48 protein-coding genes, 1 tRNA gene and 1 pseudogene (2 of these 50 cut by a window edge) are annotated in these 57671 nt (G+C 67.0%); 15 read left to right on the forward strand and 35 right to left on the reverse strand.

The genetic code is table 11. The features are described from left to right. The 13 genes and pseudogenes from murC to dinB form a co-directional block, all read right to left on the reverse strand. Positions 1 to 1135, reverse strand: partial view of a UDP-N-acetylmuramate--L-alanine ligase gene (gene murC, locus AC1DC5_RS12510; RefSeq protein ID WP_476865354.1) — the 5' portion only. 317 nt of this gene lie to the left of the window's left edge; 1135 of the gene's 1452 nt are visible here — the first part of the coding sequence; the start codon lies at positions 1133 to 1135; the stop codon falls past the left edge of the window. Between the two features lie 4 nt (positions 1136 to 1139). Then, a complete protein-coding gene (locus tag AC1DC5_RS12515) occupies positions 1140 to 2306 on the reverse strand; it encodes a UDP-N-acetylglucosamine--N-acetylmuramyl-(pentapeptide) pyrophosphoryl-undecaprenol N-acetylglucosamine transferase (RefSeq protein WP_476865355.1) in 1167 nt (388 codons plus the stop codon). A gap of 297 nt (positions 2307 to 2603) precedes the next feature. Continuing rightward, a pseudogene (ftsW, locus tag AC1DC5_RS12520) lies at positions 2604 to 3944 on the reverse strand (putative lipid II flippase FtsW); the annotation flags it as partial. A 2-nt stretch (positions 3945 to 3946) separates the two neighbouring features. Continuing rightward, on the reverse strand, positions 3947 to 5548 hold the full coding sequence (gene murD, locus AC1DC5_RS12525) for a UDP-N-acetylmuramoyl-L-alanine--D-glutamate ligase (protein ID WP_476865356.1): 1602 nt from the start codon (positions 5546 to 5548) through the stop codon (positions 3947 to 3949). Continuing rightward, the gene (mraY, locus tag AC1DC5_RS12530; protein ID WP_441405350.1) at positions 5530 to 6639 is read right to left on the reverse strand and encodes a phospho-N-acetylmuramoyl-pentapeptide-transferase; all 1110 of its coding nucleotides are present in this window, start codon (positions 6637 to 6639) and stop codon (positions 5530 to 5532) included. The genes murD and mraY overlap by 19 nt, the downstream gene beginning before the upstream one ends. Further along, positions 6636 to 8114, reverse strand: coding sequence for a UDP-N-acetylmuramoyl-tripeptide--D-alanyl-D-alanine ligase (locus AC1DC5_RS12535; RefSeq protein WP_476865357.1), 1479 nt, complete (start codon positions 8112 to 8114; stop codon positions 6636 to 6638). Before AC1DC5_RS12535 ends, mraY begins: the two co-directional genes overlap by 4 nt. Before the next feature lie 6 nt (positions 8115 to 8120). Further along, complete coding sequence (locus AC1DC5_RS12540) at positions 8121 to 9779, reverse strand: UDP-N-acetylmuramoyl-L-alanyl-D-glutamate--2,6-diaminopimelate ligase (RefSeq protein WP_476865358.1); 1659 nt, start codon at positions 9777 to 9779, stop codon at positions 8121 to 8123. Between the two features lie 123 nt (positions 9780 to 9902). Continuing rightward, a complete protein-coding gene (locus AC1DC5_RS12545; RefSeq protein ID WP_441405347.1) occupies positions 9903 to 11699 on the reverse strand; it encodes a peptidoglycan D,D-transpeptidase FtsI family protein in 1797 nt (598 codons plus the stop codon). 41 nt (positions 11700 to 11740) lie between these two features. Further along, on the reverse strand, positions 11741 to 12433 hold the full coding sequence (gene ftsL / locus AC1DC5_RS12550) for a cell division protein FtsL (RefSeq protein WP_441405346.1): 693 nt from the start codon (positions 12431 to 12433) through the stop codon (positions 11741 to 11743). Then, a complete protein-coding gene (rsmH, locus tag AC1DC5_RS12555; protein WP_441405345.1) occupies positions 12430 to 13428 on the reverse strand; it encodes a 16S rRNA (cytosine(1402)-N(4))-methyltransferase RsmH in 999 nt (332 codons plus the stop codon). The genes ftsL and rsmH overlap by 4 nt, the downstream gene beginning before the upstream one ends. 197 nt (positions 13429 to 13625) lie before the next feature. Further along, positions 13626 to 14054 carry a division/cell wall cluster transcriptional repressor MraZ gene (gene mraZ, locus AC1DC5_RS12560; protein WP_056431195.1) on the reverse strand — a complete coding sequence of 143 codons (429 nt, stop codon included), beginning with the start codon at positions 14052 to 14054 and terminating at the stop codon, positions 13626 to 13628. A gap of 432 nt (positions 14055 to 14486) precedes the next feature. Continuing rightward, on the reverse strand, positions 14487 to 14861 hold the full coding sequence (locus tag AC1DC5_RS12565) for a DUF3040 domain-containing protein (protein ID WP_441405344.1): 375 nt from the start codon (positions 14859 to 14861) through the stop codon (positions 14487 to 14489). A 276-nt stretch (positions 14862 to 15137) separates the two neighbouring features. Further along, a complete protein-coding gene (dinB, locus tag AC1DC5_RS12570; protein ID WP_476865420.1) occupies positions 15138 to 16298 on the reverse strand; it encodes a DNA polymerase IV in 1161 nt (386 codons plus the stop codon). 176 nt (positions 16299 to 16474) lie between these two features. Here dinB and AC1DC5_RS12575 point away from each other — a divergent pair, with 176 nt between their 5' ends. Together AC1DC5_RS12575 and AC1DC5_RS12580 are read left to right on the forward strand one after the other, a co-directional pair. Further along, positions 16475 to 17008, forward strand: coding sequence for a hypothetical protein (locus AC1DC5_RS12575; protein WP_476865359.1), 534 nt, complete (start codon positions 16475 to 16477; stop codon positions 17006 to 17008). Then, positions 17005 to 18099 carry a polyprenyl synthetase family protein gene (locus tag AC1DC5_RS12580; RefSeq protein ID WP_476865360.1) on the forward strand — a complete coding sequence of 365 codons (1095 nt, stop codon included), beginning with the start codon at positions 17005 to 17007 and terminating at the stop codon, positions 18097 to 18099. Before AC1DC5_RS12575 ends, AC1DC5_RS12580 begins: the two co-directional genes overlap by 4 nt. A 127-nt stretch (positions 18100 to 18226) precedes the next feature. On the opposite strand, the gene AC1DC5_RS12585 is transcribed toward AC1DC5_RS12580, so the two are convergent. After that, positions 18227 to 18580 carry an Rv2175c family DNA-binding protein gene (locus tag AC1DC5_RS12585; protein WP_024367566.1) on the reverse strand — a complete coding sequence of 118 codons (354 nt, stop codon included), beginning with the start codon at positions 18578 to 18580 and terminating at the stop codon, positions 18227 to 18229. A 299-nt stretch (positions 18581 to 18879) separates the two neighbouring features. Here AC1DC5_RS12585 and AC1DC5_RS12590 point away from each other — a divergent pair, with 299 nt between their 5' ends. Next, positions 18880 to 20274 carry a lytic transglycosylase gene (locus tag AC1DC5_RS12590; protein ID WP_476865361.1) on the forward strand — a complete coding sequence of 465 codons (1395 nt, stop codon included), beginning with the start codon at positions 18880 to 18882 and terminating at the stop codon, positions 20272 to 20274. Between the two features lie 118 nt (positions 20275 to 20392). Beyond that, on the forward strand, positions 20393 to 22519 hold the full coding sequence (locus AC1DC5_RS12595) for a Stk1 family PASTA domain-containing Ser/Thr kinase (protein WP_476865421.1): 2127 nt from the start codon (positions 20393 to 20395) through the stop codon (positions 22517 to 22519). 83 nt (positions 22520 to 22602) lie between these two features. Here AC1DC5_RS12595 and AC1DC5_RS12600 read toward each other — a convergent pair whose 3' ends face one another. Beyond that, positions 22603 to 24006, reverse strand: a complete 1404-nt coding sequence (locus AC1DC5_RS12600) for a class II 3-deoxy-7-phosphoheptulonate synthase (RefSeq protein ID WP_441405391.1) — start codon at positions 24004 to 24006, stop codon at positions 22603 to 22605. Between the two features lie 124 nt (positions 24007 to 24130). Next, positions 24131 to 24874: a lysophospholipid acyltransferase family protein gene (locus AC1DC5_RS12605; protein ID WP_476865362.1), complete on the reverse strand. Its 744-nt coding sequence runs from the start codon at positions 24872 to 24874 to the stop codon at positions 24131 to 24133. Positions 24875 to 24985: 111 nt separating this feature from the next. Between AC1DC5_RS12605 and AC1DC5_RS12610 the strand changes: the two genes are divergently transcribed. From AC1DC5_RS12610 to AC1DC5_RS12620, 3 genes are read left to right on the forward strand one after another with little or no spacing between them, the layout of a single operon-like run. Then, complete coding sequence (locus AC1DC5_RS12610; RefSeq protein WP_476865363.1) at positions 24986 to 25795, forward strand: alpha/beta hydrolase; 810 nt, start codon at positions 24986 to 24988, stop codon at positions 25793 to 25795. Beyond that, positions 25792 to 26595 (forward strand): alpha/beta hydrolase, encoded by an 804-nt coding sequence (locus tag AC1DC5_RS12615; protein WP_476865364.1) that lies wholly within the window; start codon positions 25792 to 25794, stop codon positions 26593 to 26595. Before AC1DC5_RS12610 ends, AC1DC5_RS12615 begins: the two co-directional genes overlap by 4 nt. Continuing rightward, a complete protein-coding gene (locus AC1DC5_RS12620) occupies positions 26588 to 27256 on the forward strand; it encodes a hypothetical protein (RefSeq protein WP_476865365.1) in 669 nt (222 codons plus the stop codon). Before AC1DC5_RS12615 ends, AC1DC5_RS12620 begins: the two co-directional genes overlap by 8 nt. Before the next feature lie 5 nt (positions 27257 to 27261). Here the strand turns inward: AC1DC5_RS12620 and AC1DC5_RS12625 are convergent, their stop codons facing one another. Further along, complete coding sequence (locus AC1DC5_RS12625) at positions 27262 to 28365, reverse strand: ROK family glucokinase (RefSeq protein ID WP_476865366.1); 1104 nt, start codon at positions 28363 to 28365, stop codon at positions 27262 to 27264. A 231-nt stretch (positions 28366 to 28596) separates the two neighbouring features. Between AC1DC5_RS12625 and AC1DC5_RS12630 the strand changes: the two genes are divergently transcribed. Further along, positions 28597 to 30417, forward strand: a complete 1821-nt coding sequence (locus AC1DC5_RS12630; RefSeq protein WP_441405334.1) for an AMP-dependent synthetase/ligase — start codon at positions 28597 to 28599, stop codon at positions 30415 to 30417. A 162-nt stretch (positions 30418 to 30579) separates the two neighbouring features. Here AC1DC5_RS12630 and AC1DC5_RS12635 read toward each other — a convergent pair whose 3' ends face one another. Then, the gene (locus AC1DC5_RS12635; protein WP_476865367.1) at positions 30580 to 33975 is read right to left on the reverse strand and encodes a pyruvate carboxylase; all 3396 of its coding nucleotides are present in this window, start codon (positions 33973 to 33975) and stop codon (positions 30580 to 30582) included. Between the two features lie 335 nt (positions 33976 to 34310). Here AC1DC5_RS12635 and AC1DC5_RS12640 point away from each other — a divergent pair, with 335 nt between their 5' ends. Next, positions 34311 to 35162 carry a ParA family protein gene (locus AC1DC5_RS12640; protein WP_476865368.1) on the forward strand — a complete coding sequence of 284 codons (852 nt, stop codon included), beginning with the start codon at positions 34311 to 34313 and terminating at the stop codon, positions 35160 to 35162. 116 nt (positions 35163 to 35278) lie between these two features. Here AC1DC5_RS12640 and AC1DC5_RS12645 read toward each other — a convergent pair whose 3' ends face one another. From AC1DC5_RS12645 to gcvH, 5 genes are all read right to left on the reverse strand, one after another. Next, the gene (locus AC1DC5_RS12645) at positions 35279 to 35875 is read right to left on the reverse strand and encodes a MerR family transcriptional regulator (RefSeq protein WP_476865369.1); all 597 of its coding nucleotides are present in this window, start codon (positions 35873 to 35875) and stop codon (positions 35279 to 35281) included. Positions 35876 to 36137: 262 nt separating this feature from the next. Further along, entirely contained in the window at positions 36138 to 36641 is a 504-nt protein-coding gene (locus AC1DC5_RS12650) for a bifunctional nuclease family protein (protein ID WP_426976985.1), read from the reverse strand. After that, positions 36641 to 37357: a transcriptional regulator FtsR gene (gene ftsR / locus AC1DC5_RS12655; RefSeq protein WP_441405330.1), complete on the reverse strand. Its 717-nt coding sequence runs from the start codon at positions 37355 to 37357 to the stop codon at positions 36641 to 36643. Before ftsR ends, AC1DC5_RS12650 begins: the two co-directional genes overlap by 1 nt. A 23-nt stretch (positions 37358 to 37380) precedes the next feature. Beyond that, on the reverse strand, positions 37381 to 37857 hold the full coding sequence (locus tag AC1DC5_RS12660; protein WP_441405329.1) for an FHA domain-containing protein: 477 nt from the start codon (positions 37855 to 37857) through the stop codon (positions 37381 to 37383). Positions 37858 to 38010: 153 nt separating this feature from the next. After that, positions 38011 to 38397 (reverse strand): glycine cleavage system protein GcvH, encoded by a 387-nt coding sequence (gene gcvH, locus AC1DC5_RS12665; RefSeq protein WP_441405328.1) that lies wholly within the window; start codon positions 38395 to 38397, stop codon positions 38011 to 38013. A gap of 145 nt (positions 38398 to 38542) precedes the next feature. Here gcvH and AC1DC5_RS12670 point away from each other — a divergent pair, with 145 nt between their 5' ends. Then, positions 38543 to 39412, forward strand: a complete 870-nt coding sequence (locus AC1DC5_RS12670) for an Fpg/Nei family DNA glycosylase (RefSeq protein ID WP_476865370.1) — start codon at positions 38543 to 38545, stop codon at positions 39410 to 39412. A 154-nt stretch (positions 39413 to 39566) separates the two neighbouring features. After that, positions 39567 to 40163 carry an adenylate kinase gene (locus tag AC1DC5_RS12675; RefSeq protein WP_476865422.1) on the forward strand — a complete coding sequence of 199 codons (597 nt, stop codon included), beginning with the start codon at positions 39567 to 39569 and terminating at the stop codon, positions 40161 to 40163. Between the two features lie 56 nt (positions 40164 to 40219). Here the strand turns inward: AC1DC5_RS12675 and AC1DC5_RS12680 are convergent. The 10 genes from AC1DC5_RS12680 to AC1DC5_RS12725 all read right to left on the reverse strand — a co-directional run bounded on the left by AC1DC5_RS12680 (position 40220) and on the right by AC1DC5_RS12725 (position 50207). Further along, positions 40220 to 40296: transfer RNA gene (locus tag AC1DC5_RS12680), tRNA-Pro, on the reverse strand. A 149-nt stretch (positions 40297 to 40445) separates the two neighbouring features. Beyond that, positions 40446 to 41996, reverse strand: coding sequence for a ribosome biogenesis GTPase Der (gene der, locus AC1DC5_RS12685; RefSeq protein ID WP_441405326.1), 1551 nt, complete (start codon positions 41994 to 41996; stop codon positions 40446 to 40448). Next, positions 41993 to 42700 carry a lysophospholipid acyltransferase family protein gene (locus AC1DC5_RS12690; protein ID WP_476865423.1) on the reverse strand — a complete coding sequence of 236 codons (708 nt, stop codon included), beginning with the start codon at positions 42698 to 42700 and terminating at the stop codon, positions 41993 to 41995. Before AC1DC5_RS12690 ends, der begins: the two co-directional genes overlap by 4 nt. 70 nt (positions 42701 to 42770) lie before the next feature. Continuing rightward, the gene (gene cmk / locus AC1DC5_RS12695) at positions 42771 to 43499 is read right to left on the reverse strand and encodes a (d)CMP kinase (RefSeq protein WP_476865371.1); all 729 of its coding nucleotides are present in this window, start codon (positions 43497 to 43499) and stop codon (positions 42771 to 42773) included. Continuing rightward, positions 43499 to 44608: a prephenate dehydrogenase gene (locus tag AC1DC5_RS12700; protein WP_441405324.1), complete on the reverse strand. Its 1110-nt coding sequence runs from the start codon at positions 44606 to 44608 to the stop codon at positions 43499 to 43501. Before AC1DC5_RS12700 ends, cmk begins: the two co-directional genes overlap by 1 nt. Before the next feature lie 3 nt (positions 44609 to 44611). Then, complete coding sequence (locus AC1DC5_RS12705) at positions 44612 to 45889, reverse strand: pseudouridine synthase (protein WP_476865372.1); 1278 nt, start codon at positions 45887 to 45889, stop codon at positions 44612 to 44614. Positions 45890 to 45999: 110 nt separating this feature from the next. Next, a complete protein-coding gene (scpB, locus tag AC1DC5_RS12710; RefSeq protein WP_476865424.1) occupies positions 46000 to 46581 on the reverse strand; it encodes an SMC-Scp complex subunit ScpB in 582 nt (193 codons plus the stop codon). A 110-nt stretch (positions 46582 to 46691) separates the two neighbouring features. After that, positions 46692 to 47612 carry a segregation and condensation protein A gene (locus AC1DC5_RS12715; RefSeq protein WP_476865373.1) on the reverse strand — a complete coding sequence of 307 codons (921 nt, stop codon included), beginning with the start codon at positions 47610 to 47612 and terminating at the stop codon, positions 46692 to 46694. An 8-nt stretch (positions 47613 to 47620) separates the two neighbouring features. Beyond that, a complete protein-coding gene (locus AC1DC5_RS12720) occupies positions 47621 to 48520 on the reverse strand; it encodes a ParA family protein (protein ID WP_056431118.1) in 900 nt (299 codons plus the stop codon). Positions 48521 to 48839: 319 nt separating this feature from the next. Continuing rightward, entirely contained in the window at positions 48840 to 50207 is a 1368-nt protein-coding gene (locus tag AC1DC5_RS12725) for a cation:dicarboxylate symporter family transporter (protein ID WP_476865374.1), read from the reverse strand. A 140-nt stretch (positions 50208 to 50347) separates the two neighbouring features. On the opposite strand from AC1DC5_RS12725, the gene AC1DC5_RS12730 reads away from it, so the two are divergent. Together AC1DC5_RS12730 and AC1DC5_RS12735 are read left to right on the forward strand one after the other, a co-directional pair. Then, positions 50348 to 52060 carry a sensor histidine kinase gene (locus AC1DC5_RS12730; RefSeq protein WP_476865375.1) on the forward strand — a complete coding sequence of 571 codons (1713 nt, stop codon included), beginning with the start codon at positions 50348 to 50350 and terminating at the stop codon, positions 52058 to 52060. Further along, positions 52057 to 52770, forward strand: coding sequence for a response regulator (locus AC1DC5_RS12735; RefSeq protein WP_476865376.1), 714 nt, complete (start codon positions 52057 to 52059; stop codon positions 52768 to 52770). Before AC1DC5_RS12730 ends, AC1DC5_RS12735 begins: the two co-directional genes overlap by 4 nt. A gap of 173 nt (positions 52771 to 52943) precedes the next feature. Here the strand turns inward: AC1DC5_RS12735 and AC1DC5_RS12740 are convergent, their stop codons facing one another. Further along, complete coding sequence (locus AC1DC5_RS12740) at positions 52944 to 53543, reverse strand: recombinase family protein (RefSeq protein ID WP_476865377.1); 600 nt, start codon at positions 53541 to 53543, stop codon at positions 52944 to 52946. 333 nt (positions 53544 to 53876) lie between these two features. Between AC1DC5_RS12740 and AC1DC5_RS12745 the strand changes: the two genes are divergently transcribed. Then, positions 53877 to 54722, forward strand: a complete 846-nt coding sequence (locus AC1DC5_RS12745; protein WP_476865378.1) for a cation:proton antiporter domain-containing protein — start codon at positions 53877 to 53879, stop codon at positions 54720 to 54722. Positions 54723 to 55585: 863 nt separating this feature from the next. On the opposite strand, the gene AC1DC5_RS12750 is transcribed toward AC1DC5_RS12745, so the two are convergent. Then, positions 55586 to 56539: a hypothetical protein gene (locus AC1DC5_RS12750; RefSeq protein WP_476865379.1), complete on the reverse strand. Its 954-nt coding sequence runs from the start codon at positions 56537 to 56539 to the stop codon at positions 55586 to 55588. A gap of 625 nt (positions 56540 to 57164) precedes the next feature. Between AC1DC5_RS12750 and AC1DC5_RS12755 the strand changes: the two genes are divergently transcribed. Beyond that, positions 57165 to 57671, forward strand: the 5' portion of a protein-coding gene (locus AC1DC5_RS12755) for an IS30 family transposase (RefSeq protein WP_476865380.1). 729 nt of this gene lie beyond the right edge of the window; 507 of the gene's 1236 nt are visible here — the first part of the coding sequence; the start codon lies at positions 57165 to 57167; its stop codon lies beyond the right edge, outside the window.

The following is a 57671-nucleotide window of genomic DNA, read 5'->3' on the forward strand; positions in this document are numbered from 1 at the left end:
ATTCGCGGGTCCGAGAGAACAGGTGCGGCTGGAAGAGGACGTGCAGCTTGTGGCCTCCGGCCACCGACCGTGCTGCAGACAGGGCTGCCCGCACTTCCGTGGGGTGGTGGGCGTAGTCGTCGTAGACCCGGACGCCGCGGCCCTCGCCCTTGAACTCGAAGCGCCGGGACGCGCCCGTGAAGTGCGCCAGAGCGCCGGCGGCAGTCGCGGGGTCGACGCCGAGTTCCAGGGCGACGGCGAACGCCGCCGCCGCGTTGAGCGCGTTGTGCCGCCCGGGCACGTGGAGGTCGAGGGGGAACCGGCCGGCGGGGGTGGTGATCGAGACGTCCCCGGGGCCACCGTCGTGCAGAACGAGCTGGGCGTCATCGCTGGTGCCGTAGAGCACGACGCGCGTGTTGCCGCGTTCCAGGGTCCGCAGGGCCAGGGCCCTGGCGCCGGGATCGTCAGCGCAGGCGACAAGCACGCCGTCTGCCGGAAGCAGCGCGGTGAAGCGGTCGAAGGAGGCGTACACGGCTTCGGCCGTGCCGTAGAAGTCGAGGTGGTCCGGTTCGACGTTCGTCACGACGGCAATCTGCGGGCGGTAGTTCAGGAAGGAGCCATCGGATTCGTCGGCCTCCGCGACAAAGACCGGCGAGCTGCCGCTGGCGGCGTTCACGCCCAGCGCCGGAACGTTCGCGCCGATGGCGAACGACGGGTCCAGCCCCGCGCCCTGCAGAAGCACTGCAATCATCGATGTGGTGGTGGATTTGCCGTGCGTGCCGGCCACCGTCACGGCGGTGTCCTGCGCCATTGCGGCCGCGAGTGCCTCCGAGCGGTGCAGCACGGGCAGTCCGGCCGCCCGCGCCGCAGCCAGCTCGGGATTGTCCGGGCGGATGGCGGAGCCGGCAACGACGCTCTGCGCGTCGCCCAGGTTGGCGGCGTCGTAGCCGACGCAGATCCGTGCGCCGGCCGCTGCCAAGTCCGTCATGACCGGCAGGTCCTTGGCGTCGGAACCGCTGACCGGCAGGCCGCGGGCCACCATGATGCGGGCCACGGCGGACATCCCTACGCCGCCGATACCGATGAAATGCATCCGGCCGAGGGATTCCGCGGAGCGGACGGCCGAGGTGGTGTGCTGGTGCTCGGGCTGAGTCATTGCTCTACTGCTTCCTGCCGGGTTTGACGTGTTTCACGGGTTTCGCTGACTTCGCCTGGACAGAGGCCGCCGCCTCGAGGACCAGATCCGCCATGCTCCGGTCGGCGTCGCGAATGCCGAGCTTCTCGGCGCTGTCAGCCATCCGTGCAAGCCTGGCAGGGTCCTGCAGCAGGGGGATGATGTGCTCGCTGACCCAACCGGGAGAAAACGTGCTGTCCTCGACGAGCAGGGCCCCTCCCGCCTCGACGAGTCCGGCTGCGTTGAGCGCCTGTTCGCCGTTGCCGATCGGCAGCGGTACGAAGACGGCGGGCAGGCCGACGGCGGCCACCTCGCTGACGGTCGCGGCGCCGGAGCGGGCCAGCAGCAGGTCCGCCGCGGCGTACACCGTTTCCATTCCGTCGACGTATTCGAGCTGCTGGTAGCCCGGGGCGGCGAGTGGCTTGCCGTCGGCGTCGTGGACTGCCTTGCCGCGGCCGGTGATGTGCAGGGTCTGGATGCCGGCCTCCGCGAGGAGGCCTGCCGACGCGGCCATGGTGCGGTTGATGCTTTGGGCGCCCGAGGAGCCGCCGGTGACAATCAGGGCCGGGCGGTCCGGGTCCAGGCCGAGTGCTGCGCGGGCCGCGGTCCTGGCGGCGGCCCGGTCGAGGCCGGAGATTTCCTTGCGCATCGGCATGCCGACGTGGCGGGAGGCACCCAGCCTGGTGGCGCCGAAGGCCACGGCCACGTGTCCGCCCAGCAGTGCCCCCACGCGGTTCGCGAGCCCGGGCCGAGTGTTGGCCTCGTGGATGACGATGGGGATCTTGCGGCGCCGGGCGGCCAGGTACATCGGCGTGCAGACGTATCCCCCGACGCCGACCAGGACGTCGGCTTTGGCCTCCTCGAGGATGACCCCGGCCTGCTTGACAGCGCCTGCCAGTCGCCCGGGCAGCCGCAGCAGGTCCAGGGAGGGCCGTCGCGGGAAGGGAACGCGGCTGATCGTGACGAGGCCGACCCCGGCGGCCGGAACCAGCCGGGCTTCCATGCCGCCCGGTGTACCCACGGCCAGCAGCCGCGCATCGGGGCGGGCTTCCCGGACGGCGTTGGCGATGGCCAGGAGCGGGCTGATGTGCCCGGCTGTTCCGCCGCCGGCGAGGACGACGGATAACTGGGATACAGGGGACTCGGTGTTCATGGAGGCCTATTTACGCTTTCGTGCAGGATTGCGGGGGGCGGGAGTTCTGGTGGCCGGCTTTCGGTTGGCCGGCGTCCCTGGGGAGTCCGTGGTGACCGCGGATCTTGGCGCGGCGGATCTTGGGGCCACGGATTTCGGGGCGGCCGCGGCGGGGGCAGTCGCCTTGGCCGTTGTGGCCGTTTTGCTGGCTGTGTTGCCGGACTTCTTCTTGGCTGTGTTCTTGGCTGTGCTCTTGGTTGCGTTCCTGGCTGCGTCGCGCTCGGCGTTCCGCTTCCGCAGGGACGCCGCCAGCCCGGCCGGGCCGTACCTGAACAACCCCTTGGGCTGGAGCCCGGGCGCCATCTGAGCCCGGGCCAGTGACAAGACTACGCCGATCGCGCACAGGGACATGAGCAGCGCCGAGCCGCCGTAGGAAATGAACGGGAGCGGGATGCCCACCACGGGGGCCAGTCCGGTGACCACGGCCATGTTGACCGTCGCCTGGCCCAGCAGCCAGACCATGATGGTGCCGGCCAGGACGCGGTGGAACATGTCCTTCTGGGCTACTACAACCCGGTAGATGGCGGTGCCGAGGATGGCGAAGAGCACCAGCACCACGAGTGTTCCGACCAGTCCGAGCTCCTCGCCGATGATGGCGAAGATGAAGTCGTTGTGGGCTTCCGGGATCCAGCTGTATTTCTGCCGGCTTTGCCCCAGCCCCACCCCGAACCAGCCCCCGGAGGCCAGGCCGTACAGGCCGTTGGTCGACTGGTAGTTGAGGTCGGAGCCATCCGCGCAGGTCTGGCCGGACCAGGACAGGATCCGGCACATCCGGTTGGGGCTGGTGATCGCCATGACGGCCGTGCCCACGGCGATGACGGCGCCGGCGATGCCGAACAGGTACAGCCGCACCCCGGCGAAGAACAGGGCGGCGGCCGTGATCATCATGACGATCATGGCGGTGCCGAGGTCGTTGCCCACCAGGATGAGGCCGATCACTCCTGCGGCTCCCGGGAGAACCACGGGGACCAGGGCGTGCCGTGCCTGGGAGAGCAGCTTGGCCTTGCGGTCCAGGACCGTGGCCATCCACAAGGCAAGCGCCAGTTTGGCCGCCTCGGACGGCTGGAACGTGAACGGCCCGACGTCGATCCAGTTCTTGTTGCCGAGGGCGCTGCGGCCGACCAGCAGCACCAGCACCAGCAGGACGAAGGCGACGATGATGGCGATCCAGGCGCCGCGTTTGAGCCAGACGACGTTGACCCGCGAGAGCAGGAACATGCCAAACAGCCCGATCCCGGCGAACAGCCCCTGCTTCAGGGCCGCCGTGTAGGGCGACTCCCCCGCTGCGATGGCCTCGACGCTGGAGGCCGAGAGCACCATCATGATGCCGATCGCCGTCAGCGCCAGCGTGGAACCCAGGATCAGGTAGTACGTGGAGCCGTTGCGGGACTTGCCCGTTCCTTCGAGGGCGGACCAGAACCCCCGATACCAGCCCCGGACCTTACGGCCGGCTGCTTGCACGCCGGCTGCTTGCACGCCGGCTGGGGCCGGCACGTCGGAAGGCCGGGTTGCCGACGACGAGGTTGCTGACGACGGTGTTCCGGACGGCTTGGTTGCAGCCGAAGAGGCCGCGGGGGAACGTGTGGGCGTGCTGACCATAGTTACTCCTTGCTGGTCTGAGCCTGCCCTTCCACGAGCTCGCGGACAGCTTCAATGAAGGCGTCGCCACGGTGAGCGTAGGAAGAGAACTGGTCCATGGATGCAGCCGCCGGGGCCAGGAGCACTGTGTCCCCGGAGGCGGCTAGCTGCGCCGCCGAGGCAACAGCCCGAGCCATCACAGTCTCGCCGAAGATCGGTGAGGGTCCAGCTTCGGCGTCGGCCGTCCCGGCAGTCTGCACCTGTTCAGTTTCGCCCTTCCCCTCACCGATCACGGGGACATCCGGTGCGTGTCGCTGCAGCGCGGAGCGCAGATCGCCGGAGTCGGCCCCGATCAGGACCACGGCCTTGAGCCGGCGCGCGTGCTCCTGGACGAGCGCGTCGTAATTCACGCCTTTGGAGAGCCCGCCCGCGATCCACACGACGTCCTCGAACGCGGAGAGCGATGCCGCGGCCGCATGCGGGTTGGTGGCTTTGGAGTCATTGACCCAGAGGACGCCGTCGTGCCGGGCAACAACCTGGATGCGGTGGTCCCCCGGCAGGAAGTTCAGCAGACCCTTGCGCACGGCGGCCGGTTCGACGCCGTAGGCCCGGACCAACGCCGCCGCGGCCAGGGCATTGGCCACCATGTGACGCGGGGCCACGGCGCCAAGGTCGGACACGGACGCCAGTTCCGCGGCGCTGTCCTTGCGCTCGGCGATGAAGGCGCGGTCCACCAGGAGACCCTCGACGACGCCGAGCATGCTGACGGCCGGCGTGACGGTGGTGAAGGCCACCGCGCGGCAGCCTTCGACGACGTCGGCTTCTTCGACCATGCGTTCGGTTTCGATCTGCTCGGCGTTGTAGACGCAAGCCTTCTGGGTGTTTTCGTAGACCTTGGCCTTGTCCGCCAGGTAGGACGCGTAGGAGCCGTGCCAGTCCACGTGGTCCTCGGCCACGTTCAGGCAGACGCTCGCCACCGGGGAGACGGAATCGCTCCAGTGCAGCTGGAAGCTGGAGAGCTCGACGGCGAAGACGTCGTAGTCCACCGGATCGCGCAGGGCGTCCAGGATCGGGGTGCCGACGTTGCCGACGGCGATCGCCTTGAGTCCGGCGGCCTGCAGCATCGATTCGGTCAGCCCGACGGTGGTCGTCTTGCCGTTGGTGCCGGTGATGGTGAGCCAGTCCGCGGTCTTGCGTCCCTTGCGTTCCCGGACCCGCCACGCGAGTTCGACGTCGCCCCAGACGGGGATGTGGGCCCTCGCGGCTGCGGCGAGCAGGGCCTGGTCCGGCCGCCAGCCCGGGGAGGTGACGATCAGGTCCGGCTTTGCACCGTCGATTTTCGGGACGGTCTCCACGGCGTCCTCGCCCAGCAGGACGTCCACGGCCCCGACGATGCGCAGGGTGTCGGCCTGGGCCTGCGCCGTGGTGCCGGTGGCGGCGTCCACGACGACCACGCGGGCACCAAGTTCGATCAGGGTGTCCGCGGCGGCGAAGCCGGAGACCCCGATGCCGGTGACGACGACCCGCAGTCCGGCCCAGTCGGAGTCCCAGGTGACCAGGTCCTGGAGCCTGGGTGAGGTGGTGAGGGGCACCGGAATAGGACCAGTCACAGCAGTACCACCCATTCGGCGTAGAAGATGCCCAGTCCGGCGGCGACAAAGAGGCCACACAGGATCCAGAACCGGACGACGACGGTGACTTCCGCCCAGCCTTTGAGTTCAAAGTGGTGCTGGAGCGGGGCCATCTTGAAGAATCTCTTGCCCTTGGTGAGCTTGAAGTAGCCGACCTGGATGATCACCGAGAGGGTGATGAGCACGAAGAGGCCGCCGATGAAGGCGAGCAGCAGCTCGGTCCGGGACAGGATCGCGAAGCCGGCGACGGCGCCGCCGATGGCCAGAGACCCGGTGTCCCCCATAAAGATCTTGGCCGGTGAGGTGTTCCACCACAGGAAGCCCACCAGGGCCGCGCTGAGGATGGCGGCGAGCAGGGCAAGGTCCAGCGGGTCACGGACCGTGTAGCAGCCGGAGCCTGCCTGCCGCGGCGAACCGCAGGACTGGTTGCTCTGCCAGATGCCCATGAGGGTGTAGGCGCCGAACACCATGATGGAGGCGCCGGCGGCGAGTCCGTCCAGACCGTCCGTGAGGTTCACGCCGTTGGTGGCGGCGGTGATGATCAGGTTGGACCACAGCACGAAGAGGATGGTGCCCAGGAGCGTGCCGGCGAAGGCCAGGTTCAGCCACGGGATGTCGCGGACCAGGGAGATCTGGTACGATGCGGGCGTCACCCCGGTCTCGTCCGGGAAATAGAGGGCCAGGATCGCGAAGATGATGCCTACGGCGGCCTGCAGGATCAGCTTGGCCTTGGCGTTCAGGCCCAGGCTCCGCTGCTTGGAGATCTTGATGAAGTCATCCAGGAATCCGACCAGCCCCATGCCGACCATCAGGAACAGCAGCAGCAGGGCCGAGGCGGACGGGCCCGGCGACGCCGGGTTGATCAGCCACATGATCAGATGCGTGATGCCGTAGCTCGCGAGCACCGCCAGGACGACGACGGTGCCTCCCATCGTGGGGGTGCCGCGCTTGGTGTGGTGGGAGGTGGGGCCGTCATCCCGGATGAATTGCCCGTAGCTCTTCCGGACCAGGAAGCGGATAAAGAGCGGGGTGCCCAGGAAGGCAAACAGCAGGGCCAGTCCAGCGCCCATCAGCAGTGCAATCACAGCAGCGCACTCCCTTCAGTGGCGGTTCCGGCAGTGTCTGGGGGTAATGCTATCCGATCGCCCAAATGACGCAGCCCGATGCTGTTGGAAGACTTGAAGAGCACCAGGTCACCGGGTTCCAGTTCCGCCTGCAGCAGTTCGTAGGCCTCGTCCGGGGTCTCGGCGAAGACGCATTCGTTGCCCCAGGATCCCTCGTTGACGGCGGAGACGTAGAGCGAGCGTGCCTCGCGTCCCACGACGACGAGCCGGGAAATATTGAGCCGCACCACCTGGGTGCCGACCGCCATGTGTTCGCGGATGGAATCGGGGCCCAGTTCGAGCATCGCGCCCAGCACGGCCCAGGTCCGCCGGCCGCGTCCGAGGTCGGCGAGCGTGCGCAGGGCTGCGCGCATGGATTCCGGGTTGGCGTTGTAGGCATCGTTGATGATGGTGACGCCGTCGGCCCGCTCGGTCCGCTCCATCCGCCAGCGGCTGGCGGCCGTTTGGGCGCTGAGGGACGCGGCGATCCGCGCCGCCGGGACGCCGGCCGAGTGCGCGGCAGCCGCGGCCGCCAGCAGGTTGGCGATGTGGTGCGCGCCGATCAGCCGGGCCGTGACGTGGTGGCCGGTGCTCTCACCGGGCAGGAAAAGTTCGAATTCCGGGCAGCCGCCGGCATTCAGCTCGACGCCTTCCGCGCGGACCCGCCCGGCTCCTGCTGCGTCGCCGGCAGCCTGGGCGGTGTAGCCAAGGACGGTGGCCCGGGTGCGCTCCGCCATGGCGGCGACCCGCGCGTCGTCCAGGTTGAGGACGGCGGTGCCTTCGGACGGCAGCGCCTCAACGAGTTCGCCCTTGGCGCGGGCGATGTTCTCCACTCCGCCGAACTCGCCGGCGTGGGCAGTGCCGACGCCGAGGACCACTCCGATATCGGGGCGGACCATCTCCGCAAGGTAGCTGATGTGTCCTACACCCGTGGCACCCATCTCGATCACGAGGTAACGGGTGTCGACGCCGGCCTTGAAAACGGTGAGCGGAACGCCGACTTCGCCGTTGTAGGAACCCTGCGGGGCAATGGTTGGACCCTCCGCGGCGAGAATTCCGGCGAGCAGGTCCTTCGTGGTGGTTTTCCCGGCGGAACCGGTAATGCCGATCACGGTCAGCGGCTCGCCGTCGGCCGCGCGGCTGGCACGGATCCGTCGGACGGCTTCCGCGGCGAGGGCACCCATCGCGAGGACCGAGTCCTGGACCACAACGGCGGGGTAGTTGACCCCGGCCCCGTCGGCGACGTCGTGCTCGACGAGCGCCAGTACGGCGCCGCGGTCGAACGCGGCGGCGACGAAGTCGTGGCCGTCGGCCGTCTCCCCCGCCTTGGCCACGTAGAGGGATCCCGGTGCGGCTTCCCGGGAGTCGGTCACCACGGACCCGGGGGTAATCCCCGGTTCCGCGGCCAGCCGGCCGTTGGTAATGTCGGCGATTTCCGCCGCGGTAAATGCAATCATGTCGGTTTAGGACTCTATCCGCTGGTCTTCGAGAACGGTGAATCCCCGAGCTGTCAAGGCGGAGCGGAGCTCCACCCTGTCGTCAAGGGCGAGGTTGACACCCTTGACTTCCTGCCACACTTCGTGGCCCCGTCCCGCGACGAGGATGGTGTCTGCCGGGCCCGCGAGTTCCACGGCTTTCCGGATGGCGGCGTCCCGGGGGTAAACCTCCAGGATGGTGCAGCCGAGGCCCTCGTCTTCCTTGGCCCCGGTCGCGCCGGCCATCACGTCGGCACGGATCGCCGCGGCGTCCTCGTCGTGCGGGTCGTCGTCGCTGACGATGACGGTGTCGGCAAGGCGTGCGGCGATGGCACCCATGGCCGGGCGCTTGCCCTGGTCGCGTTGTCCGGTGGCGCCAAAGACGATGATCACGCGGGATCCCGGTTCCGGGGAACGTACCGCCTCCAGTGCCCGTGCCAGGGCGTCCGGGTTGTGGGCAAAGTCGACCACCGCGGCGGGGGCGGTGGAGACGAGCTGCATGCGGCCGGGGACGGCGACCGTGAAGGGGTCGCCCGCGTCGAGGGCCGCCTGGACGGTAGCGGCGTCGTGGCCGCCGTCGAGCACCATGACCGTGGCCAGCGCGGCGTTGGCCACGTTGAAGCTGCCGGGCAGCCCGGCATGGACGCGCAGTTCCGTGCCGCTGCTGTGGCGGAGGGTGAAGTCCGTGCCGAGCCCGCGCGGGACCGGGTTGATGACCGTCCAGTCCGCCGCGGCCGGCGTCCCGGCCGCCGCGCCGTCGCCGTGGGTGGCCAGTGTGGTGACCGGGATGCCGGCGGTGGCTGCCAGCGTTCGGCCCCACTCATCGTCAACTGTCACGACGGCGCGGCGGGCCCGTTCCGGGGTGAAGAGCCGGGCCTTGGTCTGGAAGTACTCGTCCATGCTTCCGTGCAGGTCGAGGTGGTCCTGGGTCAGGTTGGTGAAGCCGGCGACGTCGAAAACGACCCCGTCCACGCGGTGGAACGAGACGGCGTGCGAGGAGACCTCCATGGAGGCGGCGTCGAGGCCGCGTTCGCGCATCAGCGCGAGCAGGGCGTGGACATCGGTGGATTCGGGTGTCGTGAGGAGACTGGGAATCGGCGCGCCGCCGGCCAGGATCTCGATGGTGCCGATCAGTCCGGTCTTCTGCCCGAGGGCCTGCAGCAGGGCGTTGATGAAGTACGTGGTGGTGGTTTTGCCGTTGGTGCCCGTGACGCCGAAGAGGGCCGGCGTCTGCGCATCCTGGGGGCGGCTCTGGTAGATCAGGGCGGATAGTCCGCCCACGAGGCTTCGGGGTTCCTCTGCCAGGAGCACCGGAACGGCAATGTCGTGCGAGAACGCCAGCAGGCGCGCGCCGGCGTCGTCCGTCAGCACGGCCGCCGCTCCGGCTTCGACGGCCTGGGAGACAAAGTCGGCACCGTGCCGGCTCGCGCCGGGCAGTGCGACGTACAGGTCGCCGGGCAACACGGCGCGGGAATTCAGGGAGATCCCGGTGACCAGGACAGAGCCGGAAGCACCGGGGACAACGACGCCGATCGATTCGCCGATGGTGGCCAGCGGCACGGGAGCCACCGCAGAGGGCCGGAAGCCCGCGGTGGATCCGGGACCGGACGGCGCAGCGGAAGCGCCGGGGGCATTCTGATCTGACAAGTGGATCTCCGTTGGTGGTGCTGGCGGATCGGGCGCTGCGCGCGGAGGAACACTCCGGCCCGCAGGCTCATTTTCCCGGTACAGGTTCGTGGTGGACGGGCTGGTGCTGGTTTCTCGCGCGTGCTACTTGGCGTACTGCGGCAACCGGACGGGCTCTCCGGTGGACGGCGGGACGTTGTACGTCCGCAGCGCCTGGCTCATCACGGACCGGAAAACCGGTCCGTTCGAGATTCCGTAGATATCGCCCTTGGGCCGTTGCAGGACCACTTCAACAATAAACCGCGGATCGTCCATCGGCGCCATCCCCACCATCGACGCCGTGAAGCCGCAGAACCCGGCGGTGCCGTCGTCACACGGCGATTGCGAGGTGCCGGTCTTGGCCCCGACCCGGTAGCCGTCCAGCCCCGCTTCCTTGATCTGGCCCTCCGTGACGGCGCTCTCGAGGATGTCCCGGACCTGCCGGGCGGTGTCCGGGGAGACAATTTGCCGGGGATCCTGCGCCGGCACTTTCTCCTCTGTGCCGTCAGGGGTGATGTAGCTGTCGATCAGCCGCGGCTGGAGCATCACGCCGTTGTTGGCGATGCTTTGGAAGGCCCGGACGGTCTGGAGCGTGGACTGCGAGACGCCCTGGCCGAACAGCACGGTGTACTCCTGGCGGCCGTCCCATTGCTCGTAGGGTGTCAGGATGCCCTTGGTCTGGGCAGGGAGTCCAATGTCCGGCGCCTCCCCGATGCCGAACTTCTTCAGCCAGTCGTAGCGCTGCTCCTTGCTGAGCCGCTGGCCGGCCATGACGGTGCCGGTGTTCATGGACCAGCCCAGGATGCCGGCCAGGGTCCGGTCCTCGGTGCCGTGGGTGAAGGAGTCGTTGAACGTCTGACCGTCCACGGTGTACGACGGCGGGATGGTGAACTTGTCCAGCGGACTGGATTTGCCCTCCTCGATCAGGGCTGAGGCCGTGATCATCTTCTCCACCGAGCCGGGCTCGTAGGCGGCCGTGACGGCACGGACGCCGCGGTCTTTCGCATCGACCTTGCCCGGATCGTTGGGGTCCGGGGCGTTGGTGTCCGCCATTGCGATGATGTCGCCGGTCTTGATGTCCTGGACGATGACGACGCCCCACTCGGCACTGAGTTTGTCCCGCTGGCTTTGAATGGCCTGCTGGGCGAAGTACTGGAGATCCGAGTTCAGGGTGAGCTTGATGTCCTTGCCGTTCACGGCGGGGGTCAGCTGGTCCACTCCGACCGGGATGCGGAGCCCGTCGGCGCCGATCTCGAAGAGCCGCTTGCCGGGGGTGCCTTTCAGGATCTCGTCCTGCGTCTGCTCGAGGCCGGCCTGGCCGGTGGTGCCGTCCCTCAGGAAGCCCACAATCCCGCCGGCCACCGAGCCGTTGGGGTACACACGCTTGCTGGTGCCTACTGTGACGATGCCGGGGATCTGGAGTTTGGAGATGCGGTCCTCGACGTCGGGCTTCACGTCCTTGGCGACGATGTAGTACGGCTGGTTCCCGGTGAGAGCATCCTTGAGCGTGGACTTCTCCATGCCGAGCAGTGCGGCGAGCTCGGAGATGCCCTCGTCCCGGGACACTTTAACGAGCTCTTCCGTGGCCTCGTCGAAACGCCGGAACGTCTCGGTTTTGGTGTTGACTCTCTGGTCGACGACGACGTTGTAGCGGATCACGCTGCTGGCAAGGACAGTGCCGTTGGCGTCCAGGATGCTGCCGCGCTCGGCTGGAAGTTCGACCGGTGTGAGCCTGTTCTGGAGGGCGGCCTCGGCCATGCCTCCGACGTCGAGGCCCTGGACGAGGAAGAGCTTTCCGCCGACGACCAGGAGGAGCGTCAGCATGACGCCAAGGCCCAGGCGCAGCCGCCGGGTCGCGTTCGGCGCTTTCGCCTTGCGTGCCTTGCCGGTGTTCTGCGCCACGATGTTTCCTTGCTTCTTGCCTGGCTGGTGGTCCGTCCTGCTTACTGTCCCGGGACCTTCTGCGCGGGGGCAGGAACGGAGCCGCCGTGGAGTTCGACTGCCGGTGCGGCGGGGGCGGGTGCAGCCTCGGGCGCGGGTTCCGCGGCTGCCGGCGCTGCGGCGGCCGGGGTCGTTGCCGCAGCAGCTGGGTCGGCGGCTGCCGGCTTGCGGTTCGCGAGAGGCTCATTGACGGTGGCGGGCGGAACAACGTTGAGCTGGCCCGCGACCGCCGGGGCGGCGATAACGGCCCCGGGGGCGTCGCCCTTCACCGCCGGCTTGGCTTTGCCCGTGACGGTCAGGGTGGACAGATCAATCTGGCCCTTGCCGGTGGAGGTGACCATGCCCAGCTCGGTGGCCTTCGCGGCCAGGTTCTGCGGGGCGTCGAAGTTCTGCACCTGCTGGGTCAGGTCCTGGTTCTGCTTCGTCAGGGTGGACTGCTGGCTCCGCAGCTGCACCAGCTGGTACTGCGCCGTCGAGACGGAGATGTTCAGGACCAGCACTGCGATGAGGGCAACGGCGAGGAGGCCGAAGCACAGCACAACGAACGGGGCGCGCCGTTTCCGCGGGGCCGACTGGACCAGAGAGAGCGGAGTGCGCGCCTTCCGGGAGGGACCGGTACCGGGGGTGATCCCGGGGAGGGCGCGGGCCGTGGCGCCTGTGGCAACGGGGAATCTGCTGACAGCGGCGGTGCTCATACGGCCCTCCTGGCTTTGATACGTTCCACGGCGCGGAGCCTGGCGGAGGCAGCGCGTGGGTTTTCGGCGATTTCGGCGGCGGTGGGCACTTCGGTGCCCTTCGTCAGGGTTTTCAGTGCCGCCTTGTGCTCTTCCAGCTCGACGGGGAAGCCGAGAGGCGCGGAGGACTTGGATCCGGCCTGGAAGAAGCCCTTGACGATCTTGTCTTCCAGCGAGTGGTAGGACATCACGACGACGCGGCCTCCGACGGCGATCGCGTCGATGGCTGCGGGGATGGCACGTTCCAGGACGTCGAGTTCCTCGTTGACTTCAATCCGGAGGGCCTGGAAGGTGCGTTTGGCGGGATGTCCGCCGGATTTGGCGGCACCGGCGGGGACTACATCGCGGATCTGCTCGACCAGTTCCCCTGTCGTGGTGAAGGGCTTCGCGGCGCGTGCGGTGACAATCCGGTTGGCGATGCGGCCGGCGAACTTCTCCTCGCCCCACTTCCGGATGATCCGGACCAGGTCCTCTTCGCTGTAGTTGTTGACGACGTCGGCGGCGGTTTGGCCGCGGCTCGTGTCCATGCGCATGTCCAGCGGGGCGTCAAAGGAGTACGCGAAGCCGCGTTCGCGTTCGTCCAGCTGGAGCGAGGAGACCCCGAGGTCCATCAGGACTCCGTGGACCTCCGCGAAGCCGAGGTCCACCAGGACGTCGGGGATTTCGTCGTACACGGCGTGCACCAGGTCGGTCCGGTTGGCGAAGGGCTTGAGCCGCTCCCCCGCCAGGGCCAGTGCTTCCTCGTCACGGTCGATGCCGATGAGGTGCAGTTCCGGGAAGCGCTGCAGCATTGCCTCGGAGTGGCCGCCCATGCCCAGAGTTGCGTCGATGACCACGGGGGTCTCGCCGCGGCTGCGGGCTGCTTCGAATCCGGGTGCCAACAAAGTGATGCACCGGTCTTTGAGGACCGGTACATGCCGTTCGGACGTAGGCTTCGCCTGGTCAGGGTCCGTCATGCCTGCGTCCTTTCGTTGTCCGGCTGAATTGTTGGAGTGCTGTTGCGGGCCGTGCTGGCCGCTTCTTGGTCCAGATCCCCATCCGCGCCTATCCTGCGTCCGCCTGGCTCCGGGGAAGTGAGCCAGGAAATCAGCTGGATGGGCGGCTGGAGATCTTGATCAAGAATCGTGCTGCACTGCTTGGTTCCTGTGGGGCTTCAGAGAATCCCCGGTATGGCGTCGTCGGTCTCCGAGAAGGCCGTTTCCTTCTCTGCGAGGTATTCGTTCCAGGCCTGGGCGTCCCAGATCTCAGCGCGGGTTCCTGCACCAATAACGGCGAGTTCCCGGCCGAGTCCTGCATACTCCCGGAGCGCCGGCGGAATCGTCACGCGCCCCTGCTTGTCAGGTACCTCGTCGGAGGCTCCAGAGAGGAAGACCCGGATGTAGTCACGAGCCTGCTTGTTGGAGATTGGAGCCTCCCGCATTTGCTCGTGAACCCGGCCGAATTCCGCCTCACTGAAAACGTAGATGCAGCGTTCCTGGCCCCTTGTGAGAACCAGTCCGCCGGCAAGCTCCTCACGGAACTTCGCGGGAAGGATGATTCGACCTTTTTCGTCCAGACGCGGCGAATGTGTGCCGAGAAACACGGCCCACCGCCTGTCTGTTCGTAGGAAGCCCAACGTCCCCTGTGCTGCCACTACCCTCTTACGTCCTCCACATTACTCCACATCCCTCCACAGTCAACGACACGCCGAAGATTTTCGCGTCTATTTGTGGGACTGACTGCCTCCAGGTTCCTTGCAATGGCAGGGATGTGGGCCCGGTGGTGCGCAGTGGAGGGACTGGAGAGGGCGTCAGCCGTCCGCTGCCTGGCACGGCCCAGGCAGGGGGCCGCGGTGGTTCTTTCGGTGTTCCTGCGGCGCTGTATGCGGCAGGAACACCCTGTTTAACGGCAAAAGACCCGCCGAAGCGGGTCTTTTATGCCACCTGTGGTGTCCCTGTGGTGCGGAATGGAGGGCGGGGGCTGGAAGCTGGAACCGGTAGGCCAGTACCGGAGGAACGGGCCGCCCCTTCGGGGCTCAGGATTCCCCGCGGTGCCTCTCGTCCCAGCGTTCCTCAAGATTGCTCATGAACGAACTCCTGGGCTTCCCGGACTTCCGGGCCGTGCCCGCGGCTTTGGCTTTGCCGGCAGCCGAAGCGCGCATGGTGGCGTAGTAGACGCCTGCGCCCATCACCACAAAGCCCAGAACGCCTACGAAGATGTTCTGGATCGTCACGCCGAAGAGCAGGATTACGACGCCGGCCAGCGTGGCCAGGACACCGATCACCAGATGGCGGGTTGACCATGAACGTCCCGCGTCCGAGCCCATCGAGCTGGCGAACTTGGGATCGTCCTCATGCAGCTGCTTCTCAAGTTGCTCCAGCAACTTCTGTTCGTGCTCCGAGAGCGGCATCACGACCTCCTTAAGTCGGCCAACGTCCAGACTGACGCGGCCAGTGTCCCTAAACCCACAACGTGCGGGATTCGCGCGTGGTTCCCATTCGCCGCCGTTGCTCGAATGGGGTTTTCCACGGCCCCTTGCGGGGTGTTCAGCTGGTCCTGCATTAGTCCGAACGCTCGATCCAGTCGTTCCAAACTTACGTATAAATAAGGATAGTTTGTTGCGCCCTGTTCTGAAAGATGCCGAACGTCCCCTTGACTTCGTGACGGGGACTTTGGACCGCCGAAGTCACCCCGAATTGCTTCCGGGGTCCAGCAGCCGGGCCGGAAGCACCGACTTGGTGCCGAATTTCCGGGTGACCTGATCCAACACCTGCTCAGCCGCCCGCCAGTTGTCGTCCCTGCGGTCAAGGCTCAGCTGCAGGGGCGCCTGCGCGGCTTCCTCGAGCTGTTCGGCCCGGATGCCCACCAGCCGCACCGTCATGGGCCGGTCACCGAGTGATTCCAGCAGCTGGACAGCGACGGCGTAGAGCAGTTGGGCGCTGTCGATCGGCGTGCTGACCGTGCGGCTCCGGGTGATGGTGGAGAAGTCCGCGTAGCGCAGCTTAAGGGCCACGGTACGGGCGTGCATGCCTGCACTGCGGAGCCGCTCAGCGGTCCGGTGCGAGAGCCGGAGCAATTCCCGGTGCAGCAGTGCCTCGTCGGCGGTGTCAACAGCAAAGGTCTCTTCGGCGCCGATGCTCTTCTCCAGCCGGACAGGGGTGACCGGGCGGGGGTCGATCCCCCACGACAGGCGGTAGACGTGCTCCCCTGACATGCCGAGGACCTTCCGCAGGGACGGCAGCGGGGACGCCGCGACGTCCGCAACTGTCCGGATGCCCATGCGGGCCAGCACGTCGACGGTTTTGGCCCCGACACCCCAGAGGGCGCTGACCGGAAGGCTGTGCAGGTAAGGGACCGTCTCCTCGGGCCCAATGAGCAGCAGTCCGTTCGGCTTGCACCGGGTGGAGGCAATCTTGGCCACGAACTTGCTGGCGGCTATTCCCACGGACGCGGTGATGCCCAGCTCGCTGCGGACCCGGGCGCGGATAAGCTCACCGATCTCGCGGGGCGGGCCGAGGCGCCGGATCGCTCCCCCAACGTCGAGGAATGCCTCATCCACGCTGAGGGGCTCCACGAGTTCGGTAATCGAACCGAAGATCTCCATGATCTGGCCGGAGACCTCGTAGTACAGCTTGTGTCTGGGCTCGATGACGACTGCGGAGGGGCACATCCGCATGGCGACCACCATCGGCATGGCCGACCTGACGCCGAACTTCCGGGCCTCGTACGAGGCGGACAGCACAACAGAACGGTCTGCGGGGTAGCCCACAATAACGGGCTTTCCCACGAGTTCCGGCCGGCTGCGCAGCTCCACCGAGACAAAGAAAGCGTCCATGTCCACGTGCATGATGCTGCTCCGCCGGAACTCGCGCAATTGCGCTTCGCTAAGCCGCCTGGGTGCGCCTTGGGGAGACTGCTCCCGCTGCTGTTTATCCTGGTCCGGCCACACAACTTCAATCCTATGCCCCGGGACTGACTAAACTGGAGGCTGAATCCGGCGTCAACACCAGGAGGAAAGTCCCTGTGAAGGTATTTGGACCGCGCAACCGTGCTGCGGCAGCCGTTATGGCGGCGGGCACGCTGATGGCTCTGGCCGCATGCACGCCCCCCAACCCCGGGACCGTTCCTTCGGGTTCCGCGTCGGCCTCGCCGGCTCCCTCCGCGTCCCAGCCCTCCACCACAGCTCCGGCCAGCCCCTCCGCCGCACCCGGCACCTCGGCCACGGTCGGCGCCATGGTCCCCGGGTTCCCGGAGAAGCTCCTGCCTGTGATGCCTGGTGCGAAGGTCGTCTCCAGCAGTTTTGACAAGACCACTACGCCCGCCACCGTGGCGCTTGTCGGCAGCATTTCCGCGCCGTCCGCCGACGTGCTCGCCTACTACACGAAGGAACTTGAGGCACAAGGCTTCAAGGCCGTTCCGGGCGAAGCAGTGGGCGCGGTACCGTCCAAGGACTTCCTCCGCGGTGACAACGAAACGGTCAACATCTCGGTGGTGGAAACCGCCGGGGTTTCCACGTTCACGATCGGCGCGAACGTCGCCGCCGAGTCCGTCAAGTGACCCTCGCGGAGCAGCTGCGCCTGGAGCAGACCGCGTTTGTTGCCGCCGTCGCCGGAAAGCTCACCGATTTCCTCACCACCCGCCAGGCGGTGATGTCCTCGATCTCACCGGACATTGATCCGCTGATGGGATCCATTTCGAACCTGGTCACCGGCGGAAAGCGCCTGCGGGCATTGATGTGCTACTGGGGCTGGCGCGGCGCCGGTGGCGAGGCCGGAGCCGGCGAAGTGGTGACAGCAGGCTCCGCGCTGGAGCTCTTCCAGGCCGCGGCCCTGATCCATGACGACATCATCGACCGCTCGGACACCCGCAGGGGCGGCCCCAGCGTGCACCGGCGCTTCAGCGACCTGCACGAGACGCAGGGGTGGGCGCTGGACAGTGAACGGTTCGGCCACGCGGCCGCCATCCTGACCGGCGACCTGTGCCTGTCCTTCAGCGAGGAATCTTTTACCGACATCGGGCAGAGCGCGGCGTCCGGAAGCCGGGCCCGGCTGATCTTCAACCTAATGCGGGCCGAGGTGATGGCAGGACAGTACCTGGACATCCTCGAGGAGGTCGCGGGTCCCAGGCGGGACCGCGCGGGAGCAGTCAGCCGGGCCCAGTCCATCATCCGGTTCAAGTCGGCCAAGTACTCCACCGAACATCCGCTGGCATTGGGCGGCGCACTGGCCGGCGCCCACGACGAGCTGCTGCGGGGCTACTCGGCGTTCGCCCTCCCGCTTGGCGAGGCTTTCCAGCTCCGCGACGACGTCCTGGGAGTCTTCGGCGACCCTGTCACCACGGGCAAACCGGCCGGAGACGATCTCCGTGAGGGCAAGCGGACCGTACTGATCGCCTTTGCCCTGGACCTGGCCAGTCAGGCCGACTCCACCTTCATCGACGAGAAGCTCGGCAGCCCCGGGCTGGACGACGCCGACGTGGACGAAATCCGCCGCATCATCGTAGAGTGCGGCGCACTCCAGGCCACGGAAACACTGATCGAGGAATTCGGCTACGCGGCTTTCTCCGCCCTGGACCTCCTGCCGCTGGATGAGCTGCCCAAGACTGCGCTCCGAAAGCTGGCGGAGGCCACGGTCAGCCGCGCGGCCTGATCCACGCAGCGGCACTCACTACTCAGCTCCACGCGCAACGCGGCGGCATTAACAAATGCGGGCCCTGCACCTCAGATTCGAGGTGCAGGGCCCGCATTTTGTTTAGGGACCGGGAAATTCCGGGGGGCTACCAGGCCAGGGACTGCGCCCGGCGCCGGATTTCAGTTTTGCGCCCCTCGCGCAGGGCATCGATCGGCCGGCCACGCAGCGATTCATCCGGGGTAAACAACCAGGTAATGAGTTCCTCGTCGGAATAGCCTGCGTCCGCGAGGACCACAATCGTTCCCTTAAGGCTCTCGACCGCATGACCGTCCTGAATGAATTCGGCAGGAACGCAACGGATCCGGCGTTCACCGACCCTCAATGCAGCCAACGCACGTTCATCAAGAAGTGCGTGAACCTTAGTAATCGAAACGTTCAGGAGCTGCGCGACATCGGGAAGGGGCAGCCATTCGCCCACCAGGCTTTCTACATTACTCACGGATCAAGATTGCCATGCCGGCGGGCCCTGCGCCTAGTCGGCGCCCGGCTATTAAATGGCCAGTCTCCGGACGCGGCCCACGGGCCGAGCGCCGCCTCCCCCGACCGACACTCCACGCGCGCGCATTTTCGGAATGTCAAACAGTTCTTGTGCTATTTGCCCATTTGTGAGAGATTCGCATGGATCACATTTGTAACAGTGATAACTTGAGTCACATTGGTAACACCAGTCACAGCGATAATTACGAGTAAGCCAGGCCAGACCCGCAGCGTTGGACGCTGAGAAGAGGATCTTCCCCCATGACGACGTCACGTTCGCCAAAGCCCAACCCGAGGCCCAGCCTGCCGATGATTGCGGCCACGACGGCGGCACTTCCCGCCGTCGTCCTTTCTTCCTTGGCGATCGCACAGCCGGCTGCGGCGGAGTCGCGCCCCCGCGCCATCCCGGCCACGCTGGCCGCGGCCATTCAGGCACAGGCTCAGGGCCAGACCGTCAGGGCGCTGGCGTCGGCCCTGATTCCTGCCGGTTCCGTCCCGGTCACTGTTCCGTCCTCGTTCCGTCCTGCCCAGGTTTCCGCCCCGGCTGAGTACACAATCGCCCGCGGTGACACGATCAGCGGAATTGCCGGCAAATTTGGCCTGGACACCACACAGGTTCTGGCGTTGAACGGGCTGCAGGCAAACACCATCATCTACCCCGGCCAGAAGATCAAGCTCGACGGCTCGGCCCCGGCGACTGCACCGGCGGCGCCGGCAGCCCCTGAAGCGCCGGCAGCAGCTGCCGGCGGCAGCGTCTACACCGTCAAGCCGGGCGACACCCTCGGAGCTATCGCGGCCCGACACGGCGTCAAGCTCTCCGAGGTGTTCGGCTGGAACGGGCTCAACATGGGTTCGATTATTTATCCCGGGCAGCAGATCAAGATCGGCGGCGGCACTGCTGCACCTGCCCCGTCGGCCCCCGCTGCTCCGGCCCCCGCCCCGAGCGCACCGGCCCCGGCGGCCCCCGCGTCAGGGTCGTACACCATCAAGTCCGGCGACACCCTTTCCGGCATTGCCGCCAGGAACGGGGTCAAGCTCGCGGACATCCTCTCCGCCAACCGCCTGACGATGAGCAGCATCATCTACCCCGGCCAGAAGCTCGCGCTCTCGGGGTCGTCCCTCGCTCCGGCCTCCACCCCTTCCACCCCGCCGCCTGCCACGGTGACGCCGCTGGTCCCGAGTACCTTCCTCGGCTTCACCTACCCGGCCGCCGTCGTCAGCTCCGCCAACCAGAACAAGGCCCTGTTGAACGCCTCGCCGGTGCCCAGCCGCGAACAGATGAAGACGATCGTGGCGGACACCGCCCGCCGCATGGGCGTTGACCCCTCGCTGGCCCTGGCCTTCGCCTTCCAGGAATCCAGCTTCGACCACCGCTCGGTCTCCCCCGCCAACGCGATCGGCACCATGCAGGTCATCCCGTCCTCGGGCCAGTGGGCCTCGGACCTGGTGGGCCGCCAGCTGAACCTGCTGGACCCTTATGACAACGCCACGGCGGGCGTCGCGATCATCCGCCAGCTGACCCGCACGAGCCCGGACCTGGACACCGCCATCGCGGGTTACTACCAGGGCCAGTACTCGGTCAGCAAGTACGGCATGTACGACGACACGAAGCAGTACGTGGAATCCATCAAGGCCCACCAGAAGAACTTCAGCTAGGAGTTCCGGCGGGCCACGCGGCGGCGTCCAGCCGCCCTGGCCAAGCCCCGACGGATAACGAAACGGGTCCGAATCGCAGGTGGATTCGGACCCGTTTCCGTGCAGCGATTAGGATCGTATAGTGCAGGATTACTCGTCGGACCCTCTTGTTGGCACCCTGGTGGATGGCCGGTACCTGATTCAGTCCAGGCTCGCCAGCGGCGGGATGTCCACGGTCTACGTGGCCACCGACCGCCGGCTGGAGCGTGATGTGGCGCTGAAGGTGCTGCATCCCCACATGACCGGCGACCCCCAATTCCTTGACCGGCTGGGCCGCGAGGCAAAAGCTGCCGCCCGGCTGTCGCACCCGCACGTCGTAGGAGTTCTGGACCAGGGCGAGGACGACCGGGTGGCCTACCTGGTGATGGAGTACATCAAGGGCCACACGCTGCGCGACGTCCTCAGGGACAAGGGCGCTCTCCCGCCGCGCCTGGCCCTTGCGCTGATCGACCCCGTCGTCGAGGGGCTGGGTGCGGCCCACGATGCCGGCCTCATCCACCGGGACATCAAACCCGAGAACGTGCTAATTGCCGACAACGGGCGCATCAAGCTAGGCGACTTCGGCTTGGCCCGCGCCATTTCGACGTCGACCAGCACCGGCGCGCTGATCGGCACCGTCGCGTATCTCTCCCCCGAACTCGTGCTTGGCCGCCAGGCGGACGCGCGCAGTGACATCTACTCGGTCGGGATCATGCTCTACGAGATGATTACCGGCCGGCAGCCCTTCGACGGCGAGGTACCCATCCAGGTCGCCTACCAGCACGTCAACTCGGCCGTCGGCGCCCCCTCGGAGCACGTTCCGGGCCTCGCCACCGAAATCGATGAGCTGGTGCAGTGGTGCACCGCCAATGACCCGGACAAGCGCCCCGTCGACGGCAACGCGCTGCTCTCCGAACTCCGGCACATCCGGCGGAACCTGAGCGACGCCGAACTGGACCTGCAGCCCCCGGCTGCGCGTCAGGCCCTGCCGGCCGTGCCGCTTCCGCCGGCAGGACGCCCCGGCGGCGCCCCGGATCCGCTCGCCGCCAACGGCGCCACCGAAGTCATCGGCGGCCGGCAGCAGCCCACGGAATTCATCGCGCGCGGCAACAACCCGACCACCGTGATGTCCGCGGCCCCCCGCCACCCCGGCTACGGCCCGCTGTCCGCCCCGGACGAAGCACCATACGCGGCCGGCGACTACGACGGCGACGACGGCGAGGACGGAGCTTCCGCCGTTCCGGCCGGCAAACGGGCGCAGCGCAAACACGACCGCGACGAGGAAAAAGCCCGGCAGCGCGCCGCGGCCACCCCGGTCCGGAGCCTGCGCGAGGGCAACCCCCGGCGCCGCGGACTGCTCTGGATCCTCGTCATCGTCATCGCTGCACTGCTGGCCGGCGGGGCGGGCTGGTTCTTCGGGATGGGGCCGGGCTCCCCCGGCACGATTCCGGAACTCGCGAACAAGACCGTGGCCGAGGCGCAGCAGCTGCTCCGCACGGCCGGGTTCCAGTCCACCACCAAAGACGTTTTCGACGACGACGTCGCCCCCGGACTGGTGGTTGCCTCAGAGCCGGCGGCCGGGGAGGTCATCCGGAAGTTCCAGCCGGTGTCCCTCGCTGTCTCCAAGGGCCCCGAGCTGTTCCCCCTGCCGGAGTTGACCGGAAAGTCCCTGGACGAGGCCAAGACGGCCCTCAACGGCGCGGGCATGGCACTGGGGAACATCTCCGAGACCTTCGATGAATCCGCGGCCGCCGGGACGGTCCTGGCGCAGGCACCGCCCAGCGGCAACCCGGTCCGGCACGGCACGCCCGTGGACCTCACTGTCTCCAAGGGACCGCAGCCCATTCCGGTGCCTGACGTGCGCGGCCAGAAGCAGGCAGACGCGGTCGCGGCGATCGAAGCTGCCGGGCTGAAAGCCGTGGTCGCCGATGAAACCGTCCACGACCGGAAGGTGCCCAAGGGCGCGGTCGTGGCGCAGGATCCGGCCTCCGGCAACCTGACCAAGGGCGGATCGGTGACGCTCACCATCTCCAAGGGACCGAAGATGGTCCAGGTGCCAAGCTTCATCGGGAAGCAGGCCGCCGAAGCGCAGAAGGCCCTTGAGGAACTCGGCTTCACGGTCAAAGTCGACAACATCCTCGGCGGATTCTTTGGTACGGTCCGAGCCCAGGACCCGGTGAACACAAGCGTCCCGGAAGGCTCCGTCGTCACGCTGACCGTAGTCTGACGGCCCCCGCCCTCACCACTGACAAACATCTCCGCCCCGGCTGCATCAGCCGGGGCGGAGCTGTTTGATGGGCGGGCCAGTCTTTAGCGCTTGGACAGGGCCCCTGCCACCAGGAAAGCCATCTCGAGAGACTGCATGTGGTTCAGCCGGGGATCGCAGACCGATTCGTAGCGGTCCAGGAACGCCTCCTGGTCCACGGGATCCGCGCCGCCAAGGCACTCGGCCACGTCGTCGCCCGTCATCTCGACGTGCAGGCCACCGGGGACGGTGCCGAGCGCATGGTGGACCTCGAAGAAGCCGCGCACCTCATCAATGACGTCGTCGAAGTTCCGGGTCTTGTAGCCGTTCGGCGACGTGACCGTGTTGCCGTGCATGGGGTCGGTCACCCAGAGGACCTGGGCGCCGGACGCGGTGACGCGCTCCACAATCGGGGGCAGCTTCTCGCGGATGTTGCCCGCGCCCATCCGGGTGATGAAGGTCAGGCGGCCGGGCTCGCGGTCCGGATCCAGCTTGTCGATCAGGCGCAGCGCGTCGTCGCCGCTGGTGCCCGGCCCCAGCTTGACGCCGATCGGGTTGCGCACCCGTGAGAGGAAATCGACATGGGCGTGGTCCAGTTCGCGCGTGCGCTCACCGATCCACAGGAAGTGCGCGGACGTGTCGTACGGGAAGCCGGTGCGCGAGTCGATCCGGGTCAGGGCCCGTTCGTAGTCGAGCAGCAGGGCTTCGTGGCTGGCGTAGAACTCCACCCGCTTGAGCGCCTCGAAGTCCGCGCCGCAGGACGCCATGAACTTGATGGCGCGGTCGATGTCCCGTGCCAGCGATTCGTAGCGTGCGTGGGCGGGGTTTTCGGTGAAGCCCTTGTTCCACTGGTGGACGAGCCGGAGGTCAGCGAAGCCGCCCTGGGTGAACGCGCGGATCAGGTTCAGTGTGGAAGCGGAGGTGTGGTACGCCTTGAGCATCCGGCCGGCGTCGTGCGCGCGGGATTCCGGCGTGAAGTCGTAGCCGTTGACGATGTCGCCGCGGTAGGCCGGCAGCGTGACGCCTTCGCGGGTCTCGTCGTTGGAGGAACGCGGCTTGGCGAACTGCCCGGCCATGCGGCCCATCTTGATGACGGGCATCGCCGCGCCGTAGGTGAGGACCACCGCCATCTGCAGGATCGTGCGGACGCGGGCGCTGATCTTGTCCGCCGTCGCGGCCTCGAAGGTTTCGGCACAGTCGCCGCCTTGGAGCAGGAACGCCTTTCCCTGTGCGGCGGCGGCGAGCCGTTCGCGCAGGATGTCCACTTCGCCGGCGAAGACGAGCGGCGGGAGGACGGAAAGTTCCTTGACCGAGGATTCGAAGACGGACTTATCCGACCAATTCGGCTGCTGGGAGGCAGGAAGCTCCCGCCAGTGGTCCAGGCCGGGATAGTTCGCCGCACCGCTCTGGGCGGTGCTGGTCAGTGCGGTGCTGGTCAGTGCGGACCCCGCCGGGGGCGGGTCGCTCAGGGAACTGTTCAGGGGGGAGGCCGAAGGCGCAGATAGCTCAGTCACCTTCTAAGGATAGTTGCCCCCGCGGCGATCGTCGGCCCCGCGGCGTCATTGACTGCGCCGGAACCGTCACACGCTTCGGTCAGACAGTTCCGGTCGCGGCCGGGCCGGAGCCGGCCGCGCCGTCCTCCGGAAGTTCCGTGGCCTTGCCGGCGAGCCGGAGCTTGACGACGGCGGCGTACTCGTCGACGTATTCCTGGCCGGAGAGCCGCATCAGTTCATACATGATCTCGTCGGTCACGGAGCGCTGGATCAGCCGGTCGTCCTCCATGCCGTAGTACCGGCTGAAGTCCAGCGGCTCGCCGAAGATCATCCCGATCCGGCGGATGTTGGGCATCCGTTTGCCGATCGGCTGGACCTTGTCGGTGCCGATCATAGCGACCGGAATCACGGGGACGCGGGCCTGCAGGGCCAGCCGCGCCACCCCCACTTTGCCGCGGTACAGCCGGGAGTCCGGGCTGCGGGTGCCTTCGGGGTAGATGCCCAGGAGCGAGCCGTTCTTCAGCACGTCCATGCCGGCGTTGAGCGAGAGGGCCGATGCCGCCCCGCCGGAGCGGTCCATCGGCAGCTGGTTGGTGAGCCGGAAGAAGGTGGCCGTCAGCTTGCCTTTGATCCCCTTGCCGGTGAAGTACTCCGATTTCGCGAGGAACACGACCGGACGGGGCACCATGAGCGGCATAAAGATGGAGTCGGAGAAGGAGAGGTGGTTGGATGCCAGAATGGCGGCGCCCTCGGCGGGAACGTTGTCCAGGCCCTTGACCCAGGGCCTGAAAAGCGTCTTCAGCACCGGCCCCAGAACGAAGGTCTTCATGAACCAATAAAACACGTGGTGTACCTCTCCGGAAGGCGTCTGGCCGGCCCTGCATCGGACCCGGCCAGGACTTCAATGACACCCTACTCTAGTGAGTTTTATCGGGAACAGTGACACGATGGGCACATGACCGGAAGCAGTACTCCCCTGGCGCCCGCAGCGTTCAGTTATCCCGGCCACGGCGGCAACGCGGGCATCGGTGTGGCCATCTGCCACGGCTTCACCGGCAGCCCCCTGAGTGTCCTTCCGTGGGCCGAGCACCTGGCCCGGCAGGGCTTTGCCGTGTCCGTCCCGCTGCTCCCCGGCCACGGCACGGACTGGCGCGACCTGGCCCGCCACGGCTGGCAGGACTGGTACCGGGCCTTCGAGGACTGCTATCTGGAACTCGCCGCAAAGACCCGGTACTGCTACGTGGCGGGGCTCTCCATGGGCGGGACGATCGCCCTGCGCACCGCGGCCCGCCACCACGTCGCCGGCGTCGCCGTCGTCAACCCGGGACTGAGCTTCTACGACCGCCGGGTGCGCTACATCGGCCTGCTGAAGCACGTCCAGCGCACCACGGTTCCGGTCCAGGAGCCGAACCCGGCGCCCGTCACCACCGAGGACGGTGACTACTCGCTCACCCCGCTGGAGGCCGTGCACCAGCTAAGCCGGCTCTTCAAGGCTGCGCTGCGCGACCTGCCGGCCGTCACCGCTCCGGCGCTGGTCTTCAAATCCGCGACCGACATCGTGGTTCCGCCGTCCTCAATGGAGCTGCTGCGGAAGCGGCTCGGGTCGCGGCAGCTGGACGTGGTCGGTTTGCCGGACAGCGGCCATGTTGCCACGCTCGACGTCGATGCTCCCCTGATCTTCGGGCAGTCCGTCCAGTTCTTCCTGCAGCACGCAGCCTCCGCGCCCTCGCCGGGCCGGCCCGCCACAACCCCGGAGACCCCATGACACTCCCCCCGGACCACACGCCGTTCAGCAGACCTTTCACCGGCACCGGGCCCCGCACCGGCGTCGTGGTCTCGCATGGCTTCACCGGCAGCCCAAACGGCGTCAGGGACTGGGCCACATCGCTGGCCGACGCGGGCTACGCCGTGCGGATGCCGCTGCTGCCCGGGCACGGCACCAGCTGGCAGGATCTTGCCCGGACGCGCTGGCAGGCCTGGCAAGCGGCGATTGACGCCGCCTACCTCGAACTCGCCGGGGAATGCGACCAGGTGATCGTGGCAGGCCTGTCCATGGGCGGGGCGCTGGCGCTGCGGATCGCCGCCAACCGTCCGGTCACCGGCGTCGTGGTGGTCAATCCCGGACTCGTCATCGACGATCCCCGGGCACCGTTGGCGGGCCTCCTCAAATTCGTGGTCAAGAGCACCCCCGCGATCGCCAACGACATCCTGAAGGAGGGCATCGACGAGGGCGCCTATGCCCGGACGCCGGTCGCCGCCGCGCACGAGCTGAACAAGATGTTCAAGGACACCGTGCGGCTGCTCCCCCGGGTCACCGCGCCGGTGCGGGTCTACCGGTCCGCGGTGGACCATGTGGTCTCCGACTCGAGCATGCGGGCACTGCGCCGCGGACTGACCCACGCCCCGCTGGAGGTGATCCGGCTCGAAAACAGCTACCACGTCGCTACGATGGACAACGATGCGCCCGAAATCTTCCGTGGCTCGGCCGAATTCATCCGGTCGCTGGCCCCGGGAAGCACTCCGGACGCTGCCCGCGCCAGCCAGAAGGACACGGCAGATGACTAAACCGGACTCCAACTCTCCCGACCCCGATTCATCGGATTCCCGTGCCCACCAGGACGACGCGGTCTGGCTTGACCTGGTCGCGAGGCTGGAGGGAAGGGAACCGGCCGCAGGCCCGGGGACTCCGGAAATCCGGGAAGCCACGGACGGCAAGGACGACAACGCCGGCGGGGACGACGTGGCGCACCCAGAGGCATCCCCGACGGACGGCCCGAACGTCGACAGCCCTGCAGCCCCACGGCCCTTCAGCGACTTCGACCCGCTGGGCCTTGCCGCCAAGGCGCCGGTCGAACTCTCCGCCGCTGAGCGGCTGGCGCAGAGCCAGGCGGCCGGGAGGGCCACAGCCAACGCGGCCGGGGCGGATGGCCGGCAGGCTGCCCCGGGGCCGCGGGACTTTGACGCCGATGACGATGACCCGTTCATCCCCGGCGAGTTCGTGCCGGAGGAGCCGCCCAGCCTCGCCGGGGCCGACCCGATGACCGTGCTGGCCTGGCTGGGGGCGGTGGGCGGTCCCGTGGCGCTCCTGATGTCCGCAATGTTCTGGCGCTCCGCCCCGCTGCTGGCCATCCTCGGCATGGTGGCAGCCTTCGCGGCGTCGGTGGTCTTCCTGATCATGAAGCTGCCGGGCGAAAAAGACGAGCACGACGACGGCGCGCGCCTCTAACTCGCCTAGCTGTGCATGCGGCTGCTGACCCGGGACAGGTCCGCAGCACCAATCAGGCCCGCGTTCGGGCCAAGGGCCGCCAGCTCGATTTCCGCCGCGGGCCGGAAGCCGCGGCCGGTCAGGTTCCGGGCGAAGGCCTTCCGGGCCGGGCCGACCAGCAGTTCGCCGGCATCGCAGAGTCCGCCGCCGATCACGAACTTGCCCGGATCCAGCGCGGCCGCGAGGTTAGCCAGGCCAAGTCCGAGCCACTCGCCGACATCTTCGAGCAGCTCCCGGGAAGTCGGGTCCCCGGCCTTGGCCAGCTCGGTGACTATCACTCCGGTGATGCGCTCCACGTTGCCGTCGACCGCTTTGAGCAGTTCCTGGGCCACCGGGGAGTTGGCGGCGGCAAGTTCCCGGGCTTCCCGGCCGAGCGCGTTGCCGGACGCGTACTGCTCCCAGCAGCCCCGGTTGCCGCACTCGCAGCGGTGGCCGCCGGGCATGATGATCTGGTGGCCGAATTCCCCGGCCACACCGAACCGTCCGCGCTCGAGGCGGCCGTCCATCACCATGGCACCGCCGATTCCGGTTCCGAGCGTGATGCAGACCAAGCGGTTCTGGCCCTGCCCTGCGCCGAAGCGCCATTCCGCCCAGCCGGCCGCATCGGCGTCGTTGGTCAGCAGCACGGGCCTGCGCAGGAGGCGCTGCAGGTTGTCCCGGAGGGGTTCGTTGCGCCACGCCAGATGCGGGCTGAACAGCACGGTGCCGCCGTCGAGGTCCATCCAGCCGGCTGCGCCGATCCCGACGGACCAGATCCGGTGGCCCGCTCCGAGCTCCTCGACGAGTTCAACAATGACCTGTTCGACCGCCCGGGGGTCATTGCCCGGAGTGGAGCGCTTGGCCTGGGAGAGGATCCTGCCCTCCGCGTCGACGACGCCGGCCGCCACCTTGGTGCCGCCGATGTCCACCCCGATGGCGAGGCCCTTCCGGCCCAGCCGCAGATGCTCACGGAACCCCTGCGCGGCCGGCCCGGCGGCCGCTCCGGCGGCAGATCCGGCAAAGGCCCGGCGGCGCCATGCTGCTGTCCTGCGGTACGGGCCGGGCTGCTGTCCGGGTGTAGGTGTGTGCATGGTTCCCCATCCTATTCGCCGGAGCGCCCCCGCACGGGCCGCACCACCGGGCCGCACCGTCGGGCTGTCGGCCGGCGGGTTCCACTGCTCTGCCGCTGCTTGTCAGGCTGCAGCGGCGTCCACAAACGTTAATGTTACTCGCCAGTAGGTGTGGTGGAACACACATGCCTTGAACGACATACTAGTGTTAGTCGTACCCCTCGCGGGTCTATGGATATCAAAGGAGCTAACGTGCGAGAAATCAGTGTCCCGCCCCTGGTCAACGTCCCCCCGGAATCGAACGTCACGGACCTGGTCCTGCGCCAGGCCGCCAAGGCCTCCAACCCGGCCCTGTTCTCCCGCCTCGACGCCGCCGGCCAGTGGCAGGACATCCGGGCCACCGATTTCCTGGCCGATGTTTCGCTTCTCGCCAAGGGCCTGATGGCCAGCGGGGTCGCCGCCGGCGACAGGGTGGGCATTATGTCCCGCACACGCTACGAATGGGCGCTCATTGACTTCGCCGTCTGGTTCGCCGGCGCCGTCTCCGTGCCGATCTACGAGACCTCCTCCCCCTCCCAGGTTGCCTGGAACCTTGGCGATTCCGGCGCCGTCGCCGCTTTCGGTGAGTCCGCCCACCACGAAAACATCATCCGTCAGGCCGCCACCTCTGAAGGCCTTACCGACCTGGCGCACGTGTGGCAGCTCGAGGGGGCCGGCCTCGACGAGGTCCGCGCCGCCGGCGCGGCCGTCAGCGACGAGGAACTCGAGGCCCGGCGCAGCCAGGCATCCCTCGCGGACCTCGCCACGATCATTTACACCTCGGGCACCACCGGCCGGCCGAAGGGCTGCGAGCTGACCCACGGCAACTTCGTTGAACTCTCCGAAAACGCCCTGGCCACCTCGCTGAACAAGATCGTGCACGAGCAGGCCAGGACCATCATGTTCCTGCCGCTCGCCCACGTGTTCGCGCGGTTCATCTCGGTGCTCGCCGTGGCCGCGGGCGTGACCGTGGCGCACACGCCCGACATCAAGAACCTCCTGCCGGACCTGCAGAGCTACAAGCCGACCTTCATCCTCGCGGTGCCGCGCGTCTTCGAGAAGGTCTACAACTCGGCCCTCACCAAGGCGGAGGACGGTGGCAAGGGCGCCATCTTCCACCGCGCCGCGGACACCGCGATCGAGTTCTCCCGCGCCCGCCAGGCCGGCAAAGTGGGCCTGGGCCTCAAGCTCAAGCACACCCTCTTCGACAAGCTCGTCTACAGCAAGCTCCGCGCCGCCATGGGCGGCGAGGTGGCGCACGCCGTCTCCGGCGGCGGCCCGCTGGGCGAGCGGCTGGGGCACTTCTTCCAGGGCATCGGCATGCAGATCCTGGAGGGCTACGGCCTGACCGAGACCACGGCCCCCGTCACGGTGAACACGCCGGAGCTGATCAAGATCGGCACCGTCGGCGCCCCGATTCCCGGCAACGCCGTGAAAATCGCCGACGACGGCGAGATCCTCGCCAAGGGCGTGTGCGTCATGCGCGGCTATTACAAGCGTGAGGACCTCTCCAGCGAGTCCTTCGAGGACGGCTGGTTCCGCACCGGCGACATCGGACAGCTCGATGAGGCGGGGTTCCTGACCATCACGGGCCGCAAGAAGGAAATCATCGTCACTGCCAGCGGCAAGAACGTGGTGCCGGCCCTGCTGGAAGACCAGATCCGCGCCGACGCGCTGGTGTCCCAGGTCCTCGTGGTGGGTGACAACCGCCCGTTCATCGGCGCCCTGGTCACCCTCGACGAGGAGGCCCTGCCCGGCTGGCTGCACCGCCACGGCCTGCCCGCCTCGACGACCCTTGCAGAAGCCACCGACAACGCGGTGGTCAAGGCCGCTGTGCAGGAACTCATCAACGGCGCCAACCAGTCGGTGTCCCAGGCCGAGGCGATCAAGTCCTTCCGGATCGTGCCCGCCGACTTCACGGAAGCCTCCGGGCACCTGACGCCGTCGATGAAGGTCAAGCGCGCCCAGGTGATGAAGGACTTCGAGAACGTCATCGAGGAAATGTACGGCGCCCCGCGTCCCACCAAGGTCTAACAGCAGTACAGCAACGCGGGGTCACTTGCCGCCGGTCCGGGAGCTCCGGATGGGCGGTGTCTGACCCCGCGTTGCTTTATGAAGAAGGGTCCATCCAGCTTCGGCCGGATGGACCCTTCTTCGTTGTCGTGCTGTGTTGTCCGGTGTTGCGTTGCGTGGCGGCTATTCCACGACGAGCAGCAGGTCCCCGCCTTGGACCTGTTCGATCGCGCCGACGGCGAGGCGTGAGACAGTGCCGGCGACCGGCGTCGTGATGGAGGCTTCCATCTTCATGGCCTCGATCGTGGCGACCGTGTCTCCGGCCTTGACCGCATCACCGGACTTGACGGTCAGGGTGACGGCGCCGGCGAACGGTGCCGCGACCTGGCCCGGCTGGGAGGTGTCGGCGCGTTCGGCGGCCTTGACATTGCTGACCACGGAACGGTCGCGGACCACCACCGGGCGGGACTGCCCGTTGAGCGTGCACATCACGGTGCGCATGCCCTTCTCGTCCGCCTCGGAGACCGCTTCGAGCGAGGCGATCAGGTTGACGCCCTTTTCCAGTTCTATCTCGTGTTCGGCGCCGCGCTGCAGTCCGAACAGGTAGTCGCGGGTGTCCAGTACCGAGAGGTTGCCGTAGTTCTCCACGCTCTTCTGGTAGTCCTTGGTGGGCCCGGCGAACAGCAGGCGGTTCAGCGTCTGCTGCACCGTCTTGGAGTCCCCCTTAAGGGCGGCGCTGTCCTCGGCGCTGAGCTCGACGTCCCGGACCTTGACCGTGCGGCCCTGCAGGGCCTTGGTGCGGAACGGTTCCGGCCAGCCCCCGGGCGGATCGCCCAGTTCACCGGACAGGAACCCGATGACGGAATCCGGGATGTCGTATTTCTGCGGATTCTCGTTGAAGTCCGCGGGATCGGCATTGAGTCCCACCAGGTGCAGGGCGAGGTCGCCGACGACCTTGGAGGACGGCGTGACCTTCACGAGCCGGCCGAGGATGCGGTCCGCCGCGGTGTACATGTCCTCGATGGCCTCGAAGCGCTCACCGAGTCCCAGTGCGATTGCCTGCTGGCGCAGGTTGGAGAGCTGGCCTCCGGGGATCTCGTGCTGGTATACGCGCCCGGTGGGGCCCGGGAGGCCGGATTCGAAGGGTGCGTAGACCCGGCGCACCGCTTCCCAGTACGGTTCCAGGGCGCAGACACTGGCCAGGCTGAGGCCCGTGTCGCGGGGCGTGTGGGCCAGCGCGGCGACCAGGGCCGAGGCCGAGACCTGGCTGGTGGTGCCGGCCAGCGACGCGGAGGCCACGTCCACGGCGTCCACGCCGGCGTCGACGGCGGCCAGCAATGTTGCCAGCTGCCCGCCCGCGGTGTCGTGCGTGTGCAGGTGCACCGGGAGGTCGAAGCGTTCGCGCAGGGCCGTAACGAGCCGGGCCGCGGCGGCGGGACGCAGCAGGCCGGCCATGTCCTTGATCGCCAGAATGTGCGCACCGGCGTCGACGATCTTCTGCGCCAGCTCCAGGTAGTAGTCCAGGGTGTAGAGCGTCTCGTCCGGATCCAGCATGTCCGCGGTGTAGCAGAGGGCCACTTCAGCGACGGCCGTGCCGGTCTCGCGGACGGCGCGGATGGCCGGGGCCATCTGATTGACGTCGTTGAGCGCGTCGAAGATGCGGAAGATGTCGATGCCGGTGGCGGCGGCCTCGTTGACGAAGGCCACCGTGACCTCCTCCGGGTACGGGGTGTAGCCGACCGTGTTGCGGCCGCGGAGGAGCATCTGCAGGCAGACGTTCGGCAGCGCCTTGCGCAGCGCCGCGAGCCGGTCCCAGGGATCCTCGCCGAGGAAGCGCAGGGCGACGTCGTACGTGGCACCGCCCCACGCCTCGACGGAGAGCAGTTCCGGGAGGAGCTTGGAGACCGCGGGGCCGGCAGCCACCAGGTCGCGGGTGCGGACCCGGGTGGCGAGCAGCGACTGGTGGGCGTCACGGAAGGTGGTGTCGGTGACGGCGACGGCCTCCTGCGCGCGCAGGGCAGCCGCGAAGCCCTCCGGACCCAGCTCCTGCAGCCGCTGGCGCGAACCCGGCCGGGCAGCGGCGTCGTCCAGGGCGGGGAGCTTGGCGGCGGGATCGCTGTGGACCGTGAGCTCGCCGTTGGGCTTGTTCACGGTGACATCCGCGAGCCAGGTCAGCAGCTTGGTGCCGCGGTCCGCGGACACCCTGGCCTTGAGCAGTTCGGGGCGTTCGTCAATGAACGAGGTGGCCACGTTGCCCGCGATGAAGTCGGCGTCGTCCAGCACGGCCTGCAGGAAGGAGATGTTGGTCGAGACGCCGCGGATGCGGAACTCGGCGAGGGCACGGCGGGCCCGGGCCACGGCGGCCGGGTACTCGCGGCCGCGGCAGGTCAGCTTGACCAGCATGGAGTCGAAGTGCGGGCTGATCTCGGCGCCGGAGTAGACGGTTCCGCCGTCGAGCCGCACGCCGGCGCCGCCGGCCGAACGGTAACCGGTGATCTTGCCGACGTCGGGCCGGAAGCCGTTGGCCGGGTCCTCCGTGGTGATGCGGCACTGCAGGGCCGCGCCCTTGAGCTGGACCGTCTCCTGGGACAGGCCCAGGTCGGCGAGGGTCTCGCCGGCGGCGATGCGGAGCTGCGCCTGGACCAGGTCGACGTCGGTGACTTCCTCGGTGACGGTGTGCTCGACCTGGATGCGCGGGTTCATTTCGATGAAGACATGCTGGCCGGCCCGCTCCCCCACGGTGTCGACGAGGAATTCGACGGTGCCGGCGTTGACGTAGTTCAGTGCCTTGGCGAACTTCACGGCGTCGCGGTACAGCGCCTGCCGGATGCCTTCGTCAAGGTTCGGGGCCGGGGCGATCTCGATGACCTTCTGGTGGCGGCGCTGGATGGAACAGTCCCGCTCGAAGAGGTGCATCACGTTGCCCTCCGCGTCGGCCAGGATCTGGACCTCGATGTGGCGGGGGCGCAGGACGGCCTGCTCCAGGAACATCGTGGGGTCACCGAACGCGGCATCGGCTTCGCGCATGGCTGCCTGCAGGGCCTCGGGCAGGGCCTCGCGGGTGTCCACGCGGCGCATGCCGCGCCCGCCGCCGCCGGCGACGGCCTTGGCGAATATGGGGAAGCCAATCACGTCCGCGGCGGCGATGAGCTCGTCGACGTCCTTCGAAGGCTGGCTCGACTTCAGGACCGGAACACCGGCCTTGCGGGCGGCTTCGAGTGCTGCGACCTTGTTGCCGGCGAGTTCGAGCACTTCGGCCGGCGGGCCCACGAAGGTGATGCCGGCCGCGGCGGCGGAGCGGGCCAGGCGCGGGTTTTCGGAGAGGAAGCCGTAACCGGGGTAGATGGCATCGGCCCCGGCCTCCTTCGCGACGCGGACCACCTCGTCGACGTCGAGGTAGGCGCGCACCGGGTGGCCCTCTTCGCCGATCAGATAAGCCTCGTCGGCCTTCTGGCGGTGGATGGAGTTGCGGTCCTCATGCGGGAAGACGGCTACGGTCTTGGCGCCAAGTTCGTAGGCGGCGCGGAAGGCACGGATCGCGATTTCGCCGCGATTGGCCACCAGAATCTTCGAAAACATACTTCTCCTGCATCATTGCGGGTGTATCGGTAATTGGTCACAGTGTCCAAGACCGTAACGGGCAAACACAAATTATTGTGGCGACCGTCACAGAGGCCGGCGTCACGTATGCCGGATTAGACACGTACATCAGGCAGGTACATCAGGCAGGGGCGGATCCGGCCCCGATTGAAGCTTATCCATCATCTGCCGCCCCGGCATCGGATGAGGCGGGTTTCGGCAGGGCGGCAACATATGATGAAGAGGTGGGTGGCGCATGCACGCCCCGGCTCCGGAGAACGCAGGAGCCGGCAGGACCCCGTCCCGGCAACCGGCGTTAGGTATTGGTTTTTCAAGTGCAAGTAGTCAGCATCAGCAGCCTCAAAGGCGGTGTCGGCAAGACATCGGTGACCACTGGTTTGGCGTCCGCGGCACTGGCCGCCGGCATCCCCACCCTCGTCGTCGATCTTGATCCCCACGCGGATGCGAGTACGGCCCTCGGCGTCCGGCCGGGAGACCAGCTGGACATCGGCCGGATGCTCAAGGCTCCCCGGCGGGCCAAGCTGGCCGACAACGTGGTCCCCAGCGGCTGGGTGGAACGGGCGGCCGCGAACGGCGGCGTCTCCGCCGGCACTGCGGCACCCGTCCTTGACGTCGCCGTCGGCTCCGCGTACACCGGCATCTACGACCGCCCCGATCTGGGCCGCCGCGACCTCCGCCGGCTCTCCGCGGTGCTGGCCGGCGCACAGAACTACGAGCTGGTCCTGGTGGATTGCCCGCCCTCGCTGAACGGACTCACCAGGATGGCCTGGTCCGCCAGTGACAAGGTCACCCTCGTCGCCGAACCGGGGCTCTTCTCGGTCGCAGGCACGGAACGCACTATGCGCGCCATCCAGCTGTTCCGCCAGGAATTCGCCCCGAACCTCTCCCCCGCGGGCATTGTCGCCAACCGGGTGCGCACCGGTTCCGCGGAGCACACTTTCAGGCTGTCGGAGATGGAGGCCATGTTCGGCGGGTTGCTGCTGTCCCCGCACATCCCGGAGCAGGCCAACTGGCAGCAGATCCAGGGTGCCGCCCACTCCATCCACCACTGGCCCGGGGAATCGGCAAAGAACGCCGCTGCCCTGTTCGATGCGCTGCTGGCAAATCTGCTGGCCACGGACGGCGGCCAAGCCGGCGCTCCGGTCCGGGAGCGCGTGCACCGCTGAGCAGTGTCCGGCTCGGCGCCCGCAGGTACCAAACCCTGCAGAGTGGCACCAACGGCGAAGGCCGCCTTCCTTAGGGAAGGCGGCCTTCGCCGTTGGTGAATTCCTGGGGCTGCAGCCTAGCCGATCTTGCGGGCGGCGCGGCGCTTGCTGAGTTCGTCGTCGGGAAACGACTGGTCGCTGGCGTGTTCGCTGGGAAGGGCCGCGAGGCTGCCTTCCACTTCCCGCCAGACCCGGCCGACGGCGATGCCGAAGACGCCCTGTCCGCCCTGGACGAGGTCGATGACCTCATCCGCGGAAGTGCATTCGTACACGCTGGCACCGTCGCTCATCAGGGTGATCTGGGCGAGATCCTCGACGCCGCGCTCCCGGAGGTGCTCGACGGCGGTGCGGATCTGCTGCAGTGAAACGCCGGTATCCAGGAGACGCTTGACGACCTTGAGGACCAGGATGTCGCGGAAACCGTAGAGGCGCTGCGAGCCTGAACCGGCGGCGCCGCGGACAGCGGGCTCCACCAGCCCGGTGCGTGCCCAGTAGTCCAGCTGGCGGTACGTGATGCCGGCCGCTTTGCAGGCGGTAGGACCGCGGTAGCCCGCATCCTCGTCCAGGACAGGGAGATCCTCGGTGAACAGCAGGCCCTGGGCACCGCTAGCGGGCACAGCTACACCAGCCGTCGCGGACTGCTTGAGCTCGCCTGCTTCGCCTTTCGGACTCACGTGGATCCTCCTCGTATTGGCTCCCCTGCGGAAAATGCAGTAACAACCGGTTATCCCTGGCTAAATCATTCCACGGATGGATAAAATTCATCCGTGTAATTCTGCCGGGGCTCCACCTTCCAGTGTGACCTGAGCGGCTGTCGCGTGCAATGGGAACTTGTACTTCTGACGTTAGGCCCGACGGGGCCCAAGGTCAAAGACGTTCGAGGTATTGCCGGGGCGTGTCGAAACTTTCATCCTCGACTTTAACGTTGGCGAAGGGTCAACCCGCGAAATCCTCAGGCTCGACGTCGTCGAGGAACTCGCGGAAACGGCGCAGTTCCCCCTCTTCGTCGACGGCGGGCCCCGGGTGGGTGTCTTCGCCCTCGTCGTGTTCGGTGATGCGGACGCCGGCCTCTTCCATCACGGCGTCGGCGCACCAGATCCGGCACTTCGCGCGAAGGGCAAGCGCCAGGGCATCGGAGGCGCGGGAACTGACGGTGGTCCCGTTCTCGAACTGGAGCTGCCCGTAGAAGATGTTGTCCTCCACGGCCACAATGTTGACGCTGACAATGCTGTGGCCGAGGGACTCGACGACGTCGACCAGCAAGTCGTGCGTCATGGGGCGCGGCGGAACGACCCCCTGCTGGGCCAGGGCGATGGCGCTGGCCTCCGGCGTGCCGATCCAGATCGGCACGTGCCGCTCCCCATGGATCTCCTTGAGCAGGACCAGCGGCTGATTGGACGGAAGTTCAATCCGCACGCCTACGATCTCCACCTCAATCATCAGATGTCCATCCTCGAGATGCGGTCCTGGACCAGGGCGCGGTGCAGCGTCAGGCACAGCTCGCTGATCTCCCGGGCAGCCTCGGCGGCCCGGGCGTGGGACGCGGCATCCTTGCGGGAAGTCAGGGTGGCCACCGCGCGCTCCACCAGTCCGAACTCGCGCTCGGCGGCGGCCTGGAAGGGCCGCAGGTGCCGCGGCTCCAGGCCGTGGTTCTCCAGCTGGACGCAGGCGCGTGCCACCTGCAGGGCGTTCTCATCGAACTTTCCGTTGACATGGCCAATCAGTCCGAAACTCAGGAGCGATTCAACCAGGGGCACGCTCGCGCCGGATTCGGCCCGGAGCTGTTCCTCGCTGAGCCGGCGGACCCGGTTCTGCAGTTCGGACGCCAGTTCCTCGGAGACAATCCGCGGCGAGACCGTGACGCCCGGAGGCAGGTTGTCGGGGCGCTCTCCGCGGTCGATGGCATCAAGATAGTCCTTGATGACCTTTAGCGGCAGGTACTGGTCCCGCTGGAGGGACAGCACAAAGCGCAGCCGCTCGACGTCGTTCTCGGCGTACTGCCGGTAGCCGGCAGGGGTCCGCTGGGGGTTGATCAGCCCCTTTTCCTCAAGGAACCGGATTTTCGACGCGGTCATGCTCGGGAATTCATCGCTCAACTGAGCCAGGACTTCCCCGATGTTCAGGACCTGGGGTCCGCGCCGTTCCGCGTGTGCCATGGCCACAGGCAGCTACCCCGGAATCAGACGTTGCCTGCTGCGCGGGCAGGGCTCAGGTAGAAGGTAAGGCGGAACTTTCCGATCTGCACTTCGTTGCCGGATTTCAGCTCCACACTGTCGACGCGGTCGTGGTTGACGTAAGTGCCGTTCAGGCTGCCGGTGTCCACGACTTCGAAGCTGCGCGCCGTGCGGCGGAACTCGACGTGGCGGCGCGAAACCGTGACGTCGTCGAGGAAGATGTCGGCATCCGGGTGCCGGCCCGCCGTCGTGGTGTCCGAGTCCAGCAGGAAACGGGCGCCCGTGTTGGGTCCGCTGTGCGCCACCAGCAGGGCAGAGCCGTACGGCAGCGCCTCAACGGCGGTCCGCTCCTCAGCCGAAAGCTTCGGGGTGATGGTGGGTTCATCGCGGACCGGGGTGAGGTTGATCGACGTGGTCTCCGAAGCCTTCACTCCACCCGTGCCAAAACCGTCACCGGTGTTGTTGCGTTCGTGCCCAAACATTGATTCCTCCATTCGCTGCAGGTGTCCCCCCTGCAAACAACGCATGCCGTCCGGAAAAGCCTGGCAAATCCGGGATTCAGCCCTTCGGCGGGGCGTTGTCCGGCTGGTTTCCCAGCGCCTGTGCCAACGACCCGGCCCGAAAAGGCCTTTGCTTTAGCCTACCTGCTGTTCGTACTCAGATGCACTGAGGAGCGACTCGACCGCGTCGGCCTCCGCAAGCTTGATTTCCATCAGCCAGCCCTCGCCGTAGGGATCTGAATTGATCAGGGCGGAATCGGTGTCCAGGGCCTCGTTACGGGACACCACTTCGCCGGAAACGGGGGCGTAGATGTCGCTGACGCTCTTGGTGGACTCGACCTCGCCGACGACGTCGTTTGCCTTGATCGTGGTGCCGGCCTCCGGCATCTGGGCGTAGACGACGTCCCCCAGCGCGTCCTGGGCAAAATCGGTGATGCCCACGCGCACGACACCGTCTGCGTTCGGGGCTGAAACCCACTCGTGTTCTGCGGTGTAGGACAGCTCTTCGGGAATGTTGCTCATGACGGGCCTTTCATCGGGTCAATCACCATTGTCTTCGGCAGGCAGGTGAACTGTCCGCCGGTGAAAGTATAGGCATATCCGGCCCTACCCGGGGAGGATTCTGCCATGATGAAGCGATGACTGAACAAGCCGAAACAGGCCGGCAATGCCCGAACTTCCGGAGGTAGCCGCCCTGACGGACTATCTGGCCGGGCAGCTGCTCGGGACGGTAGTCAGCGGGATCCAGATCGTCTCCTTCGCGGTGCTCAAATCGGCCGATCCCCCTTTCTCCGGGCTGGAGGGCAGGACCGTGACCGGGGTGCGCCGCTTCGGGAAGTTCGTCAGCCTGGAAGCCGACGGGTTGTATTTTGTTTTCCACCTGGCCCGGGCCGGCTGGGTCCGCTTCACCGACGCGCCCACCGGGACCCAGCTAAAAATGGGCAAGGGCTACCTGGCGGCGCGGCTGTCCTTTTCCGGGAGCTCCGGCCCGCTCGGTCTCGACCTGACTGAGGCCGGCACGAAGAAGAGCCTCGCGGTGTACGTGGTCCGGGACCCGTCCGATGTCCCCGGCATCGCCGCACTGGGACCCGACCCGTTCAGTCCCGGGTTCGACGTCGATACCCTGGCCGGGATTCTCGGCGCCAGTTCCCAGCAGGTCAAGGGTGTCCTGCGGAGCCAGAGCGTGATCGCCGGGATCGGAAACGCCTACAGTGACGAGATCCTGCACGCGGCCCGGTTGTCGCCCTTCGCGATCGCCAAATCCCTGGACCGGGATGCGGTGCAGCGGCTCTACGACGCCATCCACGACATCCTGGGGACCGCGGTGGAGGAAGCCAGCGGGAAACCGCCCGGCGAACTGAAGGACACGAAGCGCAGCCACATGCGGGTCCACGGCCGCGCCGGCGAAGCGTGCCCGGTGTGTGGTGACACGGTTCGGGAAGTGTCGTTTGCGGATACGGCCCTGCAGTACTGTCCGAGCTGCCAGACCCAGGGGAAGATCCTGGCCGACCGCCGGACGTCGCGGTTCCTGAAATAGGTCCTTTCTGAAATAGGCGCTTCCCGAAAAGGCGCGGGCGTGCAGGGTGCGGAGCCCGCCGTCGTTCCCAGCTCCCTTGCGCTGGCGCCTCCGGGCGGACACGATACAAGGACGCTTGTGTACGCCGCCATAGGGAGTTGCCTCAACGATGCGAATGCTGATTATGGGACCCCCGGGGTGCGGCAAGGGCACCCAGGCCGAGCGACTGTCCCGGCGCCTCGGCATCACCGGGGTGTCCACCGGAGAGGCTTTCCGTGACCACGTGAAGAATCAGACGCCGCTGGGCCGGGAAGTCACGGGGCATCTGGATGCGGGCGACCTGGTACCCGACACCCTGACAAACCGTGTGGTGCGTGAGCGCCTGAACCACAGCGACGTCAAGGGCGGTTTCCTCCTGGACGGGTATCCCCGAAACACGGCACAGCTGGCTGAACTCGACGTCATCCTTGCCGCCAGCGGGCAGGAGCTGGACGTTGCCCTGCAATTGCGGGTTGACGACGCCGAACTCGTCCGGCGGCTGCTCCACCGCGCCACCATGACCGGACGCAGCGACGATACCGAGAACGTCATCCGGCACCGTTTGGAGCTCTACCAGCAGGAGACAGCGCCCGTGGCCTCCGCCTACTTACAGCGCGGGATCCTCCTGAGCGTCGACGGCCTGGGAAGCGAGGATGACATCTTCGGCCGGCTGCTTGCGGCACTTCGTGAGTCCTTCCCCGAGGCCATGCCCGATGCCACCACGGACGGTTAAACAGCAAAGGCCGCCTCCGGAATTCTCCGGAAACGGCCTCTGACCTGCTGTTTCTATGGTCGGGCTGACAGGATTTGAACCTGCGACCCCTTGACCCCCAGTCAAGTGCGCTACCAAGCTGCGCTACAGCCCGCTGGTTCCGCCGTTCTCCGCTCCCGATGCCGCCCGCTGGTATCCAGTGGATTTCATCTGAGCAGTCCGGCCGAACCACCTTGAAAAGCTTACACGATTCCGGAGGGTGCCCGTGACACTTTCAGCATGTCACGGGCAACTGTGTCGGAATTAACGCTTCTTGCCGCGCTTTTCCCGGACACGCATGTTGACCTCGATCGGCGTGCCCTCGAAACCGAAGGTCTCACGGAGCCGGCGGGTGATGAAGCGGCGGTAGCCCGGGTCCAGGAACCCGGTGGTGAAGAGCACGAACTTCGGCGGGCGGCTGGACGCCTGGGTGCCGAAGAGGATGCGGGGCTGCTTGCCACCGCGGACCGGGTGCGGGTGCGCCGCGACGAGTTCGCCAAGGAAGGCGTTGAGCCGCCCGGTGGCGATCCGCTTGTCCCAGCTTTCCAGGGCGGTATCCAAGGCAGGGACCAGCCTGTCCTTGTGCCACCCGGTCAGCGCCGAGATGTTGACGCGCGGCGCCCAGGCCACGTGGGCGAGGTCCTGCTCGATTTCGCGTTCCAGGTAGGTGCGGCGTTCGTCGTCGAGCAGGTCCCACTTGTTGAACGCGAGAACCAGTGCCCGGCCGGATTCGATGGCCAGCTGCAGGATGCGGACGTCCTGCTCGCTGAGCACCTCGTCCACTGCGAGGAGCACGACGGCGACCTCGGCCTTTTCGAGGGCGCTCTGCGTGCGCAGCGAGGCGTAGAAGTCAGCGCCCTGGGCCATGTGCTGGCGGCGGCGGATGCCGGCGGTGTCCACGAAGCGCCACGTGCGGCCGCCGAGTTCGATGAACTCATCGACCGGGTCACGCGTGGTGCCGGCGGTGTTGTCCACAACAACGCGCTCGGAACCTGCCAGCTTGTTCAGCAGCGAGGACTTGCCGACGTTCGGACGCCCGATCAGCGCGATCCGGCGCGGACCGCCGGAGCGCTCCAGGCCCTCGATCGTGGAGAACTCGGGGAGGGTGTCCATAACGTGGTCCAGGAGGTCGGCAACGCCTCGTCCGTGCAGTGCCGAAACCGGGTACGGCTCGCCGAAGCCGAGGCCCCAGAGCGTTGCCGAGTCCGCTTCCTGTGCGAAGTCGTCCACCTTATTGGCCACAATGATGACCGGCTTCTTGGACTTGCGGAGCATCTTCACGACGGCTTCGTCCGTGGCAGTGGCGCCAACGGCGGAGTCGACGACGAACAGCACGGCGTCGGCGAGTTCCACGGCCATCTCGGCCTGTTCGGCAACGCGGGCGTGGATGCCGCGGGCGTCGTGCTCCCAGCCGCCGGTGTCGACCAGGGTGAAGTTCCGGCCGTTCCAGGTGGCCGAGTACATGACACGGTCACGCGTGACACCGGGGGTGTCTTCCACCACGGCTTCGCGGCGGCCCAGGATACGGTTCACCAGCGTTGACTTGCCCACGTTGGGCCGGCCGATGATGGCCAGGACCGGGTCAAGCTTGACCGGGCCGTCGAAGTCCTCGTCGTCGTAGTCGCCGCTCAGGAGGGCCGCGTCGTCTTCATCCAGATCGTAATCGTCCAGACCGGCCCGGAGGGAGGCCGCGCGGAGCTCTGCTTCCTCGTCGTCCAGGGCGGCGAGGTGCTCGGCCACCTGGTCCGTGCCGGTGGGCGTGTATTCGTCTTCGCCGGCGCCGAACGGGCCGGAGGTTTGAGTCGTATCGCTCATTGCACTTTCCTTATGGGGTGATCTGCCGGCGTCCCGGCTACTGCTTCATGACGTTCTTGCGGGGAATCCGCGTCGGGCAAGGGCTGCCCTGTTCTTTGGATCGAGTCCTGGACATGGCGGGCCAGCGCGGCGCGGATCTCGGTTCCGGCCCTGTCCATTGAAACACGCCCGGTCTCACCGGGCCTGCGGCTGACGTTGAGGGCCCCGCCGAAGCTGACGTGCAGCCGGCGGCGCAGCCGTGGAACGGCGTCGAGGTGTTCGCTGCCGGTCCGGGTGCCGAGGATGGCCACGGGGACCACGGTCGCGCCGGAGTTCAGCGCGAGCCAGGCGACGCCCTTGTTGATGGCGGAGGCTTCGCCGCTCCCCCGCGTCCCTTCGGGAAGGATGCCGACGCACCGTCCGGCGTCGAGCACGTTTTTGGCGGTGAGGAGGGCAGCCCGGTCGCCCGTGCGGTCCACCGCCAGCTGGCCGGACGCCTGGAGCACGCGGCCAAGGAAGCCCTTGAACATTTCCTTCTTGACCAGGATGTGCATGGCACGCGGCGATGCCCCGAACATCACCGGTCCGTCCAGGAAGCTGATGTGGTTGCCGGCGAAGATGACCGGACCGGCCGCCGGGACGTTGGCGCGTCCCGTGACCGATGTCCGGTAGAGGACGTGGTTCAGGACCCAGCCAACGGGCCGGCTCCAGACGGTGGTCCACAGGGCCGGCACCGTGGCCCGGGCCGGAGACTGCGCCGGAGACTCGTCCTGAGTCTGTGCATCCTGCCGGGCGTCAGTCACGGTCGAGGTCCTGATGGTTGGCGATGCGGTTCACGATGCTGAGTGCGGCCTCGACGGTTTCGGCGAAGTCGAGCTCCGAGGAGTCCAGCGTCACCACACCGTCGGCGGCCCGGGTGAAGTTCACCACGGTTGAATCCTTCGCGTCGCGCTGGGTGACCTGCGCTGCGAGCTGTTCGGCGTTCTGGCTGCCGCCGAGCTGGATGCCCCGGCGGCGCAGGCGCGCCTCTTCGCTCGCCGTGAGCAGCATCCGCACTTCGGCGTGGGGCGCGACGACGGTGGTGATGTCCCGGCCTTCTACCACCATGCGGCGGTGGTGCTTTTCGATCAGCACGCGCTGCCGGCGGATCAGTTCGGTGCGGGCGCCAAGGGTGGTGGCGACCGAGCTGACGGCAGCCGAAATGGACGGCTCCCGGATCGCGAGCGTGACGTCGGTGCCGCCGACCCGGACGTATTCCTCCGCGGGGCTGGTGCTGATCTCCAGCGGCAGGTTTTCCGCGGCGGCCTCGACAGCGGCTGCGTCTTCAAGGTCCGTGCCGCTGTCCAGGCAGTACCAGGTCAGGGCACGGTACATGGCGCCCGTGTCGAGGTACGCCAGCCTGAGCCGGCGTGCCACCTCTTTGCTGACGCTGGACTTGCCCGATCCGGACGGCCCGTCGATGGCGACGACGAGGCTTTTTCCGGGGCGGAGAATGTCCACGGTTTCGATAAGTTCCTGGGTCATTACTGGAGTACCTGCCATCCGCGGTCGTTGAGGGCTTCGATGAGCAGTTCGTGCTTGTTGGGCAGGACGGAGATTTCCACCATGCCCACGTTCTGTCCGGACGAGTGGTCCAGCCGGAGGTCCTCGAGGTTGACGCCGATCTCGCCGATCTCCGTGAGGAGCTTGGCGATCTGTCCGGGCGTGTCGTCCACCAGGACGGTCAGCCAGGAGTACGCCTGCGGGGGTCCGCCGTGCTTGCCCGGGATGCGGGACTGCCCGGCGTTGCCTTCGCTGATCAGCTGGGCGAGATCGAGCCGGGCGCCGGGCGCCGTCGGGTTCTCAAGCGTCCCAATGAGCCGGTTGAGGTCCTCGCGGACGCCGTGCAGGATCTCCACGACCTTTTCTGCGTTGGCGCCAAGGATCTGCACCCACAGGGTCGGGTCGCTGGCCGCGATCCGGGTGACGTCCCGCAGCCCGTTGCCGGCCAAGGACAGCGCATGCAGGGGCGTGCCCTGCAGCCGGCTGGCCACGAGGGAGGACACCACCTGGGGCACGTGCGAGACGAGCGCCACCGCCTCGTCATGTTCCTCGGCCCCGAATTCGGAGACGACCGCGCCGAGGTCGCCGGCCAGCGCACGCGCCGCCTGCAGCGCCTGGGGCAGGGTCTCCTCCGAGGGGCACAGGACCCACGGCATCGAGGTGAAGAGTTCGCCGCGGGCGGCGACGGGACCAGACTTTTCCCGGCCCGCCATCGGGTGGGTGCCCACGTAGCGGCCGAGGTCGGCGCCGCGTTCGCGCAGCTCGGCCTGGATGCCGGCCTTGACGCTGGCGATGTCCACGACGGTTGCCTCGGGGTAGTCCGTGAGGGCGCGCTGGACAACATCCGCGGTGACATCCGGCGGTGCGGCGACCACAACGAGTTCAGGCTGCTCGCCGTCGAGGCGCGCCAAAGGCAGGCCTGCGCCGATGTCGACGGCGACGGCCTGGTTGGTGGGCGAAGGGTCGGACAGGAAGACTGCCACTCCGCGGCCCCGCAGCCCCAGCCCGATGCTGGTGCCCAGGAGCCCGGTCCCCACGACCACCACCGGACCGTTGAGGTGGCCGCGGCCGTGGGTGCGAAAGGCGGACATGCCTTACAGCCCTACGGATGCCAGCAGGTGGCCGACTTCCTGCTTGCCGAGGTTGCGGATGCTGCCCTGGCGCTGGTCGCCCAGGCCGATGGGGCCGACCTTCACGCGGACCAGGCGAAGCACCGGGAAACCGACGGCGTCGAACAGACGGCGGACGATCCGGTTCTTGCCCGAGTGCAGCACGACCTCGATCAGCACGTGGCCCGGGGTGGAGTCCACCAGCCGGAAGGAGTCCACCGAAGCGATGCCGTCTTCGAGTTCGACGCCGGCCTTCAGCTCCGCGCCGATGCCCTGCGGGAACGGGCCGCGGACCTGCACCAGGTAGGTCTTGGGGACTTCGTAGGAGGGGTGCGTCAGGCGGTTGGCGAGTTCGCCGTCGTTCGTCAGCAGCAGCAGTCCCTCGGTGGCGACGTCGAGGCGTCCGACGTGGAACAGGCGTTCGCCGTGGTTGTTGCGGACGAAGTCGCTGACACAGGGCCGGCCGTCCGGGTCTTCCATCGTGGAGACAACGCCCTTGGGCTTGTTGAACACCATGTAGACCATGTTCTCGTCGAGCTGGATGCGCAGACCGTCCACGTGGACCACGGCGGTCTTCGGGTCGATCCGGACGCCGAGCTCGGTGACGACCTGGCCGTCGACCTCAACACGGCCCTCGGCGATCATTTCTTCGCAGACACGACGCGAGGCGACGCCGGCCGACGCCATGACCTTCTGGAGGCGGATGCCGTCCTGGTCGTGCAGGTCAGACTGGGGCACCTCGGCGCGGGGTCCGCGCTTGCGGGCCGGCTTGCGCACGGGTCCGAGGCTCTGGCCGAAGCGTTCGCTGCCGAAGGCGCGGGAACCGGTGGCCTTCGCCGCTCCGGCGCCGACGCGGGGCTTGGGCTTGAGCGCTCCCGGCGTGCCGGGGGCCTTGCCGAAGCCGGGCTTGCGGGCGGCAGCCTTGCGGGCAGCCTCCTTGCCGGAGGGCGCCTTGGACTTCCAGTCCCCGGACGCCGGGCGGCTTGAGGGCGCGCCGTCGGGTCCCTGCAGGTCCGGATCGATGAAGGCCTCTTCTCGGGGCTTGGGGTGCTTGAAGGGGCTGTCGCCGCCGCCCTTGTAGCCTGCTCCCCCGGTGCGGCTTCCGCCCTGCGCGCCGCGGCCTGAGCCGCCCTTGTAGTCGGCTCCGCCGCTGCGGGCGGCGCCGCCCTGTGCGCCGCGGCCTGAGCCCTGCGCTGAATTTTGTCCGGCGCTGTTGCGTCCCGAACCGTTACGTGGTGAACCCTGGCGTCCCGCCTGTGTCATGACCCGTCCTTCGTTTGTTGGCCACGGCCGCTGTCTCCCGACAGCACCCGCCGGCTGGGACAAAAAGCTTCTGCCCCGGTGGATACTTCTGCGCAGGCAGTTGTTCCTGCCTACATTCTTCCTGAGTCGTAAAACTCTTCGATGCCTTCGAGCCCCGGAAGATGGGGTGAAAGTTGCGGTAATTCCGCCACCGAGCCGATTCCCATTCGCTCCAGGAAATACGACGTCGTGCGGTACAGGATGGCCCCGGATTCGGGATCAGTTCCCGAGTCCTCGATCAGCCCCCGCTGCGTCAGCGTCCGCACGACAGAGTCAACATTGACTCCTCGAATTGCAGACACCCGCGCCCTCGATACGGGCTGGCGGTAAGCGATGACGGCGAGCGTTTCGAGCGCCGCCTGCGTCAGCCTGGCTGTCTGTCCTTCAAGCACGAATCCGCCGACAATGTCAGCAAACTCAGCGCGCGAATAGATCCGCCAGCCTCCGGCAATACTCCGCAATTCAAAACCCCGGGCGGTGGCACTGAAGCCAGCACTATTGCTAGCGAAACTGGCATCGTCCACATCCGGGGCATTAACAGTATAGCCGTTATACTCCCGCTGCAGTTCCACGAGCAGCCCCTCGACGACGTCGACCGTCAGGTTCAGCCCCGCGGCGAGCTCGACCGCCGTCGCCGGCTGGTCGATGACCATCAGGACGGCTTCGAGGGCCGCCCGGGCGCCGCCCGGAAGACTGCTGACGTCCGGAAGGCTGCCGGCGTCGGGAAGGCTGCTGGCGCCGGGACCGGCGTCGGGTGCTTCGTTCACGGCTGCTCCTCATATTCTTCACTCAGGTTCGCGCTGCTCCAGGCTTCGCCGTCGGCGGTCCAGCGGACCGTCAGGTCCCCCAGCGGGAGCAGCTGTTCGAAGGCCACGGCCTTGTCCCTGAACAACTCCAACAGCGCCAGGAAGCGGGCCACGACGACGAGGGTGGATTCGGCGTCGGCGATCAGCACCCGGAAGGTGAGCGGGGCGCCAAGCTGCAGCCGATGGCCCAGCAGTTCGGCCTGCTCCTTCACGCTGACGGGGGTGCCATGGAGGTGGGCGAGGCCGACCTCGGTGGGCGCGGCCTCCTTGGGCTTGAGCGCGGCCTCGGCCAGGCTGGCGAACTGCTGCGGGGTATGCCGCCAGAGGAGCTCCGGCAACAGCGCCGCGAAGTGGCCCTCGAGCGCGACCTGCCGGGGATACCGCCCGGCCTCAAGCTCGAGGGTGGACCCCATCATGCCCGCCACCTGCTTGAAGGCCTTGTACTGCAGGAGCCGGGCGAAGAGCAGGTCGCGGGCTTCGAGGAGGGCGATGTCTTCCTCGTCCTCAACCTCGCCGGCCGGCAACAGCCGGGCCGCCTTGAGGTCCAGCAAGGTGGCGGCGATGACGAGGAATTCGCTGGCCTCATCCAGGGCCCACTCTTCGCCCAGTTTCTGGAGCCCTTTGATGTACTTGATGAATTCATCGGTGACGGTGGACAGCGCCACCTCGGTGATGTCCAGCTGGTGCTTGGAAATCAGGCCCAGCAGCAGATCGAACGGTCCGGTGAAGTTGGACAGCCGGACCTCAAAGCCGGGTTTCTTGCCGGCCTGAACCTCCGGCTGCGGTGTGCCCGCAGCCGTGTCTTCCGCCGCTGTCCCGGCGCCGTCCTCCATGTCCGCCGGCGCGGGCTCCGCCGTCGGGGTCCTTGCCCCTGCCACGACCCTGGCTAGGGCGCGCCGCCGCGCGAAATGAGCTCTTTGGCGAGGTTGCGGTAGGCGTCCGCGCCGATGTGGTTGCCGGCGTAGCTGGTGATGGGCTCGGCCGCGACGGTGGCGTCCGCAAACTTGATGGACCGCTTGATGACGGTCTCGAAGACCTTGTCGCCGAAGGCCTCCACGAGGCGGGAGATCACCTCGCGGCTGTGGAGGGTGCGGGCGTCGTACATGGTGGCGAGCACGCCGTCGACCTGCAGCCGGGGGTTCAGGCGGTCCTGGACCTTGTCGATGGTCTCTACCAGCAGCGCGACGGCGCGCAGGGCGAAGAACTCGCAGATGAGCGGGATGATCACGCCGTGGGCCGCGGTCAGCGCGTTGACGGTGAGCAGGCCAAGGGAGGGCTGGCAGTCGATCAGGACGACGTCGTAATCGTCCTCGACCTTCTTGAGGGCACGGTCCAGCACCTGCTCGCGGGCCACTTCGTTGACGAGCTGGACTTCCGCAGCGGAGAGGTCGATGTTGGCGGGGAGCAGGTCGACGTTTTCGACCCCGGTCTTGTGGATGGCGTCGCGGATGTCGACCTTGCGGTCCATCAGGACGTTGTAGACCGTGAGATCCAGCTCGTGGGGGTTGATGCCGAGGCCGGCGGAGAGGGCGCCCTGCGGGTCGAAATCGACGAGGAGCACGCGGCGGCCGTACTCGGCAAGCGCGGCGGCAAGGTTGATGGTGGAGGTGGTTTTACCCACCCCGCCCTTCTGGTTGACCATTGCGATAACCCGCGCGGGGCCGTGGGATGACAGCGGCGCGGGCTCCGGAAAGTCGCGTTGAGGGCGCCCGGTGGGGCCCATGACGGCGTCTTCCAGATCGAGTTCGGTGCCTTCCAGAGTTGCTGAACCCTGTTCGCTGCTCACGTATCTATCCACACTTTCGATGACGGTGATTGTCGTGCTTGATATTGCTGCCTGCGTGATCACTGCGCCCTGGAGATCAAGCCTTGAAGATCAGGGCGTTGGAGATCAAGCCGAGCTTGTTCCTCCCAAGGTTACAGCGCCCGACACGGTATTCCACGGACCTTGACAGCGGGCAATATTTGAGCCTCAACCTTCTGGTAGAAGTCGAAGGTTACTGTCTTGGCACAAAGAACCGCCCGGACGCCGGGAGGCGTCCGGGCGGCTTCGCGGGCCCTGATGCTTCAAATCTGCTTCAGTTCCAGCTGAATCCGGCCTTGGGTCAGGCGTTCGCCAGAGCCGGGCGGGCGGGCTCAGCGGCATCTTCCGCAGCATCATCCTGTGCATCGTGGCCGGCGATCATGGTCCGCTCGTCGAAGGGTTCGTTGCCGGCGAGGACCCGCTCGACCCGTCCGCCGTCGATCTCCTTGACCCAGGTGCCGATCAACACGGTGGCCACGGCGTTGCCGGTGAAGTTGGTCAGGGCGCGGGCCTCGGACATGAAGCGGTCGATTCCGACGATCATGCCGACGCCGCCGAGCAGTTCCGGTTTGTGGGCCTGGAGCCCGGCAGCCAGGGTGGCCAGGCCGGCACCGGTGACACCGGCAGCGCCCTTGGAGGCGATGATCATGAAGACCAGCAGGGAAACCTGGGCGCCGAGGTCCAGCGGGGTGCCCATGGCGTTTGCGACGAACAGGGATGCCATGGTCAGGTAGATGGCGGTGCCGTCGAGGTTGAAGGAGTAGCCCGTGGGGACCGTGACGCCGACGACCGGCTTGGACACGCCCAGGTGCTCCATCTTCGCGATCAGGCGCGGCAGTGCGGCCTCAGATGATGAGGTGGAGAAGATCAGCAGGTATTCGCGGCCGAGGTATTTCATCAGCTGGAAGATGCTGACGCCGGAGACGATCTTGAGCAGGCCGCCGAGGATCACCACGATGAACAGGGCACAGGTGACGTAGAACGCGCCCATCAGGGTTGCCATGCTGAGGATGGCCTGCATGCCCGTGGCACCCACGACGGCGGCGATCGCGCCGAAGGCACCGACCGGGGCCAGCCACATGATCATGACCAGGATGCGGAAGACGAGGGCCTGGCCGTAGCCGACGGCCTTGAGGATCGGGGCGCCCTGCTTGCCCATCTGCTGGAGGGCGAAGCCAACCAGCAGCGCGGCGAGCAGGGTGGGCAGGACCGGAATGTCGCCCGGAATGATGCCCAGCAGGAAGTCGACCGTGCTGTCCGTGGCCGCCTTCTTGTTCGGATCGTACGGTGCCAGCTTGAGGCCCTCGCCCGGGTGGATGAGGTTGCCGACCACGAGGCCGATGGCCAGCGCGAAGGTGGACATCACCATGAAGTAGCCCAGAGCCAGTCCGCCGACCTTGCCGACCGTGGCCGCCTTCGCGATCGAGCCGATGCCCAGGACGATGGTGCAGAAGATGACCGGGCCGATCATCATCTTGATAAGTTTGATGAACCCGTCACCGAGGGGCTTCAAGGACTTGGCGAACTCGGGGAAAAGCAACCCGACCAGGGCGCCCAGGATAACGGCGGCGATGACCGCGATGTAAAGATAGTGGGACTTGTCGAGCCCCTTGCGCTTCTTGACCGGCGTCGCGGCCGTGGCCGTTGACTCTCCTCGTTGAGAGGCCATGGTGTTCTCCTTGGATAGGCTGGGGACGTCGGTGCGGCACAGGCTGTGGGCCCATCACGTCCGTTCTGCGTGTTCCACCATCATTGGGGATGGAGTGACGCGCATCACCGTTGCGTTCATATTGGTCATGGAAGGTGTTGATGATCCACCGCTGGAGCATCGCCCGACGGCTGTTTGTGGCTCATCTGCTGTTCATGCTGGCCCTGACCGCCGTCGTCGGCACGGCCACGTTCGTTGATGCCCGCGACCACGCCTACGACGAGGCAGGCCGGCGGATGGCCGCCGTCGCGACCACCATGGCGGACAACCCCCTCGTGCTGGACGCGGCGAGCGCCGCGGATCCCACAGCCCTACTGCAGCCGTACGCCCTCAAAGTCATGCAGGACGCCGGCGCGGATTTCATCACGATCATGGCGCCGGATCGCACGCGGTGGACCCATCCCCGGGACGAGGAACTCGGCAAGCCCTATATCGGTTCCATCGATGCCGCACTGAACGGCCAGGTCTTCACCGAGATCACGTCCGGCACGCTCGGACCCTCCGTCCGCACCATCGCCCCGGTCAAGGATGCGGACGGCACGGTGCGGGCCCTCGTCGCGGCAGGGGTAACCGTCAGCACCGTCGATATCGCCGTCTCCGGCAGGCTGCCGGCGCTCGTAGCCATCGGCCTGGCCCTGCTCGCGGGCGGATCGGCGGCGTCGTGGCTCCTGGGGCGGTACCTGCGGCAGGTCACCCGCGGCTGGGGCCCGGAACAGCTCGCCCAGCTCTTCGCCTACTACGAATCGGTCCTCCACTCCGTCCGCGAAGGCGTCATCCTGATCGATCCCAAGGGCAAGGTGGTGATGTACAACGACCAGGCCGCTGAACTGCTGGGCCTCACCCCCCGCACGTCCGACGTCGACGGCGCAGCTGCCAACGGCGGGCGGCAGGAGGCGCCGTCGCTCGCGGAACTCCCGTTGACTCCCAGCCTTCGGGAGCTGTTCGAATCGGGCCGGACCGCACTTGACGAGATCCATCTGACCGGCTCGCGGATCCTCGTGGTGAACCAGGGGCCCGCCGTAGGGCCCGGCTCCGCCGGCGGACGCCCGGGGGCACCGGTCTACGGGACCGTGGCCACGATCCGGGACCGCACCGAGATCGAATCGCTCGGCAGCGAGCTGGAGACCATGCGCACCCTCTCCGATGCCCTCCGCGCCCAGACCCACGAGCACGCCAACCGGCTGCACACGATCGTGTCCCTGATGGAGCTGGGACGCGGCACGGAAGCCCTGGACTTCGCCACCCAGGACCTTGAGCTCAGCCAGCGGCTGACCGATGACCTTGTGAGCTCCATCGAGGAACCCGTGCTCGGCGCCCTCATCATGGGCAAAGCCGCCGAGGCCCACGAGCGGGGCGTTGAGCTGACCCTCAACACCGGAGGGAACGGGCACGGGCCCGCTCCTGTGACCGGGCTGGCGGTGCAGGACCTCGTGGCGATCTTGGGCAACCTCCTGGACAACGCCATCGACGCCGCCGCGGAGGCGCCGGCGCCCCGGCTCGTGGAGCTCACAGTGGAGGCGTCCGGCGATGCACTGGAGATCACGGTGGAGGACAGCGGGCCCGGGATCGATCCGCAGGCCGTGGACGACATCTTCCGGCACGGCTTCAGCACCAAGTCCCCGGGCCCGTTCGGGCGGGGCCTCGGCCTGGCCCTGGTCCGCCAGGCGGTTCAGCGGCTCGGCGGTACCATGACCATCACGAGCCCGGCCGGGGCGCTGTTCCGCGTCACACTGCCCGCTGCCTCGCCGACAGAGCCACCGACAGGGCCGCCGGCGTCACCGGCGGGCTCACTGACCACCGAGGGACAGCAATGAGCGACATCCGTGTACTCGTCGTCGAAGACGAGCCCATCGCCGCGGCAGCCCACGCCGCCTATATCGGCAGGCTGGAGGGATTCAAGCTGGCCGGTTCGGCCCCGGACGGGCAGTCCGCACTCCGGCTGATGACGGACTTCGCGGCGGCGGGCACCCCGGTGGAGCTGGTGCTGCTGGACATGAACCTGCCGGACCTGCACGGCCTCGACATCGCCCGGCGGATGCGGGCCGCCGGGCTGTTCGCGGACATCATCGCCATCACGGCTGTCCGGGAGTTGAACATTGTGCGGAGCGCGGTGGCCACCGGGGTGGTCCAGTACCTGATCAAGCCGTTCACCTTCGCCACGTTCGCGGACAAGCTCACCAGCTACCGGCTGTTCCGGGAGCAACTGGCCTCCCCCGCAGCCGGCCAGGCCGGTCCCGGGGCTTCGCAGAGCGACGTGGACCAGGCCTTCGCGAGCCTGCGGGCCCCCTCCGAGCTGCCGCTGCCCAAGGGCCTGGCCGCGTCCACGCTGGACTCGGTGCAGGACTTTATGAAGCTGCAGGCCGGGGCCGTGTCCGCCAGCGAGGTCATGGATGCCCTGGGCATGTCCCGGGTGACCGCGCGGCGCTACCTGGAATACCTCGCCGACGCCGGCACGGTCACCCGGACGGCCCGCTATGGCGCGCCGGGCCGGCCGGAGAACGAATACCGCTGGAGGCAGAACTAGGCGGACGCCCGTTCTTCAGTGATACCGCCACATTAGCTGCCTGTTTTTTCAGTACTCCCCTGCGCAGCGTCCCGCGTGATTCCAAGGTTGTGCGGGCCAGTATTGAGCGATGAGTTTTCAGTAATTCCTGCGCGCTTCGCACCCCTCGCTCAGCACTCCTATGCACCCGATTCTCAGGGGTGTCTTGCTTCGGCCGCCCTACGTTTTCCGCGTTCAATTGCCCGGTACACAGTGGAGCGACCGACGCTAAACAGCTCGGCCAGCTCGGCCTTGCTATATTCCCCCGCGGCGTTTAGTTCGAGGAGGTGGTTTTCCTGTTTGACGGTGAGTTTCGGCTGTTTCCCTCGTAGCCGCCCCTTGGCCTTGGCAACCTTCATTCCTTCACGGGTGCGCATGCGGATGAGGTCGGCTTCGAACTCGGAGATCATCGCCAACACGTTGAACAGCAGTTTGCCCATCGGGTCAACGGGGTCATGGACGGAGCCACCAATGCTGAGTTTGATTCCGCGGTTGGCGAGGTTATCTGCAATTTCGTGGGCATCCCGGACGGAACGGGCAAGACGGTCAAGTTTCGTGACGACGAAGGTATCCCCCGCCCGGCACGCGGCCAGGGCTTCGCGGAGTCCGGCTCGGTTTTTGTTTGTGCCAGTAAAGCCGTGGTCAACATAGATTCGTTCAGACTCAACGCCGAGGGCAGCCAGGGCATCACGCTGGGCAGTGAGGTCTTGCGCCTCGGTGGACACGCGCGCGTAGCCGACCAGTATTACTGACATGGAAAATAGTGTGTCACATAGCACCCCCTTACCGATTAGTTCACCGGACAGGTCTTACGGGACGCTAAGGGACCCCAGCTCGCAATGGTGCAGTTCAGCAGCGTGTGCGACCGGTGGAGAACCGGCTTGCGGGACCTTACGCGGACCACCCCCTTGCGGGACGATTTTGCTGAGTGAGGCGCGGAAATCTTGCGCTGAATTCGCGAATCAGGTTTAGCCCGCGGCCCTTCCTTTTGAGGAAGGGCCGCGCGGGCTACTGTGAGGCAGTCGAGTGACCCGTTTCAGCCCGCGGATGGCACGGAGCACTCCCCGCGAGATCACGTAGGAGGACGGATGCCGAGACGACCACAGCACTGGTTTCCAGGCTTGATTGGTGGTCAGGGAGTCATTCGTCCGAGCGGCGCCGCATGCACCGCCATCCTGATCATCGTCCGCTTCGTGCGGGTCTTTCCGCTGGTGTTTCTCCTGCGTCGACATGCTGCCCGGGCGGAGCACCGGCTCATGCGTCTCTGGCTCAGCCTGGACCGTCACCTCTTGCACCCCAAGGACGCCCGTGAACATCGACGGGCGCATCTCCGGCAACGGCTGTACGACCAACGGCGCGCCGATCTGGAGCAGGAACGCCGTGAGGGCCTGGGCTGGAAAGGCGCCACGGTTTTGGGTTGGTCCGGGATGCGCGGGGTGGTCACCCTGGCCGCAGCCCAATCCCTGCCGGAAACGGTGCCCTACCGGGAGCAGCTCGTCCTCATCGCCTTTACCGTGGCTATCGTCACCCTGCTCCTACAGGGCAGCACGCTTCCGGCACTTATTCGTGTCCTTGGGATCCGCGGCATCGATGCCTCGGCCGACCTGCACGAGTCCGCAGCCCTGTTCGACCAGATCGCTGACGCAGGACTGCAGGTTCTCGAGACACCCGGCGCCGTCCTCGGACCGGCAACAGCTGTGGACCCCGACGTCATCCAAACCAGCCTTCCGTTGGATCCATGCACTGATGAATCCAACGTTGAAGGTGGGGCCACGAATAACCGTCACTGGTGCCCGGCGAGTCACGAAGTGGGGCCAAATATATCCGTCCTACCGGGGCCATCCAAACCTGTCACAGCCACTCCTGGCCGCCCGCCGCCAAGGCAAATACTCCTCCCGCGTTTTGACCGATGCGCAGAGGATACTGGATGTTGAGGAAGCGCGGCTTCATCCACACGAGCCAAGGCACTGATCAGCGTGCCACCGCCGTCGGCATGACGTTAGTCCGGCCGGCCCTCATCGGTCCTGGTGGATGCCTGGGCCCATTCGGTGCCAATGGACCCACGAGTCCGAAGGCCCGGCCAGTCGCCGCAGCGACAGCACACATTCACTCAGGCTTGCCGCTCCGGCTTGTGGCGTAGGCAGGCAAGGGAGCGATCTTTGCCCTGCCCCGCGGCTTAGGCACTGCCGCTGCCACTAAACTGAGAAAGGCTCTCCAGTCCCCCAGCGTGGAGAGCCGGGAGCCTTCACGCTTGAGTCCACGGATCCGCGTGGAGGCTTCCTCATACCCCGCCCCGCGTCACTGCCCGACTACCGGCCCAGCCCACCCCAAAGATCCGAGGGTTGCGCCCATTGGGGGCAGGTGGAGCCCTCCGCCCCGTCCCCACCGGTGTGCAACCCGGCCTCTGAGGACTACCTTGAACTACGTCTGGCCGTAGTGTACGCCGGACGCGAGGCTTCTGGTCGCCCGCCGCAAAGGCAAGTACTCCTCCCAGGTTTTGACTGATGGGCAGAGGATTCTCGATGTTGGGGATGCGCGGCTGCATTCGCACGAGCCAAGTCGTTGGTCAGCATGCAAAGGTTGATTCATGCCTTCAGGCTTGTCCTGCCCCGGAAACCACCTGAGCCTTAGCTTGTGATTAGGCATGTTGAGGCAGTGCCCGTTGGCGAGAAGGGCGACGGGGCCATAACTAACCCCGCCGCCCTCTCAGTTGAAGACCTCAGGAATGCTCAGGTGGAAATATCCGAAACGTGCCTGCCCCTACATTGAAGGCGCGCGTTCCGGTCCCAGCTGCTGCTTATTTGCGATTGACGATTATGCCGCCTCGGGCGGACCAAATGATCCTGCCACCGACGAAGTCCTGGGCGACCGCACCGTCCCCGGAGTACCGGTATTCGTCCGTGAGCGGATAATTGAGGACTCCACTCTCGGCGCCGTTCTTGATCCATGCTTCACGGATAGCACCCTTGGAGACGTGCGCTCCGGTGGCAGGTGACCACACGATCCAGCTGTTGCTGAACCCTTGGGCGGCGCCGCCGCCCGTCAGCCCGGTGGTCTCGTACAGCGACACGGGAAGGCCAATGTCGCTGGAGAACCCGCCGCTGGCGAAGTACTTGTCCCTGATCGCCCCCGGGGTGAGAACGCTGATCCGTCCGTACCAGGTCACGACGAGACCGCCCTGGAAGTTCTGGCCCACGACGCCGCCGGTGGTAAGAAGTCCGTACCCTTCGGAGGTGGGGTACCCGAGGACCCTGTTTCCGACCTCGCTGAACCACAGATCCCGTTCAGGGCCGAAGAGGATATGGGCGCCTCCGACGGAGGTCCAGGCGATCGTCCCTCCCTGGTAGTTCTGGTAGGTCACACCCGCTGCGGTGCGGAGTTCGCCGGTGGTCGGGTACCCCAGGAAACCCGTTTCAAAACTCCGACCCGCGTAGACGGTGCGGATGGCTCCGTAGGAGACCTGGGCGCCGGTCGCCGGGGAGTAAACGACGACTCCCCGCTGGTACACCCGGTAGGCGCCGTTGTCTTTGAGGCCTTCAACTACCGGGCCCACCGGCCCGCCGAGTCTGTACTGAATGGCGACCGCGTCCATTGAGGCGTTCCGGGAGTCGACCGTCTGGGCCGTCACGGGAACTGACACTGAACCGGTGGGAGCCGCTGCGTTGGCTTCGGGGACTGCTGCGGCCATGACGGAAGCAGCGCTAAGGAGCAAGGTGGTCAGGGCAACGACTGACCGTTGGATGGCGCGCATGGATCTTTCCTGTTGGCTGGATGGGAGTTGGGGTTTTTGGAGCGCGTCAGTCACTGCTTACAAGGAATCAAAGTGCGCCATTGTTCATGTGCTGACAAGGGCCACAATAGACGTAAACGGGACTATTGGAAGCTGTTTATCACAACGTTTTAGTAACACCGTAATTCATGGAGGAGCACCGCTTTCCCGAGGGCTTTTATCAGTAGGGGTGGCGACTGATTACGGCTTCCTTGAGTTGTCTGAACTGCAATTCTGCGGCGGCCCTTTCCTTCTCACTGGAGGGCCATAGTGGTCAGATCGCCACAGGTGACACACGGCTCGATGCCCTCTCGAACGTCGACTGCAGTATGCCAGGGCCGCCCGGAACAGCGGCCTCCTGCCGTAGGGGCGGCGGCGTTGCCTAAGCACGCTTGCCGTTCATGCAACTTGCGCGGACCCTAAGCGGACGGCGTTGTGCCCATTGGGGGCAGGTGGAGCCCTGAGTCCAGCTCATGGCTGGGCGGTTTCCAACGATCGTCGCAACACTGACTGAAAGTGGTGTTGCTTCATGCGCAGTTCGACGCGCCGATCGAGGAAAATGGGCCCTCCGGGCTTGGTTGAGAAGAAGCCCTTGTACGTTCAGCTCATGAAAGAAGGGCACTCAAATCGGGCGGCATGCAGGACTCTTGGAATCAACCCGAACACGGGCCTTCGATGGTTGAATGGCCGCAACGGGGTTGAAGGCTTAGTGCAGCAGGGCTTGGATCCGCGGCCCCGTAAGGCCGCTCCTGCGGCAGCTATATCCAGCCGGTATTTGTCAGAGGACGAACGCATCTACATTGCTGACCGTTTGCTGGTTCGGGCGAGTCTCCGGTCCATTGCTCATGATCTTGGGAGGTCGCCGGCCACCATCAGCAGGGAGGCGGCTCGGAATCGTCCCGCCTCACGTCGCTATCATCCGTTCCGTGCCCAGAAAATGGCGCAGAAGAGAAGGCCCCGGCCAAGGCAGCCCAAGCTCGTTGGTGACGACGCGTTGCGGCAATACGTTGTGGAGTGCCTGTCGAAGCGATGGAGTCCTCAGCAGGTATGCCGTGCCTTGAGGGAACGGTTTCCGGGAGAAAGGCACCGACATTTGGCGCATGAAACGGTCTAC

The sequence above is a fragment of the Arthrobacter sp. 10L424 genome (genome assembly GCF_056395325.1).

Coding starts and splice junctions, on each gene's coding strand:
- AC1DC5_RS12515 (WP_476865355.1), bottom strand. CDS start 2,306: ATGAACACCGAGTCCCCTGTATCCCAGTTATCCGTCGTCCTCGCCGGC.
- murD (WP_476865356.1), bottom strand. CDS start 5,548: ATGGGTGGTACTGCTGTGACTGGTCCTATTCCGGTGCCCCTCACCACC.
- AC1DC5_RS12535 (WP_476865357.1), bottom strand. CDS start 8,114: ATGATTGCATTTACCGCGGCGGAAATCGCCGACATTACCAACGGCCGG.
- ftsL (WP_441405346.1), bottom strand. CDS start 12,433: ATGAGCACCGCCGCTGTCAGCAGATTCCCCGTTGCCACAGGCGCCACG.
- rsmH (WP_441405345.1), bottom strand. CDS start 13,428: ATGACGGACCCTGACCAGGCGAAGCCTACGTCCGAACGGCATGTACCG.
- AC1DC5_RS12565 (WP_441405344.1), bottom strand. CDS start 14,861: ATGCCGCTCTCGGAGCACGAACAGAAGTTGCTGGAGCAACTTGAGAAG.
- dinB (WP_476865420.1), bottom strand. CDS start 16,298: ATGCACGTGGACATGGACGCTTTCTTTGTCTCGGTGGAGCTGCGCAGC.
- AC1DC5_RS12590 (WP_476865361.1), top strand. CDS start 18,880: ATGACGACGTCACGTTCGCCAAAGCCCAACCCGAGGCCCAGCCTGCCG.
- AC1DC5_RS12610 (WP_476865363.1), top strand. CDS start 24,986: ATGACCGGAAGCAGTACTCCCCTGGCGCCCGCAGCGTTCAGTTATCCC.
- AC1DC5_RS12615 (WP_476865364.1), top strand. CDS start 25,792: ATGACACTCCCCCCGGACCACACGCCGTTCAGCAGACCTTTCACCGGC.
- AC1DC5_RS12620 (WP_476865365.1), top strand. CDS start 26,588: ATGACTAAACCGGACTCCAACTCTCCCGACCCCGATTCATCGGATTCC.
- AC1DC5_RS12625 (WP_476865366.1), bottom strand. CDS start 28,365: ATGCACACACCTACACCCGGACAGCAGCCCGGCCCGTACCGCAGGACA.
- AC1DC5_RS12635 (WP_476865367.1), bottom strand. CDS start 33,975: ATGTTTTCGAAGATTCTGGTGGCCAATCGCGGCGAAATCGCGATCCGT.
- AC1DC5_RS12650 (WP_426976985.1), bottom strand. CDS start 36,641: ATGATTGAGGTGGAGATCGTAGGCGTGCGGATTGAACTTCCGTCCAAT.
- ftsR (WP_441405330.1), bottom strand. CDS start 37,357: ATGGCACACGCGGAACGGCGCGGACCCCAGGTCCTGAACATCGGGGAA.
- AC1DC5_RS12660 (WP_441405329.1), bottom strand. CDS start 37,857: ATGTTTGGGCACGAACGCAACAACACCGGTGACGGTTTTGGCACGGGT.
- gcvH (WP_441405328.1), bottom strand. CDS start 38,397: ATGAGCAACATTCCCGAAGAGCTGTCCTACACCGCAGAACACGAGTGG.
- AC1DC5_RS12670 (WP_476865370.1), top strand. CDS start 38,543: ATGCCCGAACTTCCGGAGGTAGCCGCCCTGACGGACTATCTGGCCGGG.
- AC1DC5_RS12675 (WP_476865422.1), top strand. CDS start 39,567: ATGCTGATTATGGGACCCCCGGGGTGCGGCAAGGGCACCCAGGCCGAG.
- der (WP_441405326.1), bottom strand. CDS start 41,996: ATGAGCGATACGACTCAAACCTCCGGCCCGTTCGGCGCCGGCGAAGAC.
- cmk (WP_476865371.1), bottom strand. CDS start 43,499: ATGACCCAGGAACTTATCGAAACCGTGGACATTCTCCGCCCCGGAAAA.
- AC1DC5_RS12700 (WP_441405324.1), bottom strand. CDS start 44,608: ATGTCCGCCTTTCGCACCCACGGCCGCGGCCACCTCAACGGTCCGGTG.
- AC1DC5_RS12705 (WP_476865372.1), bottom strand. CDS start 45,889: ATGACACAGGCGGGACGCCAGGGTTCACCACGTAACGGTTCGGGACGC.
- scpB (WP_476865424.1), bottom strand. CDS start 46,581: ATGGTCATCGACCAGCCGGCGACGGCGGTCGAGCTCGCCGCGGGGCTG.
- AC1DC5_RS12725 (WP_476865374.1), bottom strand. CDS start 50,207: ATGGCCTCTCAACGAGGAGAGTCAACGGCCACGGCCGCGACGCCGGTC.
- AC1DC5_RS12730 (WP_476865375.1), top strand. CDS start 50,348: ATGATCCACCGCTGGAGCATCGCCCGACGGCTGTTTGTGGCTCATCTG.
- AC1DC5_RS12735 (WP_476865376.1), top strand. CDS start 52,057: ATGAGCGACATCCGTGTACTCGTCGTCGAAGACGAGCCCATCGCCGCG.
- AC1DC5_RS12740 (WP_476865377.1), bottom strand. CDS start 53,543: ATGTCAGTAATACTGGTCGGCTACGCGCGCGTGTCCACCGAGGCGCAA.
- AC1DC5_RS12745 (WP_476865378.1), top strand. CDS start 53,877: ATGCCGAGACGACCACAGCACTGGTTTCCAGGCTTGATTGGTGGTCAG.
- AC1DC5_RS12750 (WP_476865379.1), bottom strand. CDS start 56,539: ATGCGCGCCATCCAACGGTCAGTCGTTGCCCTGACCACCTTGCTCCTT.